Annotated in this window: 47 protein-coding genes, 7 tRNA genes and 1 pseudogene (2 of these 55 cut by a window edge); 10 read left to right on the top strand and 45 right to left on the bottom strand. The window is 29.4% G+C overall.

The window, feature by feature from the left end; all coding sequences use genetic code 11:
* The 11 genes from nusG to aroK all read right to left on the bottom strand — a co-directional run.
* Window positions 1-448, bottom strand: the 5' portion of a protein-coding gene (gene nusG, locus M9394_RS01195) for a transcription termination/antitermination protein NusG (RefSeq protein WP_250247220.1). Its footprint begins 98 nt before the window's first position; only the first 448 of its 546 coding nucleotides appear in the window; it begins with the start codon at window positions 446-448; its stop codon lies off the left edge, out of view.
* A 1-nt stretch (window position 449) separates the two neighbouring features.
* Window positions 450-827, bottom strand: a complete 378-nt coding sequence (gene secE / locus M9394_RS01200) for a preprotein translocase subunit SecE (protein ID WP_250248060.1) — start codon at window positions 825-827, stop codon at window positions 450-452.
* 74 nt (window positions 828-901) lie between these two features.
* Complete coding sequence (gene tuf, locus M9394_RS01205) at window positions 902-2,086, bottom strand: elongation factor Tu (RefSeq protein WP_250247217.1); 1,185 nt, start codon at window positions 2,084-2,086, stop codon at window positions 902-904.
* Between the two features lie 62 nt (window positions 2,087-2,148).
* Window positions 2,149-4,263, bottom strand: a complete 2,115-nt coding sequence (gene fusA / locus M9394_RS01210) for an elongation factor G (RefSeq protein WP_250247216.1) — start codon at window positions 4,261-4,263, stop codon at window positions 2,149-2,151.
* Between the two features lie 161 nt (window positions 4,264-4,424).
* Complete coding sequence (rpsG, locus tag M9394_RS01215) at window positions 4,425-4,895, bottom strand: 30S ribosomal protein S7 (protein ID WP_250247213.1); 471 nt, start codon at window positions 4,893-4,895, stop codon at window positions 4,425-4,427.
* A gap of 150 nt (window positions 4,896-5,045) precedes the next feature.
* Complete coding sequence (gene rpsL / locus M9394_RS01220; protein WP_250231775.1) at window positions 5,046-5,420, bottom strand: 30S ribosomal protein S12; 375 nt, start codon at window positions 5,418-5,420, stop codon at window positions 5,046-5,048.
* Between the two features lie 1,732 nt (window positions 5,421-7,152).
* Window positions 7,153-7,734: an anthranilate synthase component II gene (locus M9394_RS01225; protein ID WP_250247211.1), complete on the bottom strand. Its 582-nt coding sequence runs from the start codon at window positions 7,732-7,734 to the stop codon at window positions 7,153-7,155.
* 394 nt (window positions 7,735-8,128) lie between these two features.
* On the bottom strand, window positions 8,129-9,127 hold the full coding sequence (gene trpS, locus M9394_RS01230; protein WP_250250172.1) for a tryptophan--tRNA ligase: 999 nt from the start codon (window positions 9,125-9,127) through the stop codon (window positions 8,129-8,131).
* Between the two features lie 238 nt (window positions 9,128-9,365).
* Complete coding sequence (rpe, locus tag M9394_RS01235) at window positions 9,366-10,034, bottom strand: ribulose-phosphate 3-epimerase (RefSeq protein WP_250250174.1); 669 nt, start codon at window positions 10,032-10,034, stop codon at window positions 9,366-9,368.
* A gap of 407 nt (window positions 10,035-10,441) precedes the next feature.
* The gene (gene aroB, locus M9394_RS01240) at window positions 10,442-11,530 is read right to left on the bottom strand and encodes a 3-dehydroquinate synthase (RefSeq protein WP_250247205.1); all 1,089 of its coding nucleotides are present in this window, start codon (window positions 11,528-11,530) and stop codon (window positions 10,442-10,444) included.
* Between the two features lie 54 nt (window positions 11,531-11,584).
* A complete protein-coding gene (gene aroK / locus M9394_RS01245) occupies window positions 11,585-12,121 on the bottom strand; it encodes a shikimate kinase AroK (RefSeq protein WP_250247601.1) in 537 nt (178 codons plus the stop codon).
* A 1,541-nt stretch (window positions 12,122-13,662) separates the two neighbouring features.
* Between aroK and M9394_RS01250 the strand changes: the two genes are divergently transcribed.
* Window positions 13,663-14,253, top strand: a complete 591-nt coding sequence (locus M9394_RS01250; RefSeq protein ID WP_250250176.1) for an NfuA family Fe-S biogenesis protein — start codon at window positions 13,663-13,665, stop codon at window positions 14,251-14,253.
* 153 nt (window positions 14,254-14,406) lie between these two features.
* On the opposite strand, the gene asd is transcribed toward M9394_RS01250, so the two are convergent.
* Window positions 14,407-15,513, bottom strand: coding sequence for an aspartate-semialdehyde dehydrogenase (asd, locus tag M9394_RS01255; RefSeq protein WP_250250236.1), 1,107 nt, complete (start codon window positions 15,511-15,513; stop codon window positions 14,407-14,409).
* A gap of 233 nt (window positions 15,514-15,746) precedes the next feature.
* Between asd and M9394_RS01260 the strand changes: the two genes are divergently transcribed.
* A complete protein-coding gene (locus tag M9394_RS01260; protein ID WP_250247203.1) occupies window positions 15,747-16,340 on the top strand; it encodes a YhgN family NAAT transporter in 594 nt (197 codons plus the stop codon).
* A 112-nt stretch (window positions 16,341-16,452) separates the two neighbouring features.
* On the opposite strand, the gene yigL is transcribed toward M9394_RS01260, so the two are convergent.
* From yigL to dapF, 8 genes and pseudogenes are all read right to left on the bottom strand, one after another.
* Complete coding sequence (gene yigL / locus M9394_RS01265; RefSeq protein WP_250247202.1) at window positions 16,453-17,286, bottom strand: sugar/pyridoxal phosphate phosphatase YigL; 834 nt, start codon at window positions 17,284-17,286, stop codon at window positions 16,453-16,455.
* Window positions 17,287-17,644: 358 nt separating this feature from the next.
* Complete coding sequence (gene corA / locus M9394_RS01270) at window positions 17,645-18,589, bottom strand: magnesium/cobalt transporter CorA (RefSeq protein WP_250247201.1); 945 nt, start codon at window positions 18,587-18,589, stop codon at window positions 17,645-17,647.
* Window positions 18,590-19,060: 471 nt separating this feature from the next.
* Window positions 19,061-19,459 carry a 3'-5' exonuclease gene (locus M9394_RS01275; RefSeq protein ID WP_250250178.1) on the bottom strand — a complete coding sequence of 133 codons (399 nt, stop codon included), beginning with the start codon at window positions 19,457-19,459 and terminating at the stop codon, window positions 19,061-19,063.
* Between the two features lie 31 nt (window positions 19,460-19,490).
* Window positions 19,491-20,610: pseudogene (locus M9394_RS03355) on the bottom strand (3'-5' exonuclease).
* Window positions 20,552-20,785, bottom strand: a complete 234-nt coding sequence (locus M9394_RS03360; protein ID WP_420022165.1) for a UvrD-helicase domain-containing protein — start codon at window positions 20,783-20,785, stop codon at window positions 20,552-20,554. The pseudogene M9394_RS03355 and the gene M9394_RS03360 overlap by 59 nt, the downstream one beginning before the upstream one ends.
* On the bottom strand, window positions 20,728-21,009 hold the full coding sequence (locus M9394_RS01285) for a UvrD-helicase domain-containing protein (protein WP_250250180.1): 282 nt from the start codon (window positions 21,007-21,009) through the stop codon (window positions 20,728-20,730). Before M9394_RS01285 ends, M9394_RS03360 begins: the two co-directional genes overlap by 58 nt.
* 63 nt (window positions 21,010-21,072) lie before the next feature.
* Window positions 21,073-21,789, bottom strand: a complete 717-nt coding sequence (gene yigB / locus M9394_RS01290; protein ID WP_250247199.1) for a 5-amino-6-(5-phospho-D-ribitylamino)uracil phosphatase YigB — start codon at window positions 21,787-21,789, stop codon at window positions 21,073-21,075.
* Window positions 21,790-21,958: 169 nt separating this feature from the next.
* Window positions 21,959-22,783, bottom strand: a complete 825-nt coding sequence (gene dapF, locus M9394_RS01295) for a diaminopimelate epimerase (protein WP_250250182.1) — start codon at window positions 22,781-22,783, stop codon at window positions 21,959-21,961.
* A gap of 1,068 nt (window positions 22,784-23,851) precedes the next feature.
* Here dapF and hemC point away from each other — a divergent pair.
* Together hemC and hemD are read left to right on the top strand one after the other, a co-directional pair.
* Window positions 23,852-24,754: a hydroxymethylbilane synthase gene (gene hemC / locus M9394_RS01300; protein WP_250250184.1), complete on the top strand. Its 903-nt coding sequence runs from the start codon at window positions 23,852-23,854 to the stop codon at window positions 24,752-24,754.
* Between the two features lie 46 nt (window positions 24,755-24,800).
* A complete protein-coding gene (gene hemD, locus M9394_RS01305; RefSeq protein ID WP_250250186.1) occupies window positions 24,801-25,550 on the top strand; it encodes a uroporphyrinogen-III synthase in 750 nt (249 codons plus the stop codon).
* A gap of 113 nt (window positions 25,551-25,663) precedes the next feature.
* Here the strand turns inward: hemD and M9394_RS01310 are convergent.
* The 19 genes from M9394_RS01310 to rpmE all read right to left on the bottom strand — a co-directional run bounded on the left by M9394_RS01310 (window position 25,664) and on the right by rpmE (window position 43,170).
* Window positions 25,664-25,737: transfer RNA gene (locus tag M9394_RS01310), tRNA-Pro, on the bottom strand.
* Between the two features lie 113 nt (window positions 25,738-25,850).
* Window positions 25,851-25,936 (bottom strand) — tRNA-Leu (locus M9394_RS01315).
* A gap of 22 nt (window positions 25,937-25,958) precedes the next feature.
* Window positions 25,959-26,031, bottom strand: a tRNA-His gene (locus M9394_RS01320).
* 44 nt (window positions 26,032-26,075) lie between these two features.
* Window positions 26,076-26,149, bottom strand: a tRNA-Arg gene (locus M9394_RS01325).
* 569 nt (window positions 26,150-26,718) lie between these two features.
* Window positions 26,719-27,978, bottom strand: coding sequence for a transcription termination factor Rho (gene rho / locus M9394_RS01330; RefSeq protein WP_250247195.1), 1,260 nt, complete (start codon window positions 27,976-27,978; stop codon window positions 26,719-26,721).
* 433 nt (window positions 27,979-28,411) lie between these two features.
* Entirely contained in the window at window positions 28,412-28,738 is a 327-nt protein-coding gene (gene trxA / locus M9394_RS01335) for a thioredoxin (protein ID WP_250248073.1), read from the bottom strand.
* A gap of 230 nt (window positions 28,739-28,968) precedes the next feature.
* Window positions 28,969-30,444 carry a ketol-acid reductoisomerase gene (ilvC, locus tag M9394_RS01340; RefSeq protein ID WP_250250188.1) on the bottom strand — a complete coding sequence of 492 codons (1,476 nt, stop codon included), beginning with the start codon at window positions 30,442-30,444 and terminating at the stop codon, window positions 28,969-28,971.
* A gap of 60 nt (window positions 30,445-30,504) precedes the next feature.
* Window positions 30,505-32,049, bottom strand: coding sequence for a threonine ammonia-lyase, biosynthetic (gene ilvA / locus M9394_RS01345; protein ID WP_250247192.1), 1,545 nt, complete (start codon window positions 32,047-32,049; stop codon window positions 30,505-30,507).
* An 8-nt stretch (window positions 32,050-32,057) separates the two neighbouring features.
* Window positions 32,058-33,908, bottom strand: coding sequence for a dihydroxy-acid dehydratase (ilvD, locus tag M9394_RS01350; protein WP_250250190.1), 1,851 nt, complete (start codon window positions 33,906-33,908; stop codon window positions 32,058-32,060).
* A 65-nt stretch (window positions 33,909-33,973) separates the two neighbouring features.
* The gene (locus tag M9394_RS01355) at window positions 33,974-34,903 is read right to left on the bottom strand and encodes a branched-chain amino acid transaminase (protein ID WP_250250192.1); all 930 of its coding nucleotides are present in this window, start codon (window positions 34,901-34,903) and stop codon (window positions 33,974-33,976) included.
* A gap of 59 nt (window positions 34,904-34,962) precedes the next feature.
* A complete protein-coding gene (gene ilvM, locus M9394_RS01360) occupies window positions 34,963-35,199 on the bottom strand; it encodes an acetolactate synthase 2 small subunit (RefSeq protein WP_250231737.1) in 237 nt (78 codons plus the stop codon).
* 1 nt (window position 35,200) lies between these two features.
* The gene (gene ilvG / locus M9394_RS01365) at window positions 35,201-36,844 is read right to left on the bottom strand and encodes an acetolactate synthase 2 catalytic subunit (protein ID WP_250247189.1); all 1,644 of its coding nucleotides are present in this window, start codon (window positions 36,842-36,844) and stop codon (window positions 35,201-35,203) included.
* 1,201 nt (window positions 36,845-38,045) lie between these two features.
* Window positions 38,046-38,119 (bottom strand) — tRNA-Trp (locus tag M9394_RS01370).
* A gap of 21 nt (window positions 38,120-38,140) precedes the next feature.
* A tRNA-Asp gene (locus M9394_RS01375) sits at window positions 38,141-38,214 on the bottom strand.
* Window positions 38,215-38,349: 135 nt separating this feature from the next.
* Window positions 38,350-38,422 (bottom strand) — tRNA-Ala (locus M9394_RS01380).
* 483 nt (window positions 38,423-38,905) lie between these two features.
* Complete coding sequence (gene murI, locus M9394_RS01385) at window positions 38,906-39,739, bottom strand: glutamate racemase (protein ID WP_250250194.1); 834 nt, start codon at window positions 39,737-39,739, stop codon at window positions 38,906-38,908.
* 448 nt (window positions 39,740-40,187) lie between these two features.
* On the bottom strand, window positions 40,188-41,081 hold the full coding sequence (gene metF, locus M9394_RS01390; protein ID WP_250250196.1) for a methylenetetrahydrofolate reductase: 894 nt from the start codon (window positions 41,079-41,081) through the stop codon (window positions 40,188-40,190).
* A 407-nt stretch (window positions 41,082-41,488) separates the two neighbouring features.
* On the bottom strand, window positions 41,489-42,637 hold the full coding sequence (metB, locus tag M9394_RS01395; protein WP_250247185.1) for a cystathionine gamma-synthase: 1,149 nt from the start codon (window positions 42,635-42,637) through the stop codon (window positions 41,489-41,491).
* A gap of 284 nt (window positions 42,638-42,921) precedes the next feature.
* Entirely contained in the window at window positions 42,922-43,170 is a 249-nt protein-coding gene (gene rpmE, locus M9394_RS01400) for a 50S ribosomal protein L31 (RefSeq protein ID WP_250247182.1), read from the bottom strand.
* A gap of 1,475 nt (window positions 43,171-44,645) precedes the next feature.
* Here rpmE and M9394_RS01405 point away from each other — a divergent pair.
* Window positions 44,646-45,395: an FAD-binding oxidoreductase gene (locus M9394_RS01405; RefSeq protein ID WP_250247181.1), complete on the top strand. Its 750-nt coding sequence runs from the start codon at window positions 44,646-44,648 to the stop codon at window positions 45,393-45,395.
* Between the two features lie 229 nt (window positions 45,396-45,624).
* Window positions 45,625-46,401, top strand: a complete 777-nt coding sequence (gene tpiA, locus M9394_RS01410; RefSeq protein WP_250250198.1) for a triose-phosphate isomerase — start codon at window positions 45,625-45,627, stop codon at window positions 46,399-46,401.
* Between the two features lie 159 nt (window positions 46,402-46,560).
* On the opposite strand, the gene pfkA is transcribed toward tpiA, so the two are convergent.
* From pfkA to M9394_RS01440, 6 genes are all read right to left on the bottom strand, one after another.
* A complete protein-coding gene (gene pfkA / locus M9394_RS01415) occupies window positions 46,561-47,523 on the bottom strand; it encodes a 6-phosphofructokinase (protein ID WP_250247178.1) in 963 nt (320 codons plus the stop codon).
* A 735-nt stretch (window positions 47,524-48,258) separates the two neighbouring features.
* A complete protein-coding gene (gene cysE / locus M9394_RS01420) occupies window positions 48,259-49,005 on the bottom strand; it encodes a serine O-acetyltransferase (protein ID WP_250247176.1) in 747 nt (248 codons plus the stop codon).
* A gap of 50 nt (window positions 49,006-49,055) precedes the next feature.
* A complete protein-coding gene (gpsA, locus tag M9394_RS01425; RefSeq protein ID WP_250250238.1) occupies window positions 49,056-50,024 on the bottom strand; it encodes an NAD(P)H-dependent glycerol-3-phosphate dehydrogenase in 969 nt (322 codons plus the stop codon).
* Window positions 50,025-50,109: 85 nt separating this feature from the next.
* Window positions 50,110-50,565, bottom strand: coding sequence for a protein-export chaperone SecB (gene secB / locus M9394_RS01430; RefSeq protein WP_250247175.1), 456 nt, complete (start codon window positions 50,563-50,565; stop codon window positions 50,110-50,112).
* Between the two features lie 48 nt (window positions 50,566-50,613).
* Window positions 50,614-50,889 carry a glutaredoxin 3 gene (gene grxC / locus M9394_RS01435; RefSeq protein ID WP_250250200.1) on the bottom strand — a complete coding sequence of 92 codons (276 nt, stop codon included), beginning with the start codon at window positions 50,887-50,889 and terminating at the stop codon, window positions 50,614-50,616.
* Between the two features lie 24 nt (window positions 50,890-50,913).
* Entirely contained in the window at window positions 50,914-51,285 is a 372-nt protein-coding gene (locus M9394_RS01440) for a rhodanese-like domain-containing protein (protein WP_250250203.1), read from the bottom strand.
* A gap of 629 nt (window positions 51,286-51,914) precedes the next feature.
* Between M9394_RS01440 and rfaD the strand changes: the two genes are divergently transcribed.
* The 4 genes from rfaD to waaA all read left to right on the top strand — a co-directional run.
* Complete coding sequence (gene rfaD, locus M9394_RS01445; protein ID WP_250247172.1) at window positions 51,915-52,877, top strand: ADP-glyceromanno-heptose 6-epimerase; 963 nt, start codon at window positions 51,915-51,917, stop codon at window positions 52,875-52,877.
* 17 nt (window positions 52,878-52,894) lie between these two features.
* Entirely contained in the window at window positions 52,895-53,935 is a 1,041-nt protein-coding gene (waaF, locus tag M9394_RS01450) for a lipopolysaccharide heptosyltransferase II (RefSeq protein ID WP_250250204.1), read from the top strand.
* Window positions 53,936-53,957: 22 nt separating this feature from the next.
* The gene (gene waaC, locus M9394_RS01455; protein ID WP_250247169.1) at window positions 53,958-54,929 is read left to right on the top strand and encodes a lipopolysaccharide heptosyltransferase I; all 972 of its coding nucleotides are present in this window, start codon (window positions 53,958-53,960) and stop codon (window positions 54,927-54,929) included.
* Between the two features lie 1,919 nt (window positions 54,930-56,848).
* On the top strand, window positions 56,849-57,671 hold the 5' portion of the coding sequence (waaA, locus tag M9394_RS01460; protein WP_250250206.1) for a lipid IV(A) 3-deoxy-D-manno-octulosonic acid transferase. The gene runs 461 nt beyond the window's last position; 823 of the gene's 1,284 nt are visible here — the first part of the coding sequence; its start codon is at window positions 56,849-56,851; its stop codon lies off the right edge, out of view.

Raw genomic sequence — 57,671 nt, forward strand, 5'->3', positions numbered from 1 at the left:
CTTCTACTACAGCATTAAAGTCAGAAAAAGGCCCATCACTAACTCGAATAAGCTCCCCAGGTTCAAATAATGTTTTAGGACGAGGTTTATCACCTATTTGCTGCAATCGATGCATAATATCATCAACCTCTTTATCCCCAATAGGAGCCGGTTTATCGCACGTTCCTCCAACAAAACCCATAACACGTGGAACACTTTTTACTAAATGCCAACTAGAATCATTCATTATCATCTGCACCAATACATAACCAGGAAAAAATTTACGCTCGCTTTTTCTGCGTTGTCCAGCTCGCATTTCGACTACTTCTTCTGTTGGGACCATGATTTCACCGAACATTGTATCCATTTTGTGCAGTTTAATATGCTCACGCAAAGAATGAGCTACACGATTCTCAAATCCAGAAAATGCTTGAATAACATACCAACGTTTCTTTAATGTGGCAGTCATATTACAACCTTAGCCCAAATGATATTATATGAACTAAAATAGTATCTAATCCCCATAATAATAATGACATAATTATTGTTACTCCTGTCACGATTAGAGTAGTATTGAGCCCATCTTGATAAGATGGCCACACTACTTTCCGGCACTCAGTACGTGATTCATTTCCAAATATAACTATTAGTTTCCCTATTTTAGTAGTTGACGCAATGTACGTAGCGATAACAACGATAATGAGGATTACTATACTTCTCGCTAAAACGCTATAATTGCGACATAAGTAATTTCCAAAAATAGATGTTGCGATCAATCCTATAATGCTAATCCATTTAATTATTTCTAATACATACATTTTTTTTTTATTTTCATTCTTTACATACATATCAACACACTACCATATTAGTATAGTACACACCTATCATATCATTACAGAATTATATTTATTGATTTATGCGATTAAGATATAATTTTAGATACAATACCAGCCCCTATAGTACGACCACCCTCTCTAATAGCAAACCTAAGACCATCATCCATAGCTATTGGAGCAATTAAATGAACGATCATTCTAATATTATCGCCAGGCATCACCATATCCACTCCTTCTGGTAATTCAATGGTGCCAGTGATATCTGTAGTACGAAAATAAAATTGAGGACGATACCCTTTGAAAAACGGCGTATGTCTTCCTCCTTCATCTTTATTTAAAATATACACTTCTGATTCAAAATGAGAATGCGGCTTGATATATCCAGGTTTAGATAGCACTTGACCACGCTCTACTTCATCTCGTTTAGTACCACGTAATAAAACACCAACATTTTCTCCAGCACGTCCTTCGTCTAATAATTTCCTAAACATTTCCACTCCGGTACATGTGGTTTTTATTGTATCTTTTATACCAACAATTTCTATTTCTTCCCCCACTCTGATAACACCACGTTCAATACGACCTGTTACAACTGTACCTCGTCCAGAAATAGAAAATACATCTTCAATGGGTAGTAAAAATGGTTGGTCTACAACACGTTTAGGTTCTGGGATATAATTATCCAGTACATCCGATAATTCTAAAATTTTATTAGACCATATTTCATCATTTTCTAATGCCTTTAAAGCAGATCCGCGAATGATTGGTGTATTGTCTCCTGGAAAATCGTATTGCGATAATAATTCTCGCATTTCCATTTCAACCAATTCTAATAATTCTTCATCATTTACCATGTCGCATTTATTCATGAATACAATGATGTGAGGTACTCCTACTTGTCTAGCTAATAAAATATGTTCACGGGTTTGCGGCATAGGTCCATCAGTGGCGGCTACTACTAAAATTGCACCATCCATTTGTGCAGCTCCAGTTATCATGTTTTTTATATAATCGGCATGTCCAGGACAATCAACATGCGCATAATGCCGATGTGCAGTATCGTATTCAACATGAGAAGTATTTATAGTAATTCCTCGTGCTTTTTCTTCTGGAGCATTGTCAATTTGATCAAAAGCACGTGCGTAGCCACCATATTTTTTGGCTAAAACAGTGGTTATAGCAGCAGTTAAAGTAGTTTTTCCGTGATCTACATGGCCAATAGTACCTACATTAATATGTGGCTTTATGCGTTTAAATTTTTCTTTGGACACCTCTAAACTCCTTAGGTCTTTTTTATGGTTTTTCAAAAATAATTGAACCTAAATATTACCTATTATTGCTTAATTTGACGAGAATTTATGATAATTTGCGCTATACTATTAGGTACTTCGTTATATTTTAAAAACTCCATAGAATAAGAAGCGCGTCCTTGAGTTTGTGAACGTAAACCAGTAGCATAACCAAACATTTCAGATAAAGGAACTTGAGCACAAATTATCTTTCCACTAATTGTAGAATTTTCTAACCCACTGATTATGCCTCTTCGACGATTTAAATCTGCAATAACATCTCCCATATAATCTTCAGGTGTTTCAATTTCTACATTCATAATAGGTTCTAATAATACAGGGTGAGCTTTCATGAATCCTTCTTTAAATGCTATAGATCCTGCTATTTTAAATGCTATTTCTGAAGAATCAACCTCATGATAAGAACCATCAAAAATAGCTACGCAAACATCTACAATTGGATATCCAGCAAGAATACCATTACTTATTTGTTCCCGTACACCTTTATCTACAGCAGGTATATATTCCTTAGGTACAGCTCCTCCTACAATTTCATTTAAAAATTTATAACCTTCTTCACGTGCATGCATAGGCTCAATGCGTAACCAAACGTGTCCGAATTGACCTCGTCCCCCTGATTGACGAATAAATTTACCCTCTTGTTTTACGCTAGTACGAATAGTTTCGCGATAAGCAACTTGAGGTTTACCTACATTAGCTTCAACATTGAACTCTCTTCTCATACGTTCTACAAGAATTTCTAAATGCAATTCACCCATCCCAGCAATGATAGTTTGTCCAGAGTCTTTATCAATCCATACACGAAATGATGGATCTTCTTGAGCTAGCCGATTTAAAGCAAAACCCATTTTTTCTTGATCTGATTTAGTTTTAGCTTCAACCATCACAGAAATCACGGGTTCTGGAAATTCCATACGTTCTAGTATAATTGGGGAAGATGGCGCGCATAAAGTATCTCCAGTATCAACATCTTTTAAACCAATAGCTGCAGCAATATCACCTGCATGAACGGCTTTTATTTCTTCCCGTTTATTTGCATGCATTTGCACTATTCGACCGAATCGCTCACGTTTTTCTTTTATAGGATTTAAGACACTATCTCCGGAGCTTACGACGCCTGAATAAACTCGAAAAAAAGTTAAGTTTCCTACAAATGGATCAGTAGCTATTTTAAATGCTAACGCTGAAAACGGCTCGTTGTCGTTAGCATGACGTTTAACTTGCGTCGACCCATCTTTCAGAACACCTGTGATGGATGTCACGTCACTTGGAGATGGTAAATACTCCACAACAGCATCCAGCATCGCTTGTACCCCTTTATTTTTAAAAGCGGATCCGCACGTTACCAATACTATTTCATTACTTAATACTCTTTGACGCAACGCTTGTTTAATTTCTTGTTCTGTCAACTGATCACTATTAGATAAATATTTATCCATTAATTCTTCAGATGCTTCGACAGCAGACTCTATTAAATGTTTGTGCCAAATATCTGACAAAACTGTTAAATTGTCAGGTATTTCACTATAACTAAAAGTAACACCTTGATCCGATTCGTTCCAGTGAATAGCTTTCATCTTGATCAAATCGATAATTCCAGTAAATTTATCTTCTGAGCCTACAGCTAATTGAATAGGTACAGGATTAGCAAATAACCTAGTTTTTAACTGTTCTACAACTCGTAGATAATCTGCACCTACTCGATCCATTTTATTTATAAATGCAATACGTGGTACTTTATACTTATTTGCTTGGCGCCATACTGTCTCAGATTGAGGTTGTACGCCTCCTACAGCACAATAGATCATTACTACCCCGTCAAGTATGCGCATAGAGCGTTCTACTTCAATAGTGAAATCCACATGCCCAGGAGTATCTATAATATTAATACGGTGTGAATCAAATTGATTGGCCATTCCTGACCAAAAACAAGTAGTAGCTGCAGAAGTAATTGTGATTCCCCGTTCTTGTTCTTGCTCCATCCAGTCCATAGTCGCAGAACCAGTATGAACTTCTCCAATTTTATGATTTACACCTGTATAAAATAAAATTCGTTCAGTAGTAGTAGTTTTTCCAGCGTCAATATGCGCGCTTATACCAATGTTACGGTACCGTACGATCGGTGTTACACGAGTCATTAATATCCTCAATAATATTGTTATAATTTAACGAAAATGTTGCTATATTTAATAAATTATTGTTTAAGCAACATTCAAATATGTTTGAATAAATAACACTTAATAGCTCAATCATTATTAGAGTTTGAAAAAATCAGATGATGTTCATTCAGAAAATTTTATTACCAACGATAATGGGCAAAAGCTTTATTAGATTCTGCGATACGATGTATTTCTTCACGTTTTTTAACAGCATGTCCTTTACCCTCTATAGCATCAAAAAGTTCACTTGCTAAACGTAATTCCATAGATTTATCATTTCTTTTGCGAGCAGCTTCAATAATCCACCGCATCGCTAAAGTATTTCTACGTACGAGACGCACTTCTACTGGCACCTGATAGGTAGAGCCGCCAACCCGTCTAGATTTTACTTCTACTACTGGACGCACATTATTTAGAGCTATTTCGAATGCTTCTAAACAGTCTTTATTAGATCGTTTAAATAAACTATCTAAGGCTGAGTATACTATTGACTCTGCAGTAGATTTTTTCCCATTTAACATCAATATATTGATAAACTTTGCTAAAAGATCAGATCCAAATTTTGGATCTGGAAGAATATTGCGTTTCGTAACGATGCGACGACGTGGCATTAATTATAATTCCTATTTGACTAATAGATATTTTCTTTCCAAGGAAAATCATTAATGAAAAACTATTATATTTCAACTAGCTGAACCTTGATTGCCTTTTTTAAAATTTGCCTTAAATTAAAAAATAAAAAAGAGACTTGATATTTTGAACTATGATTTCGGTTGTTTTGTCCCATATTTGGAGCGACTTTTCTTACGTGAATTCACTCCTGCACAATCAAGAGCGCCACGAATAACATGATACCGAACACCTGGAAGATCTTTAACCCGTCCTCCTCGAATCAGAATTGAAGCATGCTCCTGTAAATTATGACCTTCCCCTCCGATATAAGAGGTCACTTCTAATCCGTTAGTTAAACGAACACGACATACTTTTCGTAATGCAGAATTTGGTTTCTTTGGAGTAGTAGTGTAGACACGCACACACACCCCCCTTTTTTGTGGGCAGGCTCCTAACGCTGGTACATTACTTTTAAAAGTTTTTGTTGGACGTGCATTACGAACAAGTTGATTGACTGTTGTCATTATTAAAATCTCCATTTTTCTGATAAGATCATATCAAAACATATATACTATTTGTTGTTGTTATCTCTCCCACTATTAAATAATAGACAACGATCCTTGTTATTATTAAATTGCAAGGTCAACAAAACCTATAACAGAAGCAGCATATTTATCCACTAAGTTTGACGTAAAAAAACACGTCTTATCAACTAAAAACAATTTAATACATTTTTCTTTTAAGTGAACTCTTAATATAATAAGTATCTTAATAAATTTCCATTATTTGCAGCAAATAAAAAACGATTTCTTTTGAAAAGCACAACACCACTAACTTCTACCGTATACTATCGGAATAGTAAAACATTTTATGACAATGTTGTATCCTATTTTTTTTAAGGATAGTTAGGATCAAGTGTTATATTATGTTTAAATCTTTTTATTTCACTACACCATGCAATATATTATTACTTATCGTAGCAATAATATATTGTAATAAATTATATCTCTATAAACTTTTTATGATATCGTAAACCTACGATTAGTTTAATTTGTAAAAACATAACTGAAATATACAAAGTCTAAAATACATTTTTATATAAAACTCTGAAAACCTTTAGCATAAATTGTTTCCAACATTTCTTCTCTTCCAACTTTAACAGTCTAACAGATAATACCAGTAAGGGCAAGAGAAATAATAGAAATGAATAAAATGAATTTCACAAAAAATGCTTTCATATTTTACACCTTTTTATAAGATAACTTTTTATTGTATATGATTACGATATGCTGTATAACCATGAATTTTTGAGTATATACATTTATAATAAAAATATATATATGCCTAAACACATAAGTTTTTACACATCTGAATAATGTTTATGCAATAAATTGCATAAACTGATATAAGCATCTTGAATCGATGATTTTAATAAATTTAGGTTTATCAAAAAGTTTTTAGTTTATGATGGGAACCAATGGAAACATTGAAAAATTTTGAGATTTGATCATATTAATATATGATATTAATATATATCATAAATATATATAATTTAAATGCTTTATAATTTTAAGGTTGAAATTTTTTAATTTTGATCACAGAATTATATTCTGTGGTATCTTGGGATTAAAAATCGCATGCTACTTTAGCATCAGTTTATAATTAAATATTGAACAGATACGATTATATTATTAAGAATTAGAGAATTTATAATTTGGCTGTTTACAGTTTTTAATTTAGATATTACATTTTATATAATTTCTGTAATCAATGTGGTTCTTGCAAATTGAGTTATAAGTTTTTATAAACATAAAATATATTGCAAGATCAATACAACCATAAATTTGAATGTATTTTAAAAATATTTAATATTATCAGTAAAATTACTGTTATCCCTACATTAAGTATAATAATTTAGTTTTATATTTGTTATTAATGAAGGCGTATATAATGAATTTTAAATTTCATAAATAAACTAATTATAAAAAACATACAAAATACATAATTAAATTCAATTTAAAATGAAGAAAAATTTCTACAATTGCATGTAAAGTGAATTACACTAAATGTAAACACTTGAGTTATACATTCATCTTATTTAAAAAAATAAGATGAATGTATAAAATAATTATTCAGTTCATTAGAATACATCCCCGGTATATTTTGGAGTATTAAAATCATAATTTAATAATTACTAGAAATAAGAAACAATCACTTTTAAGTGTTAGAGTTTCAACAGATTTGATAAAATTTAAGTTAATACTTCATAAAATTGGCTAGAATTTGATGTCCCTGTTCACTTAATATACTTTCTGGATGAAATTGCACGCCTTCTACGAGCAGGTTACGATGACGAATACCCATGATTTCGATATATTTATCACTGCATGTACTCCATGCAGTGATTTCTAAACATGCTGGCATAGTGTTTGAATCTATTACTAAAGAATGATACCGAACTACATTTAAAGGTTGTGTTACTTCAGTAAATATTCCGCTTCCGTTATGATGGATTAGAGAAATTTTACCGTGCATTACTCTTTGTGCATATTTTAACTTAGCTCCAAAAAACTGAGCTATAGCTTGATGCCCAAGACATACCCCAAGAATAGGTATTCTTCTATGAAAATAATAGATTGCATCTAAAGAAACACCTGCATTGTCTGGTGTACCAGGTCCAGGGGAAATTACTAAACGTTCAGGAGATAATTGCTCAATATCTATAATATTTAAAGCATCGTTTCTTCTAACTTCCACGATACCACCCATTTCTCTAAAGTATTGATAAAGATTCCAAGTGAAGGAATCATAATTATCGATAATAAGAATTTTGTTCATTATAATTCTATAATTAGATGTAATAATTAAATTAATTATGTCATGTACTCAAAAATTTTTTTGGAACATAATGTCGGATTAATCTGATTATTAATCAATTATATTAAAGAAAAGAAAATAAACATATAAAAATATAACTTATTTTACATATAAACAGTATCAATTAAACGTAGTTGTAATTTACACGTTACACTTTTATGTATTTTAATATCATAAACTAGTGCAGATGATTAATTTGTTATGCTGTAATCAATTTAATAATTAATATCCTACGAAGATACATGCCATTATTGCATGTGTGTTTTTAAATTTAAATAACATTTTATTTTTACTTATGCGTCTACTATACATTAATATTATTAATATAATGATGTTAAAAATTAATTATTTTTAATTAATCACTCAATCCCATTGCTTTGTGCACTTTTTTTAAAGTGACATTAGCTTTTTTTTGCGCTTTTTGTGCTCCTACACATAATATATAACGTAATTTGTCTTCATTAGCACGTTCAGTATAATAACAATTTTGAAATTTTATCAACACCGATGATATTGATTTAATAATTTCATTTTTTAACTGGGAATATGTTTTTTCTTTAAAAATTTCTTCTAAATACGTAATAGGTTGATCACTTATCCCGGAAAGAATTTCTAATAAATTAGAAATACCCGGTTTGTTAATAGGATCATATTTAATTATTGGAGGTTGATCGGTATCGGTAACAGCACGTTTAATTTTTTTTGATACCATATTAATATCGTCTAAAAGACGAATCATATTACCAGATCTACGATCTGATTTAGACATTTTTTTATTTGGTTCTAACAAGGACATAATACGAGAACCACATGTAGGAATAAATACTTCTGGAACAACGAAAATTGTTCCATATGTATGATTAAAACGTTCAGCAATGTTACGTGTTAATTCTAAATGTTGTTTCTGATCAGAACCTACAGGAACTAAATTAGTTTGATATAATAAAATATCTGATGCCATTAGTACTGGATAGTTAAATAACCCAATATTAACATTTTCCTTTTGTTGTGTTAATTTCTCTTTGAATTGAGTCATACGATTTAGCTCTCCAAAATACGTATAACAATTTAATAACCAATTTAATTGACTATGCTCTGGAACATGGGACTGAATAAATATTATACTATTATTAGGATCAATACCACATGCTAAATATAAAGCTAATGTATCTAATGATGTTTCATACAATCGATGTGAATTATTCTGATTTGCAATTGCATGCAAATCTGCTATACAATATATACATTGATAATCTTGTTGCATTTTAACCCACTGACGTATCGCTCCGATATAATTACCAATAGTAAGTTCACCTGATGGTTGCGCTCCGCTAAATAAAATTGGTTTATTCATACAGATATATTCCATAGTGTTTATGATAAAACAAATTAAAATGTTATTATTTTTAAAATTTACACAGCAAAAGCATATAGTTTGTATGATATTAAGTTATAAAACCTATAAATAAAATTGTTTTATAAAAAATAAATAATATATCGAATAATATTTGTTTCAAATAAAATAATTTTGGTAAAAAATATAATATTTCTTTAATTATGTATCTAAAAAATAAAATACTAAATATCTTTCGTTATTGATTTGATAAAACAGATCGAAAATTATGTATAATTTCGTAATAATTTTCAGATCTAAAGATAGCTGACCCTATAATAAAAGTGGTTGCACCAGCTTTAAAAATTGAATGTATGTTTTTTATATTAATACCTCCATCCACTGCTAAATTAATATTATAGTTAGTATTGTCTATTAATTTACGTGTTTGACGTATTTTATTTAAAATCATGGGAATAAACAATTGCCCGCTAAAACCAGGATTTACTGACATTAATACAATTAGGTCAATTTTATCCATTACATATTCCAAATAATTAAGAGTAGTGCTAGGATTAAAAACTAATCCTGCCTTGCATCCGTATTCTTTAATCAATTGTAATGATCGAGCAACATGTTCTGTGGCTTCTGGATGAAAACTAATATAATTTGCTCCAGCAGCAGCGAAATCTGAGATTAATCGATCTATTGGTTTTGCCATTAAATGCACATCAATAGGGATACTAACTCCGTAACTACGTAGTGACCGTAACACCATAGATCCTACGCTTAAATTAGGAACATAATGATTGTCCATAACATCAAAATGTAGAATATCTGCGCCAGCAGATATAACATTAGTAACATCTTCTCCTAATTTAGCAAAATTAGCTGACAAAATAGATGGAGCTATTAAGAAATGTTTCATGTAATTTCCATTAAAGATTATATACTATAAAATAGTTTATTTTAATTTAATTAAATCAAATAATAATATAAATTTAGAAGGATTATATTATTATCTTTTACATAAAATATTTTATTTTCATAAATCTATAAAGACAGAATTGTTTCAAATAAGGATTTATATTTTATATGATTTGTATATTGGAGTAATTATCTATAAATTCAGATTGTTTATATTTGCTAATCGTATTATGTAAGCATAAATCCCAAATATAATTAGAATAAAAAATCTAACTCAACACTATTGAGTAACAATTTTATTAAATTATACTTAATTTTAAAAAATAATCTTCTTATGTGTATTATATATGTGTATTATACATACACTGACTATATTAAAATTTAATACTTATTAATCACTAAATATAGTTATGAACTGTTAGTGTCTTCAATGGATAAAGATACTAACTCATGGTTTACGTTAAAGACAGTTTTTACGTTTCCTATAGAAATGGGCAAAACTAAGTTAAGTTGTCCTGATATTGACTTTTTGTCGCGTTTCATATATTCCAAATAGTTTTTTGATGTCATTTCTTTTGGACCACGCACAGGTAGACCTGCTCGTGTTAGTAATAACTTTATGCGTTTTGCATCACTGCAATTAAACTGATTTAAACGCAATGCAGTATTTACTGCCATCATGATACCTGCTGCTATAGATTCACCGTGAGACCATTGTGAATAACCCAGGTATGATTCTATAGCATGGCCATAGGTATGTCCAAGATTTAATACACTTCTAATACCTTGATCACGTTCATCAATTGTAATTATAGATGCTTTTAATTCACAACAACGACGAATACAGTACATTAAAGATGGCGAATGCAAAATTAATAAATCATCCAAATGGGATTCCAACCAGCTAAAAAAACTAGAGTCAAGAGCTATAGCATACTTAATTATTTCAGCTAATCCAGAAGAAAACTCTTTCATACTCAACGTATGCAAGACATCTAAATTGATAGCAACCGCAATAGGTTGATGAAAGGCTCCAATCATGTTTTTACCAAGTATATGGTTAATGCCAGTTTTTCCTCCAATGGATGCATCTACCTGTGCAAGCAGTGTTGTTGGGACTTGAATAAAACGTATTCCGCGTTGGTATGTAGCAGCTGCAAATCCAGTTATATCTCCGATGACACCTCCACCAAGAGCAATAAGTATTGTACTACGATCATAATTTTTTTTTAGTAATTTAGTAAATATTGTATTTAATGTAATTAGAGATTTGTTTTGTTCACCATCTGGTAAAATTAATTGATCAGTAACAATGCCTGATCTAGTCAATAAGTTACGTAATATATTTAAATAAATCGGCGCCACTCGATCATTGGTAATTAATACTACTTTATCACCAATATTTAATGGCCAACAGGGTGAGAAATCATTAAACAATTTATCTGCAATAATAATTGGATAGCTTCTTTTTTGTAACTTTATGATAATTTTTTCCATAGCAAAATTATAAAAACTTTTAATATTAAAACAATGAATTTATAATAACAAACGTCATACACTGCTCTGATTGCGAAGAATAATAATTTTATTAACGACAATCCTAACATTTTGTTCGTCCGTGGAAATTCTTATATCTGCAATTTCTTCGTACAATGGATTACGTTCTTTCGCTAATACTTCCAGTAATTCGCGAGTATTGCCTGATGCTAATGGGGATCTCAGCAATGGACGCCTTTTATCATGTTGCGTTCGAATTAATTGTTTTTCAATAGTCGTTTCTAAGTATACTACAAATCCACGATCGGACAGATTATTCCGTGTTATGTGAGACTTGACAGAACCACCTCCGGTGGCTAATATAATTCCCTGTTTTTTCGTTAATTCATCGATAATTTTTTCTTCACGATCACGGAATCTAGCTTCTCCTTCTACGTCGAAGACCCAGCTAATATTTGCTCCGGTACGAGTCTCAATTTCTTGATCAGAATCAAAAAAATCCATGTTTAATTGATTTGCTAGTTGACGCCCAATGGTACTTTTCCCAGCCCCCATAGGGCCAATTAAAAAAATATTATTTTTTTTTAACATATTATGATATGAAAATGATTTCTTCATTTTATCGTTTCATCACTTTATATGAAGACCCAACTAATCGATAAACGCACAAATACAAAAATATGAAGCGTTAAAATCATCTTATTTTTATAAATGTACATCTAATATATGATATATATAATGATCGCGATCATACTATTAATTGCTAACATGTAACAACATGCTATCATTGTAATACAAATCTTTGTCCAGATACAACTTAGAAACTTATTTATTCTCATAGTGGAAAACAAATTTGACAATGAATAAATAAATATGATCAAACATAGGTACAAGGTTAATTTAGTTCTATGCAGATAACATGATTTTTTGAAAATATAAATTTATTTTTTAATTAATGATTTAAGCATTTTATTGTTTAAAATATGGAATGTTCTCTCTTTATAAGAGATAAAGAATTGATTTTAAAACACTGGTATTGTAAGTTTTTCCATATTTTTACATTGATGTTTATCATAATATTTAAATCATGATTATTTACACTCATATGATTAGATAAAATCACATAAACTTCCAACGTTCATTATCAATCTGATAATGATATATTCATACAATTGAAAGATATGCATTTCTTTCATTAAATATATAAAATAATAAGTTATTCACCATTATTATAATAAATAATGTAGTGCGTTGAAAAATTTAACATCATGTATATGTAATACATGATGAATTGACATGTTAGTTATTATGAATATAAACCATTTTGATAGATATCAAAACTATAAATTTCTTTATCATGAATAACATTTTTCTCTTTGAAAACGAAAGAGAGATGTCGTTAGGTTTTTGATAAAAAAAATTAAAATTTAATATTAAGTATATTTAAACTTTTATTAATATCTGATTGGTAGTACTTTAAATATGTTATTGAAATTAATTATTTCTCTTAGAAAAAGAAATGGTTGCATATTTAATATTTACACTGTGTTTCTTTATATGAGTATAATACTATTTAATTGTCTATACGTAGATACTCTAACTGTTTATTAGTGAATTTAACTATTCGTAAACATCCTGTTACCAGGATTTGAGGTTCGTGGGAATTAATAATTGTGTAATAAAAAATATTTTTTTTTCATCATTTTGGTGTTATAAATTTATATTTTTTAACTATTTTTTGTTAATTCGTTTTGAAAATTAAAATATAGTAATTAATTCTCTCATTAATAGATACCAGATTTTTAAGTACTAGACATATATGGTTAATTTTATATTCATTTTATTGTCTTAAATATTATTTATATGTTGAAATAAATTTGCTATAATCAATTCAAGTCGTCATTGATGTAGTTAACGATTTTTTAAATTACATACATAAAACATGCTAATTACGTGTAACACATATAACATAAGCTATTTGTCAAAAAAAATAAAGAAAATAAATAAATAAATAATACATATTGAAAGTATATAAAAATATATATAAGTTATCCCAAATAGTTTATACAACATATGCATAATAAAACTATAAACTATTTGCATTTTTAAAAAACGATTAGGTATCATATCATATGATTTATATAACCCCAGTTGCACAAAAACATTTTTCTAAACTGCTAGTGGGTAAGAAATCAGGTACTCAGATACGAGTGTTTGTGGTTAATCCAGGTACAGTTCGTGCAGAATGTGGTGTTTGTTTTTGTCCACCAGAAGAATTTAAACCCAGCGATATGGTTATTAAGTTTGATCTTTTTTCTGTACACATAGATCCAATATATATGCCTTTCCTTAAAGACGCAAAAATTGACGTGATAATTAATAAATTAGATTCTCAACTTACTATTAAAGCTCCGAATGCTACTAAAGAATGCAATAATACAATAAACGAGATGAACCATGATTCGTTGGAAGATCGGGTGAGACATGTATTACAATTTCAGATTAATCCTCAGTTAGAGCTACACGGAGGCAGTGTATCTTTAGTACGTATTACTGAAGATCTGTTAGCTGTTATTAAATTTTATGGAGGATGTAATGGCTGTGCAATGGCTAGCTATACCATAAAAGAAGGAATCGAGACTACCTTAAAGAATCTTTTCCCAGAATTAAAAGGGGTGCTAGATATGACTCAACATCAACACGGGACGCATTCTTTTTATTAGCGATTTTATTTTGAAAGATTTGTTAGTAAAGTAACCATAAGTTATCTGTATAATTGAGTTGGTTTGTTTAAAATTTTCAGCATTGCATTTCTATTTGCATTACTCCTAAATTATATATTTATAAATCTAATTTTTTTGTAGAATAAATAAAATTTATAGTAATTGACGTAATATCCTGCGTAATGGCTCAGCGGCTCCCCAAAGTAACTGGTCGCCCACGCTAAAAGCTGAAATGTATTTGTTACCTGCATGCAATTTGCGTAACCGACCGATGGGTATTTTGAGTGTTCCGGATACCATAACAGGAGTTAATTTATTTAATGATTGCGTAACATCATTTGAGATAACTTCTACCCATCTATTATGAGATTGAAGTAATGCTTCTATTTCTGTTAAACAAATGTCTTTTTTAAGTTTTAAAACAAATGCTTGGCTATGACAACGTAACGAGCCCACACGTACGCATAAACTGTCTACTGTTATAATTTTAGAAGTATTGAGAATTTTGTTAGTTTCTGCTTGACCTTTCCATTCTTCTTGAGTTTGGCCATTATACATATAATCACCAATCCACGGAATAACGTTGCCTATCAAAGGAACTTTGAAGCAATCTACTAATAAGGAATCAGTTTTACTAAATTTAGTAATTATATGTTCAATATCTAGAATAGCCATTGAAGGGGACGTTAACAAATCAGTTACTACATTGTACACTTGGCCCATTTGTATTAATAGCTCACGCATGGCGCGCGCTCCACATCCAGAAGCTGCCTGATACGTGGAAGTAAACACCCATTCGATTAAATTATGAGCAAACAATCCACCTAAAGACATTAACATTAAACTTACAGTGCAATTACCGCCTACAAATGTTTTAATACCGTTATTTATACCTTGTTTTATCAATACTTGATTAACAGGGTCCAAAACAATAATCGCATCATCATTCATTCGTAAAAATGAAGCACTATCAATCCAATATCCTGTCCATCCGATTTTTCTTAATTTTGGATAAATAATTTTACTATATGCACTACCTTGACATGTAATAATAATATCTAAAGAATTAAGCAGATCGGTATTACAAGCGTCTTGTAAAAATAATTCTTGTGATCCTTGAACGTTTGGAGCATATTCTCCTATTTGAGATGTAGAGAGAAATATTGAGTGAAAATGGCTAAAATCATTTTCTTCTCTCATGCGATTCATTAATACTGAACCTACCATTCCTCTCCAACCAACAAACCCAATATTTTTCATTGTCAATCCCACAGTCATTATTAAGTACCAAGAATATATGTAGCGCGAGTAGCATGAGATACTGAACATTTTTATATAAATATATTGTATATTATATAAAAATGTTCAGTATCTCATGCGGCATACATGTATTATAAGTAATATGATGTAATACGTTTATAATAATATTTTGTAATTTACTTTATAAAAAGCGTGGTGTATATAAAACACAAATAACTTTTAGGAAAATAATAATGAATGAAATGATATCAGCTACAGTTCTATTGTTTTTAATTATGGATCCTATCGGAAATTTACCAATTTTTATGTCGATACTAAAAGATCTAGAACCAAAACGACGTCAAATTATAATAATTAGAGAGATGATAATCGCTTTATTATTAATGTTAGGATTTTTATTTGTTGGTGAACATATTTTAGTATTTCTTAATTTACACACAGAAACAGTTTCAATTTCTGGAGGTATTGTGTTGTTTTTAATTGCTATAAAAATGATATTTCCTTCAGAAGAAGGAAATAATACTGGATTTTCAGATGGAGAAGAACCTTTTTTAGTACCACTTGCTATTCCTTTAGTCGCTGGCCCCTCAATTTTAGCAACATTGTTGTTATTGTCTCATCAATATCCTCAAAAAATCAATTTTTTAATTTTGGCATTAATTGTTGCGTGGGGATTATCTATGTTAATTTTGATGTTGTCTAATGTATTTTCTCGTTTATTGGGTAGTAAAGGTATCGGGGCATTGGAGAGGTTAATGGGTTTATTATTAGTAATGATTTCTACTCAAATGTTACTTGATGGGATACATAGTTATTTATGTGTATGACTTAATTGAAAAGTTATTTCATATATAAATATATTTGGATGTTTTAAATTTAATTTTTAGTAGGTTCTCGTCAATTAATTAGCATAAATAATTTTTTAAAAAAATATTAGTTTTAAACACCACTTGTTAATGACGAATCAGACCATTTTTTATGATAAATACATTGTAAATAATGAGGTACTGCATCATCTTTATTACTGCCAATAATTTCTAAGAATGGAAGGCTATCTTTCAGTCTTTGCTGTGCATTACTCATTATACAGCCTTTTCCTGCCATTTTTAGCATTTCTTGATCATTCATCCCATCGCCAAATGAAATACAATCTTTTAGTTGATAGCCTAATAATTTAACTACTTGTTCTAAAGCATGTCCCTTTGAAACTCCTTCTGGCATCACTTCAAGACATGTAGGGAGCGAAAAACTAATATTGATTCGATGATTCCAACGTGCATGTAATTTCTTTTCTAAAGACAACAGTCGTTTGTAATTATTACTAGTGAAATACACTTTACAGATACCATTCAAGGGCAACGTATCTTTCTGATATATGTGATAATTGGATTCATATCCGTTATAAAAACAATTTTTCTTTGATATTGATCGGTTGATCAGCCACTTATCATTACAAAAAATATTAGTAATAATTTGAGAATCATAATGTACTACTCGTAATAAATCATCTACAATTTCTGTAGCTAAATCGTAAGAAGCAATTAATTTCCCGAGGGTATTATGTATTCTAGCTCCATTAGAAGTAATCATATAAGAATTAATTTTCAAATTATCACGTATTTGCATAACGTTTGTATGATGTCGGCCAGTAGCAAAAACAAAATGAATATTACGAGTAGTTAGTAATTTTAGAATCTTTTTAGTAAAAGATGTTAATCGGTGGTCCGGTGTTAGCAGGGTACCGTCTAAATCAGACGCAACGATGCGAAACATGTATTACCTCGCTTGTTTTTGTTAAAATGTAGCAATAATAGCCATTATTATATCATTACATTATGACATAATATCAACAAAAATCGATATATCATAGATATTATTTTTAAATAATAATTTATTAAATGAATTTCTCAATATATTATATATAACTTTTAATTATAAAATATAATTAAAATTACAAATATTTTATAGGTTCATTATATGAAAATGAATATAAATGATTTAAATGTATTGAGTTTCAATCGTTTTTTTGTGCTGAGATATATGTGAAAATATAATTTCAAAACATTTAATCTTAATTAAATCTGTATTTTTTTGAAAAATTATATATGTACTGTAATTATATTTATAATATTTATAGCCAATTTTTATATTTGAAATAAATGTACGGAGCAAGTCCTGATAGAATCATTAAAATAATAGCGCTAGGATAACCAAATGACCATTGTAATTCTGGCATAAATTTAAAATTCATTCCATAGCTAGATGCAATTAAAGTTGGAGGTAAAAAAATAACTGAGAAAATTTTTATAATTCTATTTTGTTCAATATTAATAAATCCCATTGCCGATTGGGTTAAAGAACTTATTTGATGAAATACATATTCATTATGAGGTAATAATAATGTAATTTCACTTAAAATATCGTTAGCATATTGTTGTTGTGATGCAGGTAATTTTACTTTACGTATTAAAAATTTTATTGCTCTTTCAGTATCTAATAAATTAACACGAATTTTCCACCCTATATTCTCCAATATAGCTAAATCAGAAAGCGCATGATCGTATTCATCGATTTGTTGTCCGTTCATAATAACAGAACTCAATGTTTCTAAGGTAGAATAAATATGTTCTATTTTATTTGTTAGGTCATCAAGTTTTACCTCAAATAAATTTAATAATAATTCATAAGCATTTCCATTAATTAACAAATGGTTATGCAAATATTTTTGATACATACAAAATACTGGAAATTCTTTTTTACGCGAAGTGTATAGACATCCATTGTGGATGGTAAAGAATACACTAGAGTTATCTATTTGTTCTTGGCTGTTATATGAAAAGAAAAAAGAATGAATATGTAATCCATTTTTATCTTTAAAAAAACGTGTAGTCTTGTTAATGTCTTTCAGTTCAAAAAATTTTATTTTTTGGTGAAGCAATATGTTTGGTATATAATTATGACCATCGCCACGTGAATCTATTATATCAATCCAAATAATATTATTTAAAAATGATGTCTTATCTTTTTCATTAATACGAAATAAATGATTATTTTTTAATTGAAATATATTATACATATATCATTGCTTCCTCAAAGAATACAAATTAGTCTACATTAGATCACAATAGCTAAAATTAGATAATAAATAGCTATTTTCATGCCATCATGTAATTTCGACAATACGCATTACATGACAGAACAGCTATAAACGATCGTCATTGCGTATCAAATATCTATGACGTACAAATAATTCGTAAAGTTTTTATTTATTTGGTAATAAATATAATTCAATTATGATAGTTATTTAAATACTCGGTTAGATGTTATTCACTGAGATATTATAAGTACAATTTGCAGATTAAAGCGGGCATGTTACGCCTAGAATAAAAAGATTGTCAATATTTATAAATATTTTTAATAATAATATAGATATATTTGTATTATATAATAATCCTAATGAGGATTAGAGTAATAACTTGCTGAAAATTCAATAAAATAGCAATATAAGTTTATACGAATAACAGGGCTTCACTCTTGATGAGCGACATCAACATACTTTTAAACAATCTATCGGCAATTCATTAACAAATCTAGATGGTAATTGAATGACCGTCTCTTTTCCGTAAATATAACGAGTTTCTGAATAACTAATTGTTAATTTATGCATAGCACGTGTGATGCCAACATAAATTAATCTACGTTCTTCTTCTAATAATTCTTTGTTAGTTAAAGAAACATAATTTGAACAAATCCCTTCTTCTAAGCCTATAATAAATACTTGGGAAAATTCTAATCCTTTTGAAGCATGTAACGTCATGAGTTGTACCGCATCTGAATAAGTATTAAATAAATTTTCTTCAAATTCTAAAGAAATATACGATAAAAATTGTTGTAATAGATATGTATTTACTGTTGATGCTGATAGAATACTGTATTGCTTACTCATTGCTATAAACTCTTCAATACTTTGTATGCGTTCATAATATGTTGGTATTGATATATTTTTTATACATATTCCATAATCCGACTTGCCTAATAATATAAAAAATTTGTTCATGCAAGGACAATGCGATGGGAATTTGATTTTTTAAGGAATCTATCAATATAATAAATTGTTTTAGAGCAATAGCAGATCTTCCTTTAATAATTTTTTTATTTGAAATAAATAAGCTACTTTCCCACAAACTTAAGTGATTTAAATTAGCGTATTTGTTAATAACTTCTAAAGTGCGTTGACCAATTCCTCTATTAGGGGTATTAATGATTCGCATATAAGCAGTATCATTATTCTGATTAATAATAAATTTTAAATAAGCTATAATATCTCTAATTTCTTTGCGTTCAAAAAATCCTATTCCTCCATATATGTGATAAGGTATATTTTTTTAATAAAATTTCTTCTAATAAACGAGATTGAAAGTTATTTCGATATAAAACAGCGCACTCATTTAGCAAACCATGTCGTTTTTTTTTCCAATCTATTAGATTATTTGCTACGAACATAGCTTCATCTATTACATTTAAAGCACAATAAAGGGAAATAGCATCTCCTTTATTGTTACATGTCCATAAATTTTTCTTAAAACGTGTGTCATTTTTACAAATGAGAGTATTGGCAGCTCTTAAAATATTATTAGTAGAGCGATAATTCTGTTCTAATGTAATAATCCGTACACGTGTAAAATCTTCTAAAAATCGTTGAAAATTTTTTACTTGCGCTCCTCTCCAACCATAAATAGATTGATCATCATCGCCAACAATCATTAAATTATTATTTTTTCCTGATAAAAGGCATAACCAAGCATATTGAACCGTATTAGTATCTTGAAATTCATCCACTAAAATATTAACAAATCGTTTTTGATAATAATGTAAAATATTCGGATAATTTAAACATAACATATATACGCGTTTCAATAATTCATTAAAATCTATTAATCCAGAACGATTACATATGTCTTGATAAGACTGATAAATTCGGAACCATGTCATTTTTATTGAATTGCTATTAATATTTATATTTGGAATATCTGGAATCTTATTTTTTCTCACGATTGATATAATGCATAGCTTGATATACGCCATACTTGTTCTCATTTAAGTTAAGTGAGCGCATTAATTGTTTCAAAAGTTGAATTTGATCGTTGTTATCGAGGATTTGAAAATTTTTTGGTAAATTTGCATCTACGTAATGAGCACGTAGTAACCGATTTGCTAATCCATGAAAAGTATTAATCCATAAATCACTTTTTTTTGAACACCAATTAAAGATTGTATACGATTTCGCATGACTGAAGCAGCTTTATTCGTAAAAGTAATCGCCATTATTGACCATGGTGTATATTTTTTTACTAATTGTAACCAGAGAATGCGATTAACTAATACTCGAGTTTTTCCGCTACCAGCTCCAGATAACACCAATATATTTTGATCATTAGAAGTTACCGCTTCTTGCTGTTTATCATTTAGTTGATCAAGAATGTCATAAACATTCATAAAACAGATAACACATAGTAAATAATTGTTTATAGATATATGAATTCAACACAACTATTAACATTATAATAAATATGTTAATGATGTTAATTTTGAAATTTTCAAATGTGGTAACAGTGTTGCATCAATTGAATAAAATTGATTTAAGTTATATTGACTAATCCAACAAGCCTGCATCCCAGCATGTATTGCTCCTTTTATATCTGTATTCAAGTCATCTCCTACATGTAGGATATTTTTACAAGATATTCCAAAACGCTTAGAAGCTAAATAATACATATCTTTATAAGGTTTAGCGCGACCATTAATTCCAGCACGTAGTACATCTTGAAAATATTGTTGTAGTCCACAAGAAATAGGATTCGCATTGCCATTAGTGATTGCAATTAATGGCCATTTAGAACTTAATGCCGATAACACATTATGTGTACTAAGAGAAATATCGATTTTGTTGCGCCAATGTATAATAATTTCCATAGCGTAATCAGCGCCTAATTGTGCTTCATTTTTAGTTAATCCTGATTGTAATAAAATTATCTTTAAAGATTTCCAACGCCAATAATTTACGTCATGACAAATATTTGGTTCTATAAATTGAAGCATTTTACGCGATTGATAATAATCCCTATTTTGTATTTTAGATAATGCAGGATGATATTGTTGCAAAAACAATATTGACTTTTCTTCAGCCCGATTTATTACTGGATAATTATCGTATAATGTGTTATCTAAATCTAAAGTTATAGCATGAAAAGGCTGTAATGTACGGTAAACATGCATAATTTATACCTTTAATATCATTAAATTACAATCGTTATTTTTTCAATGAAATATTTATATCATCACTACATTATATTCATATAATGCATAAAAATTAAATACTAAATAAAGTTTCAATATAAAATGTGTGAGTTAAAAACAATAACATTATGGTAGATATATTGTATGTTTATAAATTAATGTATCCATCATATACATAAGATGTTGATCCAGACATATACAATGCATTATTTGCCCCTTTCCAATTTACTGATATAGTACCTCCAGGCAAGCTTACGTTTACTGATTCATATAATAACCCCTGTTGAATACCTACGGCGACTGCCGCGCAGGCGGCAGTTCCGCAAGATTGAGTTTCTCCCACACCGCGCTCATACACTCGTAATCGAATATTATTACAGTTAATAATTTGCATGAAACTTACATTGACTCGTTCTGGAAAACAATGATGATCTTCTAATGCCGATCCTAATGAAGTAACTTGGATATTTTCTATTTTTTCTACTAAAATAATACAATGAGGATTACCCATAGATACTACACCGCATAGTATTACTTGTGTAGGTAAAAATAAAATATAAGTTTTTTGATATTGTGATGTATAAAACGGAATAAGTTTTGGATCAAAAATAGGTGATCCCATATTAACAGATACGCGATTGTTACTCATAATAGATAGTATTATATGATTAGCGCGAGTACTAATATGAATGTTTTGTTTATTAGTTAATTTTTTTAAGCAGACAAATTGCGCAACACAACGTATACCATTACCACATTGACTTACTTCCGTTCCGTCCGCATTATAAATTCGACAATGAAAATCTATTGTTGGATCATAAGGAGGTTCTACTATTAACAATTGATCAAAGCCAACTCCATAATATCGATTTGATAAATATCTGATGTTTTCAGAAGTAAGATGTATATTTTGAGTGATAGCATCTATGATGACAAAGTCATTACCCAACCCGTTCATTTTGGTAAATCGCATACCTTCCTCGCATAACATCACGCATCACTGAGCTTTGTAAATGGTTTTAATGTTTTATTATACTCAACTATTATTGATTGTATTATATTTATTGCAACATCTGAAAGAAATGCAAATACCGTTGATTACATTGTAAAATAGAATACATAAAGAATTTTACTTATATCATAGCACAAAGAACAAGCTCATTCTTTTTAGAAAATATTTTTTTTGGATGATAACAAATAAAAAAATGATTACATCCGTGTAATCATCATAACACCTTCGCAAAAAAAATACTTTATAATGTTTATCTTTTTAATTATTTATTTGAATTTTATAAATTTTATATAATAACTAATATATCTATTGAAATTAATTTTTATTATCATAATAATGTTTATCATCAGTAATGATCAATAAAGGTATGCTCTTATTTAAAACAAGAATATCACTGTTTATAACAGTACAGTTTTTTATAAAAAAGCATCCTTTTAAACTATTACAACAAAAATGATAATACTTAAATAACTAAAAAATACCGAATAATCTATATGCATAGATTATTAATACTTGTTACCTTCTTTGTTTTCATCAATAATTAAAGTATCGCATGTAAATAAATGAAATTAATTTTGTAATTAATAATAATCAAACCATTTTATACAAAATTTTTTATTTTCAATATTTATAAAAACATAATAAAAAATTTAAATTTTAAATGGGATAATATTTAAATACTATAAATAATAATATACAAAGAGAACTTTTTTCTATACTTTATCGAAGAAATATTTATTTAAATATTAATTTTTAAAATATCAAAATACTATGATTTTATACGATATACAATATCGTCACAAAACTACTGATGATTTGCCTAAACATTTTAATTGCATAAAGATTAAAATCTGAACTTAACGTATTACTCTTATTACTTAATTATAAAAAAATAATTAAAACTGATTAAAATAATAAACATTTATTTATCTTACAAATTTTCTAACAAAGATCTCTTATAATATAATTATATAAAACATTTAAATTAATTGAAGATTACAATCATATTGTCCTAGAATAATTATACTGATGAAAACTAAAATTTTAAAAATTGCTACACGAAAAAGTCAACTTGCTATTCGTCAAGCTCAATATGTTCATGATGAATTAAAACATTATCATCCAACATTAAACATAGAGTTAATGCCTATTGTAACAACAGGAGATAAATTTTTAAATATTGATGCAAAAAATAAAATTAAAAAAGGTGCATTTATTAAAGAATTAGAACATGCATTAATAAACTTTCGTGCCGATATTGCTGTTCATTCTATGAAAGATATTACAGTACCTTTACCACATGAATTAATTCTTCCTGTTCTATGTAAACGCAATGATCCACGTGATGCCTTTGTTAGTTTAAAATACCCTAACATAGATACGTTACCTATTGGTAGTACAATAGGTACATCAAGTTTACGCAGACAATGTCAAATACGAGCGCAGCGCCCAGATCTAGTAGTCAGTAACTTACGAGGTAATATAGATACTAGATTAAAAAAATTACAATATGGACAATATGATGCAATAGTTTTAGCTGTGGCTGGACTACAACGATTACAGTTACATGAGTACATTCGTGTTCATATTGATCCGTCTGATCTATTACCAGCAATGGGACAAGGTGTTATAGCTATTGAATGCCGTTCGGATGATGCTGATATTTTATCCTTATTATCGCCATTATATCATCAAGAAACCTCATTTCGTGTCAAAGCGGAACGCGCTGTTACTACTTATTTGGAAAGTTATTGTCACTTACCAATTGCTAGTTATGCTGAAATTGAAGAGGATCAAATATGGTTACGAGCACTGCTTGGATTACCTGATGGTAGCAAGATTATTCGTACTGAAGGAAGAGCGCCTTTAGATCAAGCAGAAAAATTAGGTTTTATCCTTGCTGAAGATTTATTAATTAAATTTAAACAATAACATGTTTTTATTTGATTAAATTTAATCATGTATCGAATTAACAATTATGAATATTTTAATTACTCGTCCTTCTCCATATGGAGAACAATTGGTAAATAAATTATTTTCTTTTGGTAAATTTGCATATCATTTGCCATTAATTTGCTTTTCTACAGGAAAAGAATTATGTTCATTAGAACAAAAATTAAATCTACTTTCTGAAGGAGATTTTTTGTGCATTATATCACAGAATGCACTTAAATATGCTCATAATCAGTTACTTGACATAGGAATATCTTGGCCTACCAAATTAGCATATTATTCTATTGGTCATGCGACTAGTGTAATGATGTACAAGTTATCAGGAATATTAGTGAAATATCCTACAATCCAGGAAACTAGTGAAAATTTGTTACAATTACCTGAACTAATATATAGCTATGGGAAGCGTGCTCTTATTCTGAGAGGCAATAATGGACGTACTGTGTTAGACGACACTCTTCAAAGAAGAGGAGTGTTTGTCGCATCCTGCGAATGTTATACTAGACAACCGTTGCAGTATAATAGAGAAGAACAATTATTTAAGCTATTAGAATTAAATATTCAAATAGTAGTAGTTACTTCTTGGGAAATATTACAACACCTATATTATTTAATTCCTGAATCTTATCGTACATCTTGGTTAATACGATGCAAATTAATCGTAGTAAGTGTGCGTCTAGCTCAATTAGCTAGACGTTTAGGTTGGACAGATATTATTGTAGCGCAGTCAGCAAACAATGAGATACTAACTCATATTTTAATTAAGAATTCATAATTTATGAACACTCTAATCCATATGCAAATAATCATTTCTATGAATACATATAAAAGTTATATAAACTATAATAACAAAAAATACTTAATCTTTCTTAATATGATTTATGGGAATCGGCGAGAGAGGATTTGAACCTCCGGCCTCCTGGTCCCAAACCAGGAGCGCTACCAAGCTGCGCCACTCGCCGATGCTTTACTAACTTTCATATAATTTTTTCATATTATATATATCTTCCATTGAAGAATATTGAAATACTAACAACCAATCATTTCATTTGCGATATAATAATAATTATTTTTCTGCGAAGGAAGGGATTTGAACCCTCACGTCTTGATCAAGACACTAACGCCTGAAGTTAGTGCGTCTTCCTATTCCGCCACCTTCGCTTTATGTCATTTATTTTTAATGGGTGATTGATGGGATTCGAACCCACGACTTCTGGAACCACAATCCAGAGCTCTACCAACTGAGCTACAATCACCATCGATTAACTTCAATTTTTTCATAAAAATTTAAATAAATCAATGCGTCCGACAGGATTTGAACCTGAAACCTTCGCCTCCGGAGGGCGATGCTCTATCCAGTTGAGCTACGAACGCTGAATTAGCATATATATTTAATGCAAATTAATATCAACAAAATATGGTTGGTTTAATCAATTTGCATTAATAATTTTTTGGTACATATATATTGTTTACTGAATTTCATTAAAAACAACATGCAGAAAAAATTTCTATGAAAATCAAAGAGTATTTTATAGTTTATCGTGTATCTTATATAAAAAATATTTATAAATACTGATATACTCATAAAACTATATATTAAATGAGAGAAATAATGTGAACACATCTTCAACATTAACATATGCATATTCTATCACATATCTGACACTTATATCATATATTTTAATTAATTAAAAATTTATTACTTATACGTGAAGATATTGGAAATATATAGGTATATAAGTATTTTAAATACTGCTGTAATACTTAATTCATAAAAATAAACCATTATGAAAAATATACAGGAACAACAATTAAAAATTTTATATAGATAATTTATTAAATAAATTTTTATATAAGAATCTGAAAATTGTCGCCATAGAAAATGGAAAATAGTTTTTTTAAAAATATGTGTTAATACAGCAAACAATAATTATTGCAATAAATTAACAACGCTTCATCATATCAAAGAATTCATCATTGGTTTTAGTCATAGATAATTTATTCATCATGAATTCCATTGCATCAATTTCACTCATTGGATGAATAATTTTTCGTAAAATCCATATTTTTTGAAGTTCATCTTGAGTAGTTAATAGTTCTTCTTTCCTAGTTCCAGAACGATTGTAATCAATCGCCGGGAAAACACGCTTTTCAGCTATTTTCCTTGACAAATGTAGCTCCATATTGCCAGTTCCTTTAAATTCTTCATAAATTACCTCATCCATTTTTGATCCAGTATCTATTAAAGCAGTAGCTATAATAGTTAAGCTTCCTCCTTCTTCCATATTACGAGCCGCTCCAAAAAAACGTTTTGGACGATGTAAAGCATTGGCATCAACCCCTCCTGTCAACACTTTTCCGGATGAAGGTACTATAGTATTATAGGCTCTTGCCAATCGAGTAATGGAATCTAACAAAATAATAACATCTTTTTTGTGTTCTACTAATCGCTTAGCTTTCTCAATTACCATTTCAGATACTTGAACATGACGAGATGCTGGCTCATCAAAGGTAGATGCAATTACTTCTCCGTGCACTAAACGTTGCATTTCAGTAACTTCTTCTGGACGTTCATCTATCAAAAGCACTATTGATACGCAGTCTGGATGATTATGACTCATGCTTTGTGCAATATTTTGAAGAAGTATGGTTTTTCCGGCTTTAGGAGGCGCTACAATTAACCCGCGCTGTCCGCGCCCAATAGGTGATGCTAGATCCAATACTCTTGCAGTTAAGTCTTCCGTAGAACCATTGCCTCTTTCCATGCGTAATCGTGAATTGGCATGTAATGGAGTGAGATTTTCAAACAAAATCTTATTACGAGCATTTTCTGGTTTATCATAATTTACATCATTTACTTTAAGCAATGCAAAATAACGTTCACCTTCTTTTGGAGGTCTAATTTTCCCAGAAATAGTATCTCCGGTACGTAAATTAAAACGACGAATCTGGCTTGGAGACACATAAATATCATCTGGTCCAGCAAGATAAGAGCTATCACTAGATCTAAGAAATCCAAAACCGTCCTGTAATATTTCTAATACACCATCTCCAAAAATATCTTCTCCAGTTTTAGCATGTTGTTTAAAAATAGCAAAAATAATATCTTGCTTGCGCATACGTGCTAAATTTTCTAGACCCATACTTTCTCCGAGATGTACTAATTCAGAAACTGGTATATTTTTTAATTTTGTAAGATTCATAATTATGGATTCTTAAATTGGAGTTATATAACTGTTGGTATTACAAAAATAAAGTATACATGTAACATAATGGAATAATTTCCTTTACAACACATATTTTGATTGTCTATCCTATGCCTACAATATCGAGCATGAATAAACGTTAAAGTATGTGCTTACTATTGGATTATCACAGAAAATAGATTTATAAAAAAATCCAGCGGTAATCAATATAACCATATTGGAAATATAGTCTATAATCAATTTATACGATTAAATTGTATTACCTGTTATTGCCGCTATTATATAGCGGCAATATATTTATATTCCATTATAAATAAACATTTATAATTAATCATATACGACATTCTGTCATTCTACTGTAATCCTAAAGAAACGTCTACTAACATATAAAAGAATTTTAAAATTATAAATGTTTCAAATAAGTACTCATTTATATATGTATCTTTAAAAATTCTTGTAATTTTGGTTTGGACAGCAACCCTACTTGAGTAGATAACACCGTTCCATGACGAATCAATAATAAAGTTGGGATGCTCTTAATTCCATAGTTTTTTGTAGTTATTGGATTTTCATCTATGTTTAATTTTGCTACTTTTAATGTGTCATTAAACTCAACAGCAATATCTTCTAAAATAGGTATCATTGCTTTACAGGGATTGCACCATTCAGCCCAAAAATCAACCAAAAAAAGATTGGTAGAATTTGACACCGTTTCTTTAAAATTAGAATCTGTCAGGTGCATGATAATTTGATTCATTTATCCTCCTTATAATTTATTTTCTTCTAATCATTATATATAATTAATATTAATTTATTTATTTTATGTATATTGTTGAATATTTAAAATTATTTATATCATTGACTATGTAATATGATTTTTTATTGTTTTTATTTAAAAAAAATTCATTCTTATTTAGGAATCAACTCAGAAATCTTTCATTGTAATAATATCACTGTAATTACAAGAATTTAGTTCCGTTTTAATCATTAATTAAACGATAGACTTTTCATGTTTTGCATATAACTTCTTAGTTGAATTCCAACTTGTTCTATTGTATGATTTCGAATCATGTCATTAGTATTACGCAAAACAATGTTATCAACATTAACATTTTTGGATGACATACCTAAATCTCCTGTTCTTAAATTAGGCATTATAGTCTTTTTTAACAAAGGTACTACCTTATCACAAAATAAATAATTACCGTATTCTGCAGTATCAGAAATTACCATATTCATTTCATATAATTTTTTACGAGCTATAGTATTTGCAATCAAAGGTAACTCATGTAATGATTCATAATATGCTGATTCTGGTGCTATTCCAGATTTTATCATTGTGTCAAAGGATAATTCTACACCTGATTTGATTATAGCTACCATTAATATCCCATAATCAAAATATGTTTGTTCCAAAATTTCTTGTTGATAACTTGGAGCTTGTTCTAATGGCAGTTGACTAGTTTTTTCTCGCCAATTAAGTAATTTAGAATCATTGTTTTCCCAATCCAACATCATTTCTGTAGAAAATACTCCATTAAGTATATTTTCCATATGTTTTTCAAAAACTGGTTTTAATATATTTTTTAGTTTTTCAGATAATATAAAAGCACGTATTTTAGAAGCGTTAGATAATCGATCCATCATTAATGTAATACCTCCTTGTTTTAATGCTTCAGTTATGACTTCCCAGCCACATTGAATGAATTTTCCTGCGTATGCAGCATTAACACCATTACTAATCATATAATCAAAACAAAGAATAGATCCGGCTTGTAACATTCCACATAAAATAGTTTGTTCTCCCATAAGATCTGATTTAACTTCTGCTACAAATGAAGATTCTAATACCCCAGCGCGATGACTACCAAGTGCAAATGCCCAGGATTTTGCTAATGTCATACCCATATCATATGTATCGTTTTCTTCGTGTACGGCGATTAAAGCAGGTACTCCAAATCCTCGTTGATATTCTTGACGAACTTCTGTACCGGGACATTTTGGAGCGACCATGATGACAGTAATATCTTGACGAATTTTTTCTCCAACTTCTACAATATGAAATCCATGCGAATACCCCAACGTGGATCCATGTTTCATTAAAGGTTCTATTTGTCGTATCACTGATGTGTGACATTTATCTGGAGTTAAATTAATAACTACATCTGATTTGGGAATAACTTCGTCATAAGTTCCTACAGGAAATCCATTCCGTGTTGCTCTTTCCCAAGATTCTTGTTTATTAAGAATAGATTCATGACGTAAAGCGTATGTAATATTTACCCCCGAATCTCTCATATTTAAACCTTGATTCAAACCTTGAGATCCGCAGCCTATTATAGCTACTTTTTTAGATAATAATGCCTGAATTCCATTAGAAAATTCATTGTTACTCATAAATCGACATTTTCCCAAATGTTTTAATTTTTCTATAAAAGTTAATGTATTAAAATAATTAGCCATAAAATATCTCTCTTAAATAATGTTAAAAATAATTCAATAACTTTCCGTTAAAATGTTTTATTAATTTAAAAATACTTCAAACACTGGATTAGTTGTAACATCGTGCCATTCGTATCCTAATTTAGATAGATATTCTTTAAATTCTGATTCTTTTTGACTAGATAGTTCAAACCCGGCTAGAACACGTCCGTAATCAGTACCATGATTTCGATAATGAAATAAAGAGATGTTCCAATTAGCACCTAAAGTATGAAGAAATTTCAATAATGCTCCTGGAGCTTCTGGGAACTCAAAACTAAAAATTCGCTCCTGTAAAGGCTGGAATAAACGTGCTCCTACCATGTATCTAACATGCAATTTAGCCATCTCGTCGTCAGATAAATCTACAACGTGAAAACCATTAGCGAGTATTTCTTGAACTATTGTTTTTCTTTCGGAACGCCCGTGCTTCAAACGTATACCAATAAAAATACAAACGTTTTTAGATCCATTGAAGCGATAATTAAATTCTGTTACTGATCTGTTTCCTAATATTTTATAGAATTCTAAAAAACTACCTTTTTTTTCTGGAATAGTAATCGCCATTAACGCTTCTCGTTGCTCTCCTAGTTCGCAACGTTCTGAAATATAACGTAGTTCATGAAAATTTATATTGGCACCTGAAAGAACATGAGCTAATCTTTCACCTCGAATGGCATATTTTTGAATATACTTCTTCATTCCAGCTAATGCTAACGCACCTGAGGGTTCAGCAATAGCACGTACGTCTTCGAATAAATCTTTTATTGCAGCGCAAATTGCATCATTATCTACTGTAATTACATCGTCTAGGTATTCTTGACATAAACGAAATGTTTCATTACCAACACATCGTACAGCTACTCCCTCAGCAAATAGACCTACTTTATGTAACCACACTGGCATACCAGCCGATAAGGCGGCACATAATGAAGCCGATTCTGCTGATTCAACTCCTATAACTTTTATTTGTGGCATAAGATGTTTAATTAATACAGCAACACCTGCAGCTAAACCACCCCCTCCTACTGGAACAAAAATGCGATCTAAATGAGCATCTTGCTGCAATAATTCCATAGCTAACGTTCCTTGTCCCGCGATTACCGTTGGATGATCAAATGGAGGAATAAAAGTTAATTGATGTTTATCAGCTAAATACATAGCTTTAATTTTAGCCTCATCAAAATTAGCTCCACATAATAACGGTTTTCCTCCAAAATCACGTACCGCATCTATTTTTATGTCAGCAGTATTTATAGGCATCACAATCAAAGATGTAATACCTAGGCGAGTAGCAGAAAAAGCCACCCCCTGAGCGTGATTACCTGCTGAAGCGGTAATAACTCCAGAAGATTTTTGTGTTTCATTAAGACTTGAAATCATAGCATAAGCTCCACGTAGTTTAAAGCTATGTACTGGCTGTCTATCTTCTCGTTTAACTAATACAGTATTTTCAAGACGTTCTGACAATTTGTTCATAATTTGTAATGGAGTTATTTGAGCTACTTCATACACATGAGAGCGCAAAGCAGTACGTAAATATTCTGCAGGACATGGTGCATGAGAAAAAGAATAAAGTTTTTTCATTTAGGATGTTATCCTAATAATTTAGATTTATCACGAACCGCGCCTTTGTCTGCGCTTGTTACTAAGTGGGCGTATGCTTTTAAAGAAATAGATATGTTTCTATTTCTGTTTGTTGGAGTCCACGCTTTATTTCCTCGAGCAATTTCTGCTGCATATCGTATTTTTAATATATGCTCAGAAACTTCTAAGGTAATACTACGCATGCTAATATCGATGTTAATTATGTCCCCGTCATGTACTAATCCAATTAATCCTTTATTAGCTGCTTCCGGAGATATATGACCAATAGATAGTCCTGATGTTCCTCCTGAAAATCTACCATCTGTAATCAAAGCGCAACACAAATCCAACCCCATGGATTTAAGAAAAGATGTTGGATATAACATTTCTTGCATACCTGGTCCACCTTTTGGTCCTTCATATCGAATCACAATAATATCGCCAGAATGTACGTTTCCTGTTAAAATTGCTTGAACAGATTCTTCTTGACTCTCATACACCTTAGCTGGTCCACTAAATTTTTGAAGGTTTATATGAACTCCAGCTGTTTTTACAAGACATCCATCGACAGCAAGATTGCCGTATAATACTGCTAAACCTCCATCTTGGCTATAAGCATGTTCACGTGAACGAATACACCCAGAGCAACGATCCGTGTCTAACGAAGTCCATCTGTTTTTTTGAATAAAAGCTTGTATGCTACGTATTCCTCCTGGTGCTGCAGCATACATATTTTTTGATTCAAAATTATCACATGAAACAATATCATAATTTAATAACGTTTCTAATAAAGATTTATTCAATATATTGCGTGTGTCTTCATGTAATAAACCACAACGATGTAATTCACCAAGTACACCCATTACTCCTCCAGCTCGATGAAAATCTTCCATGTGATATCGTTGAGTATTTGGAGCGACTTTGCATAAATGTGGTACCTTTCGAGATAATTTGTCAATATCTGCCATAGTGAAATCTATCTCTCCTTCTTGAGCGGCCGCAAGTAAGTGCAATACAGTATTAGTAGAGCCACCCATTGCAATGTCTAACATCATTGCATTTTCAAAAGAAGACTTGTTAGCTATATTACGCGGTAAAACAGAATAATTATTTTCTTCATAATAAGATTTGGCTAAATGAACAATATATTTACCGGCATTCAAAAATAATTTTTTACGATCAGAATGAGTAGCCAACAACGATCCATTACCCGGTTGTGCTAATCCCAATGCTTCTGTTAAGCAATTCATGGAGTTCGCCGTAAACATCCCTGAACAAGACCCACATGTAGGACACGCTGCCGATTCAATGCGTTGTTGATCAACATCAGAAATATTAGGATCTACTGAACAAGTGATTGCGTCAATCAAATTTAACTTAACGTTTTGATCAGACAAAGTTACTGTACCAGATTCCATTGGTCCACCTGATACAAAGATAGCTGGAATATTTAAACGTAATGCCGCCATTAACATTCCAGGTGTTATTTTATCGCAATTAGAAATGCATACCATAGCATCAACGCAATGGGCATTAATCATATATTCCACAGAATCAGCAATAAGATCTCTAGATGGCAAAGAATATAGCATGCCGCTATGACCCATGGCAATTCCATCGTCTATTGCAATGGTATTAAATTCTTTTGCAACTCCTCCAGTAATATTAATTTGTTCAGACACTAATGCTCCTACGTTTCGTAAATGTATGTGCCCAGGAACAAATTGGGTAAATGAATTAACTACAGCAATAATCATTTTATCAAAATCTGCAGTGGTCATACCTGTAGCACGCCATAATGCTCGAGCACCAGTCATATTACGACCATGCGTAGTAGTAGTAGAGCGATATTTAGGCATATTTAAACTCCAGTATCCTATATTATTGAATATTGATGATCTTAAGAATTAATATTTGCATCAATTTAGTATTGCTGATGCACTGGATCTAACCAATTCCATTGATCTTCAGTGATTCCGGTAAATAAATTAAAAAATAAGTGCTGTAATTTTTTAGTAATGGGTCCGCACATACCAGCACCTACCTTAATTCCATCTACACTACGTACTGGAGTTATTTCGGCGGCAGTACCAGACAAAAATATTTCATCAGCTATGTATAGAGATTCACGGGACAATACCTGTTCTTGTACTTCTAAACCAATATTTACTGCTAATTTAATAATAGCATCACGTGTGACTCCAGGTAAAATAGAAGAAGCACATGGTGGCGTTAAAAGAATATTATTTTTAACTTCAAATAAATTTTCACCGGAACCTTCTGAAATATAACCATATATATCTAAACCTATTCCTTCTTGATAACCATTGCGGTGAGCTTCATTACTAATTAACATAGATGATAGGTAATTTCCGCCAGCCTTCGCTGTGCTTGGAAGGGTATTTGCTGGAACTCTATTCCAGGAAGATACCATAACATCAATCCCTTGTGTTAAAGAATTTTCTCCCAGATAAGGCAACCAAGAAAAAGCTGCTATAGCAATGTCGGTGGCGTATCCGGGAGTCGGATTAATTTTCATGCCTACATTTCCAATAAATACGAGAGGACGGATATATGCATTAATTAAATTATTCTTTCGAATAATAATTCTACAGGCTTCCATCAAATCATCAATACTCCAAGAAATAGGCATACGATAAATTTTTGCGGAATTATATAATCTTTGTATATGTTCACGATGACGAAATATAACGGGACCTTTATGTGAATTATAACATCTCATACCTTCAAATACTGATGATCCATAGTGCAAAGCATGAGACATTACATGTACTTTAGCTTCCTTCCATGGTACGATTTCTCCATTAAACCAAATAAAGTTTGATATATTCATCTGATATCTTCCTCGGTAATATAGTCGAAGAAAGTATGAATGTAACTACTATTTTTAATTTATTCAATTTTAATATAATGTATATCCATTAATTTATTTAATTGTGCAGATAATAAATATATTGCTCTATTGCTAGAAACAGTTAATAAAATGTTTATTTTCTTCTTGTTGAACTTACTATATGACAACATATTTAATGTATGTAACTCAAATCCACGATGACGAATAACCCGTAGAATACGTTCAAGTACCTCTGGGCAAAACCTGGCTTTTATAAACAACGAATAATGTGTCATATTACTGCTCCAACATAGCATCTTCATTTGAAGAACCAGGCGGAACTAATGGCCAAACGTTTTCATGTTCATTAATCAACGCATGTAGTAAAAAAGGTCCTGTATGTGTAAATAACATATTAATTGCGTCTAAAATTTGAGATGTATAAGTAATACATATTCCATGAATATCAAATGCTTTAGCCAAAACAAGAAAGTTGGGATTATCTGTTAATGTAGTTTCACTGTAACGTTTATTAAAAAATAATTGTTGCCATTGACGCACCATTCCTAAACGTTGATTATCTAACAAAACAATTTTAATAGGCAAATTTTTACGTTTAATAGTGGCGAGTTCTTGTATGTTCATCATAAATGAACCATCACCAGAAATACATATCACCATATGATTGGGTCGGCCAATTTGAGCCCCAATAGCTGCGGGAGTGCCAAACCCCATGGTTCCCAGCCCTCCAGAAGTAATAAAATTCTCTGGACGACTGAATTGCATATGTTGAGCAGCCCACATTTGATGTTGCCCAACATCTGTAGTAACCACAGTATCGTAAGGAGCATTTTCACTAATTGTTCGTAATAAAGTTGGAGCATAAATCTTATCATCAGATGATTGATAAGACCAACGGTACTTCAATTTTAAAGATTTTACTTTTTTTCTCCATGGATCAATAGACAAGGATTGTGTTAGCGCAGATAACAAATCGTTTAAATTGCCAGATAAAGAAACATTCGCTAAGCGCAGTTTACTAAATTCTGAAGGATCAATATCCACATGAATTACTTTTGCTTGTGGAGCAAAAGTATGTAATCGTCCAGTTACTCTATCATCAAATCGAGCTCCTATCGCAATTAATAAATCAGACTTTTGTACTGCTAAATTAGCTGCTTGGTTTCCATGCATGCCTAACATTCCTAGATAACAATCTTCCGTATAATCTGGTGCACCTAGTCCTTTTAACGTGACTACGGTAGGTATTTTAGTTTTAGAAATAAATGTACGTAATGAAGTTACCGCTCCAGCCATACCTACACCTCCTCCTACATAAAGTATCGGTTGATATGCTTGCAGCATTAACACTCGAGCTTTTTCTATATCATTTTCAATACTACAAATATCTTTTTTATTAATACAGTAGTTTGAGATTAATTTTCCAGTAGACAATTGAATATCTTTTGGTATATCTATTAATACTGGGCCTGGTCTTCCTTCAGAAGCAATAAAAAATGCTTCATCAATAATATCAGGTAACATGTTTAATGAATGCACTAAAAAGCTATGTTTAGTGCAAGCTAAAGATAAACCTAATACATCTATTTCTTGAAATGCATCAGTACCAATAAATTCTAATCCCACTTGTCCGGTAATAGCTACTATAGGGATGGAATCTAATAATGCATCAGCTAATCCAGTGATAAGGTTAGTAGCTCCTGGACCAGAGGTCGCAAAACATACACCAATTTTTCCAGTAGCTCGAGCGTATCCTATAGCAGACATAATTGCTCCTTGCTCATGCCTACATAATAAATGCTCTACTTCAGAGTCAAACAATGCATCATACATCGGCATAATTGCCCCACCCGGATAACCAAAAATAATTTCCACACCTTTTTTTCTCAGCGCTTTTATGGTCCACTGAGCTCCGTTCATGTTTGTTTCCTCGTATGATTTTATGAATGAAATAATAATCTAATCAGGTCACTGATGTAAATAAACCGATTTTGAATCAATTGCAAAGTGTATGGAAATTACATATTGTTTATTAGATTCAAGTAGATTTGGAATATCAGTAAATATTTGTACGCAAAAACGTTTAAAACAATTTTATTTTTTTTAAAATGATTATGCATTGCGTGTTAACTGCATGAACAATCTTTTTATTTTTAAAATTAAATAATATAATAATTTTTTGGTTTAAAGTGAAATATTGTTGTTTATATAGAATTTCGTCTACATGGCTATATATCGTATAATTATTGATAGTTAACTTTTGACATAACGTTTCATTATATATTATGTTAAAAACTAACAATAATATTTTAAACCAGTAATTTCTGAGTTTTTGTAAGTATATGAATTCAAATAATATTGATAATAATATTATTTGTTAAGCTTCTGAGTCTGTTTTATACTAAAACCACTCTTAATCACGTTAAGAGTGAAAAATTTTAATTTTCTTAACATTAAAAAATATCGAACCTTGTTTTATTCTTAATGTTTTTAGTACATACTAAACTACCATATGGTATATATTTTATTTAATTGTATAGTATAACTTCGTTATATTTTATGTATCACATATAATTGGATTTGGCAATGATGTTTTTAAAATAATATTATTTCTGTGTAATCGCTGATTATGATTATCATCTAATTTTTGTCATTATTTGTTTTCTGTTATTGTGATAATAATTTTTATTTAATGTATGAAGAAAATCAAAGCTCTATTTTTTAAATTTGTTTAATAAAATCTGTCTATTTAAAGTAAAATAACATGTGAATTTTATTATTATGCTACATATATTTCTAATATTTAAAATTTAAGATTATCAAATTAATTTGTTGTGCGAAATTGTGAGTAATAATTAACAAGATTATAGAATGTAAGCAAAATTGCAGTTCATTAAATTATTTATTGGTTTTATACAGTTTAAAAAATATGAAATTATCACGTAAACACGTGAGTAAATTTAGTTAATACACGGCGCATTAATAATGCGCCGTGTATTAACTAAACAACATACTTCCCCAGTTTTATATGAAAAAAATCATATTTAATAAAGAATATTAAAAAAACAAATACAAACATTCTTATACCAAAAAATAAGCTTTGGTATTACTTACATCTTCACAGGGGTGAAGAGACTTGAACTCCTAACACCCGGTTTTGGAGACCGACGTTCTACCTATTTGAACTACACCCCTTTTTGTTTTGTAATAAGCATACGGTGCGGACGGGACTTGAACCCGTGACCCTCGGCGTGACAGGCCGATGTTCTAACCATCTGAACTACCGCACCATTATAATTTATATGATGACTTTTATAGTCATATACTAATATACTTTAAGATTATAAAAATATATTGAATATATACATTTTTATATTCATTTATATTGCAAGCAATTTATATAATACTCTGCATATACATTATAATGGAGCTAAGCGGAATCGAACCGCTAACCTTCTGCGTGCAAAACAGATGCTCTCCCAGTTGAGCTATAGCCCCACATCAATCAATTATACTGTAACAAGTTTCATAGAAACATGCAAATAAAATAATATAATTATAAATTTGATTTTTTCCATAATTAAATAACTTTAGAATAAGATTTACGTATATAAAATATAATTAATTTATATTATTAAAATTAAAATTAGTAATGCTGATGTGTTATTAACATAATTGAATAAAACAATACTTTCATAAAAAGTTAATTTACAGTTTATTTTGAATTTGTTGTGCATCCCTGTTAGTAGCATCAATTTAAAGTTGATAACTGTATCTATACGGTGCATATTATATAGACGTTTAGCATAAAAAATTGTATACTAAAAATAAAACTGCATGCAATAATTCGACAAAAAGCTATTAATTGCCATTAATATAGATATATATTTTTATCCATGAGTATAATTAATTTTTTTTCGATTACTATAATTAAACTAACAAACAATGTGTTTCTTATTGAAATAAGATAATGTGCTCAATTTATATTGATAATATTTCTAAAGAAAAAAAGTTATAATAGGATAATAAAATAGATTTTAATTTGATAGCTTTTTCTGTGTTCATAGAACAATAAATTTTGTTTGGTCTGTAAAAACAAAAATTGTTTGTGGGACTATTTATTTTTTTGCGTAGCAAACGTAAGCTATGTTTAGCGACTGAATGTCTTGAATCTATTAAGTAGCTATTTGAAGACAATGCGGCAATTAATTCTGTTTTTAATAAAGAAAAATGAGTACATCCAAGCACTATAGTGTCAGGAGGTTGTTTCATGTTTAACCATGGGGTAAGAATATTACGAAGAATTGATATCGGTATTTTTTCGCCACACATTTTAGATTCAGCTAAGTTTGCTAATTCAGACGTACCTAGTAACACGACCTTATATTTATTGGCGAAACGTTTTATAAGACTCCAAGTATAGTCATGATTGACAGTGCGATGTGTTGCTAAGACGCCAATAACGCCATTTTTAGTTAATTTAGACGCCAATTTAATTGCAGGTATCACCCCAACAATGGGACATAGAAAATAATTCTGTAATATTTTTAATGAAACTACACTGGCAGTATTACAACCAATGATTACAAGATCTAATTGATGTTGTTCTTGCACAGCTTCAATTATAGAAGTTACACGATTTATAATGAAGAATTCTGAGTGTTCACCATAAGGAAAAGCTTGATTATCAAAAAAATATAGATAATGTACATGTGGTAATAATTTTCGTATCGCAGTATAAATAGATAAGCCACCTACCCCAGAATCTAATATCAATATTGTTGGTTGCTTGTGTATATTTGTAAAATAAGTCATATATTTTATTAATTATTTAATTTATACACCATATATAAAATATACATAAATTGAATATATACGTAACGTAAGCTACAATTTTTGTTAAAATTATCTTGTAATATAGAATACATATTTTTTTGTTCAAAAATATTTTTATTTTTTTTATAAATGCTATATTGAGTGTTATCCTTCGTATTGTAATAATAACATTTATAACTATATATTCTTTGCGGTTCTATTTACAAGTGAAAAATATTGTATATAGAATTTATTATACAATACACATACAATATATATAATATATTTGACTGATAATGAATCTAATACAATATTTATTATTTGTTTGAAAATTCAGCTCTTTGATATACATATATTTAAAAGAATCTAAGAAGTAAATTTATTATGTTTAAATTATGATTTGTGGTGGACATAATTATTTAATTAATTATGAAATATTATTCATACATTACATTTTGTTATTTTTTATTCCCAAAGTATGACATATTGCATATGTTAAATCTGATCTATTAAGAGTATAGAAATGAAAATTTCTTACCCCTTCCTTAAGAAGGACTCTGATCATGTCTATCGCTACAAATGTTCCAAGCATTTTCTGTGTTTCTAAGTCATGATCTAATCCATGAAAAATTACATATATCCAATGAGGTATCTTCACTTTAGTAAAAGTGATAAAATTCTGTAATTGACGAAAATTAAAGATAGGCAATATTCCAGGGATAATTTCTATATCAATCCCAACAGACACGCAAAGATCTCTAAATCTTAAATATTGTTCTACATCAAAAAAAAATTGAGTAATTGCACGATTCGCACCGGCATCTATTTTTTTCTTTAAATTAATTAAATCTGATTGCGCGCTTTTTGCTTCTGGATGTACTTCTGGATAAGCAGCTACTGCAATATCAAAATTTCCAATTTTTTTTAATAAATATACTAAATCTGAAGCATACATAGACGATTGATAGGTTTTTTTTATTTGATCGCCTCTTAACGCAACTATATTATGAATACCATTATTCCAATATTCTTGAGCAATAGTTTGTAATGCTTGAGGGGTTTCGTTAATACATGTTAAATGAGGAGCTGCTATTAATCCAGTACGTTTTTTTATGTCTTTAATCGTTTTATCAGTATGATTTCGTGTTCCAGAATGAGCGCTATATGTTACAGAAACAAAAATAGGATTCAATTTGCTTAATTTGTTTATAGTTTTCCATAATATTTGTTCCATTTCATCGGTACGTGGAGGAAAAAATTCAAATGAAACATTAATCTTTCCTTGTAATTCAGCTAAATATTGATTTAATACTGCTTGTTGGGTGGCATGGAACATACTCATGTTTTCCCTCTTGAAGCTATAAAATAGATGCTTATAGACCTATATCTATTATATAGACCATATGCTAGTTTTAAATAACAATCATCATTACATAAATAATCATTGAGATTAATAATCTGAAAAATTGTATTATGGATATTTTAATGGATGTCACTCATTAATAAAATATTTCATTTATATATTAAATTAGCGCAATAAATTATTATTTTAATTTGTATCGTAGATAAGACTTAGACAGATAACGTTTCATTCATTAAATATAAATGACTGTTTAAGATATCAACTGTATATATGAATTTTTGATTGCTCAATTAATTAATAAAACTTTATAATAAAGTGTCCAATTAATGTTTGTTAATAATAAGACTAGTTAATATTAATAATGTGCATAATAGTATGGCGAGGCCTCATTGTATTGATGCAAATGCCTGTTCTAAATCAGTAATAAGATCGTCGCTATCTTCTAGTCCTACTGAAACACGAAGCAACATATCACTGATTCCAGCGCGTTTTCTAGCATTTTCTGGCATAGCAGCATGCGTCATAGTAGCTGGATGAGCAATTAAACTTTCTACACCCCCGAACGATTCTGCTAATGTAAATAATTTTAATGATCGTAAAAATTGTAGTAAAACATTTTTAGCGCCCTTAAGTTCAAAACTAAATATTGATCCGAATCCGCTTTGTTGTTTACAAACAATGTTATATCCAGGATGAGTGGGTAACCCCGGATAATATAATGCATTGATTTGCGGTTGTTTTTGACAAAAAGCAATAATGTTTTTAGTATTATTTTGTTGTTGGTAAACACGCGGCATTAAAGTACGCATACCACGCAACAACTGATAACTATCAAAGGCGCTTCCAGTAATACCAAGCGTATTGCCCCACCAAGTTAATTTTTCAGAAATGTGTGTATCCTTAGATATTACTACTCCTGCTATTAAATCTGAATGTCCATTCAAATACTTACTACAAGAATGTACCACTAAATCTGCACCTAAAATTAATGGATTTTGAAATACTGGAGTCATGAATGTGTTATCTACAACATATAAGATATCTTTTTGGAAATTGCAAAGAGTATGAATATCTACTATTCGGAGCATAGGATTACTTGGGGTTTCTATGAAAATTAATTTAGGTTTATATGCTAACGATTTTAATAAAACCTGTGTATCACTTTGATCAATAAATAATACTTTACATGCACCTTTTTTGTTTAACGCATCCAATAATCGATAAGTACCTCCATAGCAATCATAAGGTGCTATTAATAAATCGTTTGGTTCAAGCAAAGCAGAGCATATTAAATAAATAGCAGACATGCCACTACTTGTCATAATCGCACTTTTTCCATATTCTAAATCTGATAAAGTTTGTTGAGCTACATCACGTGTAGGATTTTTGCGCCGTGAATAATCATAAGGACGAGGCTGATTTAATCCAAAAAAATTATAAGTAGTTGAAAGAGTAATAGGAGGTACAACACATCCATGTTGCTCATCGCTATTTAAACCACTTCTAACGCTGATTGTAGATTTTTTTATATTCATAATAATAACTAAACTGACCTATATTTCTAAAAACACCGGTACTTTCTAAGTATAGAAATCTTTATCTGTACGCAAATATTTTTATTGACCAGATTTAATGTAGTTTTATCCAAACATAGTTATATTACATGTAGATTTTCTGGTAACAACTAAAATCTAAATGTACATTGGTACCAATCAATCCACACTCATAAAATTTAATGAACTCGTATTTATTTTTTCTATTAAAGTATAATGGATGACTATGATGTTACATAACATCCTTATGTAAATAATATCTATATTTATTTTTTATTTAATTTTTTGTCAATCGGTAAAAAATCAGCATTAATAGAAAGATTAAAGCGTTTATTGAAAATATTTACACGCCCACGTGTATCTAGTATACGTTGTGTACCTGTATAAAATGGATGACACAAATTACACACATCTATATTTAAGTTTCTATTTAAAGTAGATTTAGTATCTATAACATTTCCACACGAGCAATATGCAGATATTTCGTTATATTTTGGATGCACATTTTTCTTCATAATATATTTTGATAGCAGCTAAATATTCATGTTTCTGATAAATTGATATTTTATCATAATAAAAAAAAATTATAAATTTATTTTATAGCGCTTAATAAAAGCTAAGATATTTATGCGTTTGTACAACCAAATGTTTCTATTCATTGCAATTAATATTGTATATTCGACCTATTTAAATATATGATTCGTAATAAATTTTATACAAAATTCATAATATTTATTGCATATATTTATAAATGTATGTGCAGATACTATTAACGACAAACAGTAATTTATGATTTATCGTTACTATATATTAGCAACAACTAATAAAATTCTCACTTATGTATATTTGAAATAAAAAATTTTTCTATATCTCATACATCGACATCGATTCTGATAACAATTCAAACTATTTTTTGATGTTTATGATTACATAGTAATCTATTGACATTGTATATGCAACCACATGAGTGAATATACTTATACTCACAAACATTCAACACCCTAATCTCATCAAATAATACAAATATTTACTTTATGTAATAAGTTTTGATAAAATAATAACTATTGAATTTTTAAAATTGAATATAGGATATTCAACAAATAACCATTTATGCGCATATATAAATGTACGAAATAAAATATACGATACTTGCAATTGCATTCTTTTTCATAAATGCAACATATATAATTGCGTAATAATAGATATTTTTATCTAATCAATACATAGTCTTACGTGTTTTCAAGAAACGTATAGTTGGTTATATAATTACAACAATGAGTTGTACGAGTACTCAAAATATTTTTAATCACTTAAAATAAATTATTATATTCAATAAACTAACTGTATAATAAGTATGTTACATACTTGTGTTCAGGGTGAGCCAGAGTGCGTATTTTTTATTATGACCGTAAATTTCATTAAAACTAACATAAATGTTTGTATTTATTAATATGAAATAATAATGTACGATCTTTATAGTAGTAAAACTTGCAAAAATTATAATTAAAATTATATATAATGAAAATATATTTTCTAAAAATAATCGAATCATTAAAGTAACATTGATTTGGATAATTTAAATTCTAAATCACTATAGATTAGTACATACATGTTGTGTACGAATATAATCAAAAATATTACCACTATATAAGTAAAACACTATAATAGTCACTACATTATTTGTAGTGTTTGGTTTTATAAATAAAAGATCTTTTACATAGAATGATTTCATGAAAAATTATAACATTAAAATATCTGATTAAATGTAACATTGTTTTAATATCATAAAATTACGTTCAATCGAATAGGCAATAATTACAGTGTTTTTATGGTTGATTTTTTTAGATAAAAATTTTTATGTCGGAATCTTGTGTTAGTTTTTAAGGGGTAGATAATAATAGATACAAATTTCAATACTGATTCTGATCATACCAATGAAGTTACTTAATAAGATTAAATATTTGAATATAACTGAATACGGGTAAATTTTATGTCTACATGGGTCACCGGAAAAATTATTAATATAAAAAATTGGACAGATCAGTTGTTTAGTCTTATTGTACGAGCTCCAGTAAATACATTTATTGCTGGTCAATTTACTAAAATAAAGATAAAGATAAATAACATAATCGTGCAACGTGCTTATTCATATCTTAATGCTCCGCATAATCCAAATCTAGAATTTTACATAGCCACTATACTAGAAGGGAAATGTACCCCGTTGTTATGTACTTTACGTCCCGGTGATACTCTTATGCTTACTAAAAAAGCATACGGACGTTTTATACTCAATGAAATTCCAAATTGTAAAAATTTATGGATGTTAGCTAGCGGAACAGGGATTGGTCCATATTTATCAATACTCGAAGATCATGATAAAAGATTGTGTCAATTTTCAAATATTGTATTAGTACATGCAGTGAGGTTTTCTAAAAATTTAAATTATTTATCTCAAATAAGAAAATTACAAAACTTTTATAATGGTAAATTACACGTACAAACAATCATAAGTCAAGAAGAATCTTCTAGTTCACTTTCTGGACGTATACCTAATTTGATAGAAAATGACTCTTTAGAAAAAAAAGTAGGATTACAATTGGATATTAACAATAGTCACGTGATGTTATGTGGAAATCCGAAAATGATACAAGATACTAAGGAAATATTGAATAAAAAATATGGAATGCAAGATCATTTACGATGTAAACCAGGTCATATTACTCAAGAACGTTATTGGTAACATAAATGGTAATAATGTACATCAATTATAACTGACACTTATATTACAAAATTATTTATTATTATTATACATCTTTATAATATCAACATGGTGCCATACACAATTGCGTATCTTTTAAGTATATACGATTCTAATCGTGTAATACAAGCATTATTTTGTTTAATATTAATTAGTATTTATTGATGTATCACAATTATTATTATGAAATAATTTCTGTAGGAGAGAAGATGTGAGGCGTCTGTTGATAATAGGAAACTGGAAATTAAATGGCAATAAAAATACCATAACTAATTTAATTATTACATTAGTTAATACATTTAATAATATTTCTAAATGTAGCGTAGCTATAGCTCCTCCTGTGATGTATTTAGATATAATTAATCGTTATTTATTGAACAGTCATATTCAGCTATGCGCTCAAAATGTTGATATTCATTTATCTGGAGCGTTTACCGGCGACATTTCAGCAGAAATGTTACAGGATCTTAATGTACGATATACTCTGATAGGTCATTCTGAACGGAGAATACATCATAAAGAAAATGATGTATATATTGCTAAAAAATTTTTTATCTTAAAAAAAGTTGGATTAATTCCTATTTTATGTATAGGGGAAAATAAAAAAGAATACGATTCTGGATACACACAGTCAGTATGTATCAATCAAATTAATACAATCATTAAATTACTTGGCATAGAAGCATTTAAGAATGCAGTTATTGCTTATGAGCCTATATGGGCTATAGGAAGTGGTGTTAGCGCATCTCCAGAAAATGTGCAATTAGTTCATAAATCAATTCGGGATTATATTGCAAGTTATGATGCATCTATAGCCGATAAAATAACGATTCAGTATGGAGGTTCTGTCACACCAGAAAATGTTACTCAATTTTTTGATCAAAAAGACATTGATGGTGTATTAGTAGGAGCCGCTTCTTTAAACGCAAATAGTTTTTCTATGATTGTACAAACTGCTGAAAAACATAAGAAATCATACCCTACTTAATAATATGCAGGAATATGCTAATATAGCATATTATTGATGTAACGATATTAACAGTTCAAAACCCTAAATAAGTGATATTTGTATAAGCCATACATAATCAGATTATGTAAACGATAATATTATTTAAGAAACAAGTTATTTATGATGATTTTAAATAACTTAAAATAGTTTTTTGGCTGTTTTTAATAAATCCCGACGGAATGGACGTTGCATATGTTGTATAGCATCGTTAATGTCATGATGTACTAATTTTTCATTTTGTACCCCAATACAGCGTCCTACATAACCCTTTAATAGCAGATCAATAGAATATGCTCCCATCCGAGACGCTAGAATGCGATCATATGCAACAGGCTTACCTCCACGCTGGATGTATCCTAAAACGGTAGCGCGAGTCTCTCTACCAGTCTTTTCTTCAATGTATCGCGCTAAATAGAATACATTACAAATACGTTCTGTAATAGCTACTATTGCATGTTTTTTTCCCTTAGAAATACCAGATTTAATCTCATTTACTAGATCTTGTGGGTTAAATTCTACTTCGGGGACTACAATAAATTCACAACCTCCAGCTATCGCTGCTGCCATAGTCAAATCACCGCAACAACGTCCCATTACCTCTACAATAGAAATACGTTGATGCGAAGAAGATGTGTCACGCAACCTATCAATTGCATCAACAATTGTTTCTAAAGCTGTAAAATACCCGATAGTGTAATCCGTTCCGGAAACATCGTTATCAATAGTCCCAGGCAATCCGATGCAAGGAAATCCTATATCACTCAACCTCTTAGCACCTAAATAAGATCCATCTCCTCCAATTATTACGAGAGCATCGAGACTACGTTGATTAATATTGTTGATAACTATTGTTCTAGTAGCATCTTCCTTAAATTCAGGAAAACGAGCAGAACCAAGAAAAGTTCCTCCACGATTTATTATATCTGAAACACTACGACGACTCAATTGTATCATTCGATCTTGAAATAATCCTAAATAACCGTCATGTATTCCATACACTTCTAGTCCCTCAGAAAGACCTGCCCGTACTACACCTCGAATGGCAGCATTCATTCCTGGAGAATCCCCGCCGCTTGTTAATACTCCTATTCTTTTTATCATAAACACAGAACTCTATTATGTTGTTATGCACAGCAGACTATAATCATGTTGTTATATAAAACAAATGATTAATAAAAATATAATTATGATATAAATATACAAAAATAAAAGGCTGTATCAAATATATATAACAGTTATATGTGAAATTGTTGTTAATTTTTAATTTATTAGTATTTTAATTAAATTAAAAAATTATCTAATATGTTTTCTAAATATTGAACATTGGAAGCATTATTTATTTTAATTATTTATTATAATAATGTGCATTGTATTTACTTGTAGCGAAGTACATTAATGTTGTACATTTATGATATTTTCCTGATGTTAATATACGATCATATTAACAAACGATTTCAATTATATGAATTATATCACGAAGATTATCTCACAAGGTATTGAAATATAAAAAGAAAATATATTTATAATTAATATAACTAATATATCGAATATGCGATTGTTTTTAATCTCATATACAATGCATCAAATTACATTGATATATTATGTGCGATTAAAATTACATATTAAGTGTAATACATCTGCATTTTCCAGGTACATTATCAATTTTGGAATCAAAAGTATTGAATATCTTTTATATATTAATTATTACATAAATATACTAACTTTTTAGATACTTGATATGTGCAGTGGTATTTTAGAGTATACTTATTAACAGTAGTGTATAATAAATATTATATATATTTTTAAATGTAGAAAGGCTTATTAAGTTATTGTTATTTATTGATTTTTTTTGATAAGTCTAGCGGGTTTTCCTGCTACTGTAGCATGAGGCGGTACAGAGTGTAGTACGACGGAACCAGCTCCAATTTTAGCCCCATAGCCTACTTCAATATTACCTAAAATAATAGAACCAGCTCCAATCATTACTTTTTGCCTGATTTTAGGATGACGATCACCACTTATTTTTCCAGTTCCGCCTAAGGTCACAGATTGCATTATAGATACATTATTTTCTATAACTGATGTCTCTCCGATCACTACACCAGTTGCATGATCTATCATAACACCGTATCCGATACTTGCCGCAGGATGAATGTCCACATTAAAAATAGTAGAAATATGATTATAAAAATACATAGCTAATTCTTTACGATTATGCTTCCATAACCAATGAGAAATACGATACGCTTGCAATGCGTGGAATCCTTTTGAATATAAAAAAGGAGTAAAATACTTAGTGACAGATGGATCGTTTGAACGTATTGCATAAATATCTTGTGCAGCAGAAGTAATGATATTGTCATCGGCTCCGCATATATCTTCTAATATCTTAATGACAGCAATTGTAGATATATCCGTATTAGTTAATTTTTTAGATAGTATGCAAATTAATGCATCTTTAAAGTTTGTGTGCTTTAATAGGGTCGTATATATGAAACTAGTCAATATAGGTTCAGAGTCAATTAGCAATCTCGCTTCAATTTTAATGTTACTCCAAACTATTTCTAATATATTTAAAGTCATACATTTACCTGATCGTCGTAGTATGAATGATAATTCAAATCTACTATTAATTATTTTAAATTATTAATTTTTTCTTCTTTTTGTGTACGTTCCAATAAAGAGTGAGCTGCATCATGAACATTTTTATTTTGATATAGTATCTGATATGTTTGTTCGGTAATGGGCATATCTACTTTGTGTTTAATAGATAACATATATACTTCTTTTATGTTATAGAATCCTTCTATTATTTTCCCAACATTTTTTTGAGCATGATGTATCTCGAAACCCTGCCCCAATAATATTCCAAAGCGACGATTACGTGATTGATTGTCAGTGCAAGTTAATATCAAATCTCCTAATCCAGCTAACCCCATAAAAGTGTCTGATGTCGCTCCAATTGCTATACCTAGGCGAGACATTTCTACTAAACCCCGTGTAATCAATGCTGTCCGTGCATTGGATCCAAACCCTATGCCATCAGAAATACCTGCTCCAATAGCAATAATGTTTTTTACTACTCCAGCTATTTGAATACCAATAGTATCTGTGTTGCTGTATATTCTGAAATTTTTACTACAATGTAGTGTATTTTGTAGATCACAACTTAATCTAGTATCATTAGAAGCTAGAGTTATTGCCGTGGGTAACCCCATAGCGAGTTCTCTAGCGAAAGTTGGACCAGATATAATTGCAATAGGAATATTTTTTCCTAAAATATCATATGCTACATCTTGTAATAAACGTCCAGTTTTTGGTTCTAAACCTTTAGATGCTATGATAATACGAGTATCGCTCCTTAAATTTGGTTTTAATCGCATCAAAACATGACCAAATACACGACTTGGAACCGCAATTAATAAATTTCGGCAAGTAGATAAAGCTATAGACAACGATTTCTCTAAATACAATGATGGTGGAAAAGAGATGCCGGGTAAATAGGCTTGATTGCATCGATTAATTTGAAGTTTTTGAATATGATTTGCATTATGTCCCCATAACAATACGGCATGACCATTTCTAGATAACGCAATAGCCATAGCCGTCCCATAGGAACCTGCTCCAATGATGGTTATATTAGGATATCTAATAGACACAATAATTTAAACTAACTATTTTAAAATATTAAATTTTAAGTGTATCATTATATTTCTTTTGTAAGGACTGAATAAATAAAATATCGAAATTAATTGGATCTAAGTTAAGTTGAGGGAAAGTACCTCTAGACACTTGGTTACTGATGCATTCGCTAGCATAGGGGAATAAAATACTCGGGCAATGCGCGTTAAGACAACGTATCATTTGCGTTTTGTTTAATCCTGAAACATTAAAAATTCCAGCTTGTTTTACTTGACATAAAAAAGCTGTATCTTCCTCAATTTTTGCAGTAACAGTAACACATAACACTACTTCGTACATATCAATGTGAATATTCTTAGCATCACTATTTAAATCTACCTTAATTTTTGGGTTCCAATTTATTTGGAACACTCCAGGAGTGTTCGGAGCTTCAAATGAAATATCTTTGATATAGATTCTTTGTATACGAAATAAAAAATTATTACTGTTGCTTTCTAACACAAAAACACCCCTAATACATCATAAAATTTAATAATTTATCATAGTTTATTAACGATTTGTATTTATCAAGATTAGATCTAATTTGCCCTGGGCATCTAAAAGTACCAAATCATCTGATCCCCCAATATGCAGACCATCTATAAAAATCTGCGGAAATGTAGTGCGCCCACCAGAGCGTTGTCTCATTTCTATACTTATAGAATCTGATAAGTTGCTACAATCCACAGAAATTTCTCTAAAATCTAAAGATTTTTTTGTCAATAATGCTTTAGCTCGTTCACAGTAAGGACAATTCTTTTTTGTGTAAATTTCAATATAAGCCATTTTTTGTTCTCATTATTTTATGCTTTATTTTTTTAATAAAAGAGGAAAATTATCAGATTTCCAGCCAACTATCCCGCCATGTAGTACATATATTGCTTCAAATTTTAATTTGTATAGATGGCGTTTAATTGAGTGCGCCAGCACATTATTATCGTGTACAATAATCAATGGATACTGTTTAAACCTTTTTAATTTACAAATATTATTGTTTTTAATTTCTTCTATTGAAACATTAATGCTATTTGTTATATGTCCTGAATGATAATCATCTTGACTACGAATATCTATTACTATCGCATTTTTTTTATTTATTAGATAAATTGCTTTATCACGTAATATTTCAGAAGACCCGAATAACCAACTGTTAATTGTAGTGTACAACACTGCAATTAACAAAAGTACCCATATAATACTCAGTATTATATGGCGTTGTAAAAATATTGTTATTTCCTGCATATACATAACTTGTAAACTTGGTTGAAAAATAACTCTATATAATATACTAAAATTTATTTATATCATGGAGTATCATATAGTTTTTTAACAAAGATGAAAAATTATGAATCATTACGATATTACCGGGATAATAAATATGTTTTATACTGGATGATATAATATCAAATTAAAATATAAATATCATGAATGAGTATAAATACACATATAATTATTATTATATCACAAACACATCATAAAGTCATTCTATTCTATGTTGAAATAGAAAACTAGTACATTTTTTGTGAATAGGTCGATAAATACATGTTATTTATGATATATTTTTGTCCTGAGTAGTTTATACATCAGACAATAACAAATAATTTTTACATTGTGTTTTTTTGTAATGATTCTAGAATAATATAATCAAAAATTGTGGATTTACTATATGCTATATGCATATAGTAAATAACTTAAAGTAATATATTTTTCTAAATATTAAAACGTTTAATATTATTATGTTGTATTATATACAATAACTCAAATTATTGTATTAATTGTATTTAAGTATACATGTGATTATGTGAGAATGTATGATTGTGGTCACGGGTGGAGCAGGGTTTATAGGTTGCAATATTATTAAGGCTTTAAATAAAATTGCATACAAAAATATTTTGGTGGTGGATAATTTAAAAAATGGAAAAAAATATGACAATCTGAAAAGTTTGTATATTTCGGACTATATAGATAAACATTGCTTTATTAATAATATATTGAATAATCCTCTTAATTCCTATATTAAGGATATAGACGTAGTGTTTCATGAAGGAGCCTGCTCTTCCACTACTGAATGGGATGGTAAATATATGATGGAGAATAATTATCAATATTCTAAAGATCTATTATTTTATTGTGTTAAAAACAAAATTCCTTTTATATATGCTTCTTCTGCGTCAGTATATGGTAGAGATACCCGCATGCTTCTGCATTCCCAGGTATATGAAAAACCCATGAATATATACAGTTATTCCAAATTTTTATTTGATCAATATGTGCGCTCTATATTGCCAAAAGTTGTATCTCAGGTTTGTGGATTAAGATATTTTAATGTTTATGGCCCCTGTGAAGCACATAAAGGTAGTATGGCTAGTATAATATTTCAATTGTATCGAAAAATTACCAGTAAAAAACACCCAACACTATTTATTGGAAGTAAACAGTTAAAGCGGGATTTTATATATATTGAAGATATAGTTGATATAAATCTTTGGGCCTGGAATAATAAAATATCTGGAATTTTTGATTGTGGAACAGGTAAATCTGAGTCATTTGAGTGCATTGCTAATATCGTGTTAAGTTTTTTTAATCAAAATATAACCATTAAATATATTTCTATGCCAAAAAAAATCCGTGATCATTATCAAATATTTACTCAGGCAAATATCTCTCAGTTAAGAGCGGCAGGTTATTGCAAGGAATTCACTGACCTTAATCAAGGTATACATCGTTATTTAAATTGGTTGTCATGCAACAATGCTGACCATTGTAATAATTAAGTAAATAAAATTTCATTGTGAAAATATTAGTTATTAGTCCTTCCTGGATTGGCGATACCGTGATATCACATAGTATGTATCGATTATTGATTAAGAAATATTGTTCCAACATTAAGATTGATGTCCTTACTCCGATGTGGTGCAAAGATCTGTTCAATCATATGCCTGAAATTAATCAAACATTATGTATTCCTTACGGGCATGGAGCTTTAGAGTTATCAAAATGTTACCATCTCGGAAAATTTTTAAAAAATGAGAAATATCAACAAGCGATAATATTACCTAATTCATTTAAATCTGCTTTAATACCGTTTTTTGCGGGTATTCCGATTCGGACCGGATGGCGTGGGGAAATAAGGTATGGTATACTAAATGATTTGAGAATACTTAACAAAAAATTATTCCCTTTAATGGTGCAACGTTATGCCTCTTTAGCATGTGATTATAATGTTACAAAAAATTCTTATAGTTTACCCTGTCCGCTGCCGTTACCCCAATTAAGTGTAAATGAAAAAGAAATTGAAGATGTATTATGCAAATTTAATTTGTATTGTCACAGAAAATCACTGATTGGTTTATGCCCGGGCGCAGAATTTGGATTAGCTAAAAATTGGCCTCATTATCATTACATAACATTAGCTATTCAGTTAATTCATTATGGATATCATGTAGTAATATTAGGATCCCCTAACGATCAACTAATTAATAGATTTATTCAACATAGTATTCTCAAAAATATGAAACAACATTGTAACAATCTTATAGGAATCACATCATTAGGAGAAGCTATTGCAATTATAGCAACCTGTTCAGGAATCGTTAGTAATGATTCTGGTTTAATGCATGTAGCTTGCGCATTGAGACGCCCTGTAATAGGGTTGTATGGACCTAGTAATCCTAAGTTTACTCCGCCTTTATTTTCTCAATCTATTGTGATTCGTCGCATACAAGGATATTATACCATGCGAAACGGCGATAGTTTATATGGCTATCATAACAGTTTAATGGATATTACTCCAGATCAAGTTTTAGAGGCATTAAAAACGTTGTTACATTGATCAATCAAACAAAATAATTGTCATGAAGGTTTTAATTATAAAAATTTCTTCTATGGGAGATATTATCCATACTTTACCTGCAGTTACTGATGCATCAAATATTGCACCAAATATATTATTTGATTGGATTGTAGAAGAAACTTTTTCTGATATTCTTAGATGGCATCCAGGAATACGCCAAATTATTCCTATAAACCTTAGATTTTGGATAAAAAATTGGTATAAATTGTCTTCATGGAAGAAATATCGTGAATGTTGTATACAATTAAAAAAAAAATATGACGTGATTATTGACGCTCAGGGTTTATTGAAGACATCATTGCTAGTAACACGTATGACATGTGGTAAAAAACATGGTATGGACTATACGAGTGCACGGGAACCTATGAGTTCTTTGTTTTATCATGAACGACATTATTCCAATAAAAATCAACACGCTGTGGAACGTATTCGACAGCTTTTTTCTCTCAGCTTAAAATATCCTGTACCGTCTTATATAGGAAAGTATAATATTAAACATTTATTTCCACCTCAAAAACATCATGCTCCTTATTTAATATTTTTCCATTCTACTACTAAATTTGAAAAACTTTGGACAGAATTGAATTGGAGTATTATTGCTCAATATGCTATTAATGCAGGATATCGCATTAAATTACCTTTTTGGACAAAAAGTGAAGAATTACGTACCAAACGGTTAGCGAGATTATATTGCAATCAAATAATAATATTACCAAAATTAACGCTACAAGAGATTGCTATCCAAATATCTGGAGCAACAGCAGTAATCTCTGTTGATACTGGACTTAGTCATTTGACAGCAGCGCTTGGTTGTCCTAATATAACATTATATGGCCCAACTAATCCTAAATTAATTGGAACATATGGACAAAACCAAATTATTTTACGATCTTCAACTAAAAAAATGCAACACTTAACCCCTATACACGTCTGGGAATCATTGCAAAAAATTTTAAATTTAAAATATATATAAAAATATTTTTTAACCTTGTTTATATAAACCTTATATTAATTTATATGCTTTAATTATTAATTGATATTTTTTGTTATTAAACAAAAAATATCAATCCGTTAGGGCGATATTGTTTATACGGTTTAAAAGTAAATAATTACATTCCTATAAAAGAATAATATCTAAAAAAATTATATTGTTTATTGATGAACATTAATATTTTTAAATTAATATCATTTAACATTCAATTATAAACTACTTCAAATTATTAGATCTAATTTATGAATTAATGACTTTTTTAACAAACAGCACCAAAATTTTCTTCATCATGCTAGTGCTAGAATATTTTTAAAATCATATTGGTGTAAAACTTGAATATAACTCTCAAATATTAAATTTGAGAGCATTTTCATTATACATATTTGTTATTTTAATTATTTAATATTATTTAAGGAAAATTAAAATTTTCAAATAATAATAGATGTTAATTTTTCGATTAAATAAAAATATATTTTTTTATTATTTTTTGAAAATATTACAATTAAAATACATGGTACTGCTAATTTTATTATTGAAATTTTACTAAAAATTCATTTTTTATGAATAAATTACTGTTTTATTGTGTTGATAAAATTTTTATAAGTATAAATAAAATAATAAGATATAACTAAGGATTCAATAACATGAATTTACAATCTAATCCGATAAAATGATTAACATTTATTTTATACGTCATTTATATATAATATCTAAAAATTAATGTAGTAGTTAGTAACTATGCGACAATACTAAAAAAATATTATTTATGTAAATATCATACTTGTTATACTGTGTCAATGAAGATCTATATAATACAATGAAGTAAACAATATTTCAAATATATATATTTCATCGTACATAATTATATGATTATATATAGATTATTTCTTATAATTTAAAATAGAAATATAAATATATTTAACATAGAAAAAATAAATTCCTCAAAATATTTAAAGTTACAGAAATAAAATCGTCTTTAACATAATTTAATTCTGAATGAGCAGTCCGTTGTCTATTATTACGTTACGGTGGAAATAGATAAATATACGATAACACTAAAAGAATAAAGTACATATGCTATGTTTAATCTTATTGTTTAATTTTTAAAAATATTATTTATGTTATGCATTAAAATTATTATTTAATATTAAAAATAATTATATACATGGTACAAATATATATTTTGTGTAAATTACATTTAATATATTTTATAAGTTTGAATAAATAAATTTTGTTTAAATATAAAATAGTAAAAAGTAATAAAAAAATTATTTTTCAAGCAACTTGTAATAAATTTTATTTATATCAACAAAATTATAAGATTCTCAAATTTGAGAATATTGTAGCATTCATGACAATTACATGATGAATTTTTTAATCAAATCCAATATATAATTGATGTTCATACAAATTATTAATGTAAAAATAATATGTTTATATTTTATGTGTTTATTTGGATGATTAATTTAAGTTTGTAACTATATAAAAAATTAATCAGATTTTATAGTTTATATAATCTATTTATTATAAATATCATTTTTATAAGTATTGTCTAATAATTCATTATCGTCATAATTAACAAGTCATTGGAATTATTCAAAAAATGTTAAATCAGTAATTAATGATTTTATCATATACAATACAATGTTTAGTTTTTAAAAGATATTTATGAGAATTCATTATTTTTAATTTAAAATAAAAAAATACTTTATAAAAATAATTGTTAAAAACAACAGAAACATAGACAGTTTTTCAGATAAATTATTTTTTAAAATTTATATAGGCATTGACTATTAAAATATATTATATAAGGCATAATGACATTGATATATAGTTAAATGCGTGTAAAATGATTAAATTAGTAATTATGAATATAATAACTGATTATTTTGGGATATTATATGTTTACAATATACATTACAATATATAATATTATAATGTATATTGCTCAACCTATAATATGGATACGATTGTTATGGCGTAGCAGGCGATCACCATCGTATCGTAAATGTTGGTTGGAACGCTACGGATTTTATAGAAAATCTATCCAATCTGATGGAATCATTTTACATGCTGTGTCCTTAGGAGAAACATTAGCAGCTATCCCACTGATACGTGCTTTGCAGCAACGTTATCCAAAAATAACAATCACATTAACTGCGATGACTCCCACAGGCATAGAATTGGCGCGATCAAAATTTAGTCATAATATGCGCTGCGGTTATTTACCTTATGATTTACCTGGTGCTATGAAACGATTTATTAATCAAGTTAAGCCACGATTAGTTATTGCTATGGAAACCGAACTATGGCCAAATCTCATAAATATATTATATCAGCGCGAGATTCCTTTCATTATTGCTAATGCTCGGTTATCATGCCGCTCTTTTACTGGATATAAGAGATTTAGTTATTTTATTTCGTTAATTATGAAACGTATTACTTTAATTGCTGCTCAAAATAAAGAAGACGCTTCTCGATTTCTTAAATTAGGATTAAAAAAAAACCAATTATTTATTACAGGTAATTTAAAATGTGATATTGAAATGAACCAGGATTTATTAAATAAAATTTCGTTTTTAAAAAAAACTTGGATTAAAAAACGACAGGTATGGATAGCTAGCAGTACTCATGCAGGGGAAGAGATATTATTACTACAAGCACATAAACGTCTCTTGAAAAGGTTTCCTGATTTACTGATGATTCTGGCTCCACGTCATCCAG

The organism is Candidatus Blochmanniella camponoti (assembly GCF_023585825.1).
Classification (GTDB): domain Bacteria; phylum Pseudomonadota; class Gammaproteobacteria; order Enterobacterales; family Enterobacteriaceae; genus Blochmanniella; species Blochmanniella camponoti.

Bases quoted from the DNA above. Each gene is read 5' to 3' on its own strand.
- secE (WP_250248060.1), bottom strand. From the start codon at position 827: ATGTATGTAAAGAATGAAAATAAAAAAAAAATGTATGTATTAGAAATA.
- fusA (WP_250247216.1), bottom strand. From the start codon at position 4,263: ATGACTCGTGTAACACCGATCGTACGGTACCGTAACATTGGTATAAGC.
- rpsG (WP_250247213.1), bottom strand. From the start codon at position 4,895: ATGCCACGTCGTCGCATCGTTACGAAACGCAATATTCTTCCAGATCCA.
- rpsL (WP_250231775.1), bottom strand. From the start codon at position 5,420: ATGACAACAGTCAATCAACTTGTTCGTAATGCACGTCCAACAAAAACT.
- M9394_RS01225 (WP_250247211.1), bottom strand. From the start codon at position 7,734: ATGAACAAAATTCTTATTATCGATAATTATGATTCCTTCACTTGGAAT.
- trpS (WP_250250172.1), bottom strand. From the start codon at position 9,127: ATGAATAAACCAATTTTATTTAGCGGAGCGCAACCATCAGGTGAACTT.
- rpe (WP_250250174.1), bottom strand. From the start codon at position 10,034: ATGAAACATTTCTTAATAGCTCCATCTATTTTGTCAGCTAATTTTGCT.
- aroB (WP_250247205.1), bottom strand. From the start codon at position 11,530: ATGGAAAAAATTATCATAAAGTTACAAAAAAGAAGCTATCCAATTATT.
- aroK (WP_250247601.1), bottom strand. From the start codon at position 12,121: ATGTTAAAAAAAAATAATATTTTTTTAATTGGCCCTATGGGGGCTGGG.
- M9394_RS01250 (WP_250250176.1), top strand. From the start codon at position 13,663: ATGATTTATATAACCCCAGTTGCACAAAAACATTTTTCTAAACTGCTA.
- asd (WP_250250236.1), bottom strand. From the start codon at position 15,513: ATGAAAAATATTGGGTTTGTTGGTTGGAGAGGAATGGTAGGTTCAGTA.
- M9394_RS01260 (WP_250247203.1), top strand. From the start codon at position 15,747: ATGAATGAAATGATATCAGCTACAGTTCTATTGTTTTTAATTATGGAT.
- yigL (WP_250247202.1), bottom strand. From the start codon at position 17,286: ATGTTTCGCATCGTTGCGTCTGATTTAGACGGTACCCTGCTAACACCG.
- corA (WP_250247201.1), bottom strand. From the start codon at position 18,589: ATGTATAATATATTTCAATTAAAAAATAATCATTTATTTCGTATTAAT.
- M9394_RS01275 (WP_250250178.1), bottom strand. From the start codon at position 19,459: ATGAGTAAGCAATACAGTATTCTATCAGCATCAACAGTAAATACATAT.
- M9394_RS01285 (WP_250250180.1), bottom strand. From the start codon at position 21,009: ATGAATGTTTATGACATTCTTGATCAACTAAATGATAAACAGCAAGAA.
- yigB (WP_250247199.1), bottom strand. From the start codon at position 21,789: ATGCATGTTTACCGTACATTACAGCCTTTTCATGCTATAACTTTAGAT.
- dapF (WP_250250182.1), bottom strand. From the start codon at position 22,783: ATGCGATTTACCAAAATGAACGGGTTGGGTAATGACTTTGTCATCATA.
- hemC (WP_250250184.1), top strand. From the start codon at position 23,852: ATGAAAACTAAAATTTTAAAAATTGCTACACGAAAAAGTCAACTTGCT.
- hemD (WP_250250186.1), top strand. From the start codon at position 24,801: ATGAATATTTTAATTACTCGTCCTTCTCCATATGGAGAACAATTGGTA.
- rho (WP_250247195.1), bottom strand. From the start codon at position 27,978: ATGAATCTTACAAAATTAAAAAATATACCAGTTTCTGAATTAGTACAT.
- trxA (WP_250248073.1), bottom strand. From the start codon at position 28,738: ATGAATCAAATTATCATGCACCTGACAGATTCTAATTTTAAAGAAACG.
- ilvC (WP_250250188.1), bottom strand. From the start codon at position 30,444: ATGGCTAATTATTTTAATACATTAACTTTTATAGAAAAATTAAAACAT.
- ilvA (WP_250247192.1), bottom strand. From the start codon at position 32,049: ATGAAAAAACTTTATTCTTTTTCTCATGCACCATGTCCTGCAGAATAT.
- ilvD (WP_250250190.1), bottom strand. From the start codon at position 33,908: ATGCCTAAATATCGCTCTACTACTACTACGCATGGTCGTAATATGACT.
- M9394_RS01355 (WP_250250192.1), bottom strand. From the start codon at position 34,903: ATGAATATATCAAACTTTATTTGGTTTAATGGAGAAATCGTACCATGG.
- ilvM (WP_250231737.1), bottom strand. From the start codon at position 35,199: ATGACACATTATTCGTTGTTTATAAAAGCCAGGTTTTGCCCAGAGGTA.
- ilvG (WP_250247189.1), bottom strand. From the start codon at position 36,844: ATGAACGGAGCTCAGTGGACCATAAAAGCGCTGAGAAAAAAAGGTGTG.
- murI (WP_250250194.1), bottom strand. From the start codon at position 39,739: ATGACTTATTTTACAAATATACACAAGCAACCAACAATATTGATATTA.
- metF (WP_250250196.1), bottom strand. From the start codon at position 41,081: ATGAGTATGTTCCATGCCACCCAACAAGCAGTATTAAATCAATATTTA.
- metB (WP_250247185.1), bottom strand. From the start codon at position 42,637: ATGAATATAAAAAAATCTACAATCAGCGTTAGAAGTGGTTTAAATAGC.
- rpmE (WP_250247182.1), bottom strand. From the start codon at position 43,170: ATGAAGAAAAATGTGCATCCAAAATATAACGAAATATCTGCATATTGC.
- M9394_RS01405 (WP_250247181.1), top strand. From the start codon at position 44,646: ATGTCTACATGGGTCACCGGAAAAATTATTAATATAAAAAATTGGACA.
- pfkA (WP_250247178.1), bottom strand. From the start codon at position 47,523: ATGATAAAAAGAATAGGAGTATTAACAAGCGGCGGGGATTCTCCAGGA.
- cysE (WP_250247176.1), bottom strand. From the start codon at position 49,005: ATGACTTTAAATATATTAGAAATAGTTTGGAGTAACATTAAAATTGAA.
- gpsA (WP_250250238.1), bottom strand. From the start codon at position 50,024: ATGGCTATTGCGTTATCTAGAAATGGTCATGCCGTATTGTTATGGGGA.
- grxC (WP_250250200.1), bottom strand. From the start codon at position 50,889: ATGGCTTATATTGAAATTTACACAAAAAAGAATTGTCCTTACTGTGAA.
- rfaD (WP_250247172.1), top strand. From the start codon at position 51,915: ATGATTGTGGTCACGGGTGGAGCAGGGTTTATAGGTTGCAATATTATT.
- waaC (WP_250247169.1), top strand. From the start codon at position 53,958: ATGAAGGTTTTAATTATAAAAATTTCTTCTATGGGAGATATTATCCAT.